45 protein-coding genes and 1 pseudogene are annotated in these 50835 nt (G+C 51.3%); 30 read left to right on the plus strand and 16 right to left on the minus strand.

The features are described from left to right. Positions 1-172 precede the first annotated feature (172 nt). On the minus strand, positions 173-457 hold the full coding sequence (locus Pla144_RS23200; RefSeq protein WP_146453095.1) for a hypothetical protein: 285 nt from the start codon (positions 455-457) through the stop codon (positions 173-175). A 391-nt stretch (positions 458-848) separates the two neighbouring features. On the opposite strand from Pla144_RS23200, the gene Pla144_RS23205 reads away from it, so the two are divergent. Then, positions 849-1247, plus strand: coding sequence for a hypothetical protein (locus tag Pla144_RS23205; RefSeq protein WP_146453096.1), 399 nt, complete (start codon positions 849-851; stop codon positions 1245-1247). A gap of 806 nt (positions 1248-2053) precedes the next feature. Here Pla144_RS23205 and istB read toward each other — a convergent pair. Both istB and istA read right to left on the minus strand, forming a co-directional pair. Continuing rightward, entirely contained in the window at positions 2054-2830 is a 777-nt protein-coding gene (gene istB, locus Pla144_RS23215; protein ID WP_146453097.1) for an IS21-like element helper ATPase IstB, read from the minus strand. Beyond that, positions 2827-4317: an IS21 family transposase gene (gene istA / locus Pla144_RS23220; RefSeq protein WP_146453098.1), complete on the minus strand. Its 1491-nt coding sequence runs from the start codon at positions 4315-4317 to the stop codon at positions 2827-2829. Before istA ends, istB begins: the two co-directional genes overlap by 4 nt. 202 nt (positions 4318-4519) lie before the next feature. Here istA and Pla144_RS23225 point away from each other — a divergent pair, with 202 nt between their 5' ends. The 15 genes from Pla144_RS23225 (at position 4520) to Pla144_RS24895 (ending at position 14960) form a co-directional block, all read left to right on the plus strand. Continuing rightward, the gene (locus tag Pla144_RS23225; protein WP_146453099.1) at positions 4520-5512 is read left to right on the plus strand and encodes a hypothetical protein; all 993 of its coding nucleotides are present in this window, start codon (positions 4520-4522) and stop codon (positions 5510-5512) included. Beyond that, complete coding sequence (locus Pla144_RS23230; RefSeq protein ID WP_146453100.1) at positions 5509-5940, plus strand: hypothetical protein; 432 nt, start codon at positions 5509-5511, stop codon at positions 5938-5940. The genes Pla144_RS23225 and Pla144_RS23230 overlap by 4 nt, the downstream gene beginning before the upstream one ends. After that, positions 5937-6362, plus strand: coding sequence for a hypothetical protein (locus Pla144_RS23235; RefSeq protein ID WP_146453101.1), 426 nt, complete (start codon positions 5937-5939; stop codon positions 6360-6362). The genes Pla144_RS23230 and Pla144_RS23235 overlap by 4 nt, the downstream gene beginning before the upstream one ends. A 15-nt stretch (positions 6363-6377) precedes the next feature. After that, entirely contained in the window at positions 6378-6608 is a 231-nt protein-coding gene (locus Pla144_RS23240) for a hypothetical protein (RefSeq protein WP_146453102.1), read from the plus strand. 58 nt (positions 6609-6666) lie between these two features. Beyond that, positions 6667-6918 carry a hypothetical protein gene (locus tag Pla144_RS23245; protein ID WP_146453103.1) on the plus strand — a complete coding sequence of 84 codons (252 nt, stop codon included), beginning with the start codon at positions 6667-6669 and terminating at the stop codon, positions 6916-6918. Next, the gene (locus tag Pla144_RS23250) at positions 6899-7294 is read left to right on the plus strand and encodes an E2/UBC family protein (RefSeq protein WP_146453104.1); all 396 of its coding nucleotides are present in this window, start codon (positions 6899-6901) and stop codon (positions 7292-7294) included. The genes Pla144_RS23245 and Pla144_RS23250 overlap by 20 nt, the downstream gene beginning before the upstream one ends. Before the next feature lie 12 nt (positions 7295-7306). Further along, on the plus strand, positions 7307-8869 hold the full coding sequence (locus Pla144_RS23255; RefSeq protein WP_197530962.1) for a HesA/MoeB/ThiF family protein: 1563 nt from the start codon (positions 7307-7309) through the stop codon (positions 8867-8869). Positions 8870-8874: 5 nt separating this feature from the next. Then, on the plus strand, positions 8875-9162 hold the full coding sequence (locus Pla144_RS23260; RefSeq protein ID WP_146453106.1) for a helix-turn-helix domain-containing protein: 288 nt from the start codon (positions 8875-8877) through the stop codon (positions 9160-9162). 477 nt (positions 9163-9639) lie between these two features. Further along, positions 9640-10125: a hypothetical protein gene (locus Pla144_RS23265; protein WP_146453107.1), complete on the plus strand. Its 486-nt coding sequence runs from the start codon at positions 9640-9642 to the stop codon at positions 10123-10125. Positions 10126-10384: 259 nt separating this feature from the next. Continuing rightward, a complete protein-coding gene (locus Pla144_RS23270; RefSeq protein WP_146453108.1) occupies positions 10385-10576 on the plus strand; it encodes a hypothetical protein in 192 nt (63 codons plus the stop codon). Between the two features lie 120 nt (positions 10577-10696). Beyond that, entirely contained in the window at positions 10697-10978 is a 282-nt protein-coding gene (locus Pla144_RS24890; protein ID WP_197530963.1) for a hypothetical protein, read from the plus strand. A gap of 43 nt (positions 10979-11021) precedes the next feature. After that, positions 11022-12632 carry a ThiF family adenylyltransferase gene (locus tag Pla144_RS23275; RefSeq protein WP_146453109.1) on the plus strand — a complete coding sequence of 537 codons (1611 nt, stop codon included), beginning with the start codon at positions 11022-11024 and terminating at the stop codon, positions 12630-12632. A 14-nt stretch (positions 12633-12646) separates the two neighbouring features. Further along, positions 12647-14041 (plus strand): AAA family ATPase, encoded by a 1395-nt coding sequence (locus Pla144_RS23280; protein WP_146453110.1) that lies wholly within the window; start codon positions 12647-12649, stop codon positions 14039-14041. Beyond that, positions 14038-14508 (plus strand): hypothetical protein, encoded by a 471-nt coding sequence (locus Pla144_RS23285; RefSeq protein WP_146453111.1) that lies wholly within the window; start codon positions 14038-14040, stop codon positions 14506-14508. Before Pla144_RS23280 ends, Pla144_RS23285 begins: the two co-directional genes overlap by 4 nt. A 281-nt stretch (positions 14509-14789) precedes the next feature. Next, on the plus strand, positions 14790-14960 hold the full coding sequence (locus Pla144_RS24895) for a hypothetical protein (protein ID WP_197530964.1): 171 nt from the start codon (positions 14790-14792) through the stop codon (positions 14958-14960). A gap of 26 nt (positions 14961-14986) precedes the next feature. Here the strand turns inward: Pla144_RS24895 and tnpA (Pla144_RS23290) are convergent. The 4 genes and pseudogenes from tnpA (Pla144_RS23290) to Pla144_RS23305 all read right to left on the minus strand — a co-directional run bounded on the left by tnpA (Pla144_RS23290) (position 14987) and on the right by Pla144_RS23305 (position 18497). After that, positions 14987-15415: pseudogene (tnpA, locus tag Pla144_RS23290) on the minus strand (IS200/IS605 family transposase). A gap of 225 nt (positions 15416-15640) precedes the next feature. Next, the gene (locus Pla144_RS23295) at positions 15641-16255 is read right to left on the minus strand and encodes a DUF937 domain-containing protein (RefSeq protein ID WP_146453112.1); all 615 of its coding nucleotides are present in this window, start codon (positions 16253-16255) and stop codon (positions 15641-15643) included. Between the two features lie 231 nt (positions 16256-16486). After that, positions 16487-16783, minus strand: coding sequence for a hypothetical protein (locus Pla144_RS23300; RefSeq protein WP_146453113.1), 297 nt, complete (start codon positions 16781-16783; stop codon positions 16487-16489). Positions 16784-16856: 73 nt separating this feature from the next. Further along, entirely contained in the window at positions 16857-18497 is a 1641-nt protein-coding gene (locus Pla144_RS23305) for an arylsulfatase (protein ID WP_146453114.1), read from the minus strand. Positions 18498-18763: 266 nt separating this feature from the next. Between Pla144_RS23305 and Pla144_RS23310 the strand changes: the two genes are divergently transcribed. Beyond that, positions 18764-19870 (plus strand): AraC family transcriptional regulator, encoded by a 1107-nt coding sequence (locus Pla144_RS23310; RefSeq protein ID WP_146453115.1) that lies wholly within the window; start codon positions 18764-18766, stop codon positions 19868-19870. A gap of 282 nt (positions 19871-20152) precedes the next feature. On the opposite strand, the gene Pla144_RS24900 is transcribed toward Pla144_RS23310, so the two are convergent. Further along, a complete protein-coding gene (locus Pla144_RS24900) occupies positions 20153-20305 on the minus strand; it encodes a hypothetical protein (RefSeq protein WP_197530965.1) in 153 nt (50 codons plus the stop codon). Positions 20306-20381: 76 nt separating this feature from the next. On the opposite strand from Pla144_RS24900, the gene Pla144_RS23315 reads away from it, so the two are divergent. Next, a complete protein-coding gene (locus Pla144_RS23315; protein WP_146453116.1) occupies positions 20382-21155 on the plus strand; it encodes a transposase in 774 nt (257 codons plus the stop codon). Between the two features lie 999 nt (positions 21156-22154). Here the strand turns inward: Pla144_RS23315 and tnpA (Pla144_RS23320) are convergent. Continuing rightward, positions 22155-22598 (minus strand): IS200/IS605 family transposase, encoded by a 444-nt coding sequence (gene tnpA / locus Pla144_RS23320; RefSeq protein WP_146453117.1) that lies wholly within the window; start codon positions 22596-22598, stop codon positions 22155-22157. Positions 22599-22602: 4 nt separating this feature from the next. Further along, entirely contained in the window at positions 22603-23544 is a 942-nt protein-coding gene (locus tag Pla144_RS23325; protein ID WP_146453118.1) for a hypothetical protein, read from the minus strand. A 225-nt stretch (positions 23545-23769) separates the two neighbouring features. On the opposite strand from Pla144_RS23325, the gene Pla144_RS23330 reads away from it, so the two are divergent. The 3 genes from Pla144_RS23330 to Pla144_RS23340 all read left to right on the plus strand — a co-directional run bounded on the left by Pla144_RS23330 (position 23770) and on the right by Pla144_RS23340 (position 26710). Beyond that, complete coding sequence (locus Pla144_RS23330; RefSeq protein ID WP_146453119.1) at positions 23770-24213, plus strand: TSCPD domain-containing protein; 444 nt, start codon at positions 23770-23772, stop codon at positions 24211-24213. Between the two features lie 126 nt (positions 24214-24339). After that, the gene (locus tag Pla144_RS23335) at positions 24340-24723 is read left to right on the plus strand and encodes a CHC2 zinc finger domain-containing protein (RefSeq protein ID WP_146453120.1); all 384 of its coding nucleotides are present in this window, start codon (positions 24340-24342) and stop codon (positions 24721-24723) included. Between the two features lie 472 nt (positions 24724-25195). Further along, positions 25196-26710, plus strand: coding sequence for a sulfatase (locus Pla144_RS23340; protein WP_146453121.1), 1515 nt, complete (start codon positions 25196-25198; stop codon positions 26708-26710). A 1000-nt stretch (positions 26711-27710) separates the two neighbouring features. On the opposite strand, the gene Pla144_RS23345 is transcribed toward Pla144_RS23340, so the two are convergent. From Pla144_RS23345 to Pla144_RS23365, 5 genes are all read right to left on the minus strand, one after another. Beyond that, positions 27711-28568: a sugar phosphate isomerase/epimerase family protein gene (locus Pla144_RS23345; RefSeq protein ID WP_146453122.1), complete on the minus strand. Its 858-nt coding sequence runs from the start codon at positions 28566-28568 to the stop codon at positions 27711-27713. Positions 28569-28631: 63 nt separating this feature from the next. Then, positions 28632-30581: a sodium:solute symporter family protein gene (locus Pla144_RS23350; RefSeq protein ID WP_146453123.1), complete on the minus strand. Its 1950-nt coding sequence runs from the start codon at positions 30579-30581 to the stop codon at positions 28632-28634. 86 nt (positions 30582-30667) lie between these two features. Then, a complete protein-coding gene (locus Pla144_RS23355; protein WP_197530966.1) occupies positions 30668-32746 on the minus strand; it encodes a beta-N-acetylhexosaminidase in 2079 nt (692 codons plus the stop codon). Positions 32747-32790: 44 nt separating this feature from the next. Then, positions 32791-33834 (minus strand): Gfo/Idh/MocA family protein, encoded by a 1044-nt coding sequence (locus Pla144_RS23360; RefSeq protein ID WP_197530967.1) that lies wholly within the window; start codon positions 33832-33834, stop codon positions 32791-32793. 129 nt (positions 33835-33963) lie between these two features. Continuing rightward, positions 33964-35013 (minus strand): glycoside hydrolase family 16 protein, encoded by a 1050-nt coding sequence (locus Pla144_RS23365; protein WP_146453126.1) that lies wholly within the window; start codon positions 35011-35013, stop codon positions 33964-33966. 705 nt (positions 35014-35718) lie between these two features. Between Pla144_RS23365 and Pla144_RS23370 the strand changes: the two genes are divergently transcribed. From Pla144_RS23370 to Pla144_RS23410, 9 genes are all read left to right on the plus strand, one after another. Then, positions 35719-38187, plus strand: coding sequence for a glycoside hydrolase family 3 C-terminal domain-containing protein (locus Pla144_RS23370; protein ID WP_146453127.1), 2469 nt, complete (start codon positions 35719-35721; stop codon positions 38185-38187). 161 nt (positions 38188-38348) lie between these two features. Continuing rightward, positions 38349-39761 (plus strand): sulfatase, encoded by a 1413-nt coding sequence (locus Pla144_RS23375; protein ID WP_146453128.1) that lies wholly within the window; start codon positions 38349-38351, stop codon positions 39759-39761. Positions 39762-39799: 38 nt separating this feature from the next. Beyond that, complete coding sequence (locus tag Pla144_RS23380; RefSeq protein ID WP_197530968.1) at positions 39800-41302, plus strand: sulfatase; 1503 nt, start codon at positions 39800-39802, stop codon at positions 41300-41302. 292 nt (positions 41303-41594) lie between these two features. Then, a complete protein-coding gene (locus Pla144_RS23385; protein ID WP_146453130.1) occupies positions 41595-42158 on the plus strand; it encodes a sigma-70 family RNA polymerase sigma factor in 564 nt (187 codons plus the stop codon). A gap of 2 nt (positions 42159-42160) precedes the next feature. After that, positions 42161-43777, plus strand: coding sequence for a hypothetical protein (locus tag Pla144_RS23390; protein WP_146453131.1), 1617 nt, complete (start codon positions 42161-42163; stop codon positions 43775-43777). 40 nt (positions 43778-43817) lie between these two features. After that, positions 43818-45302: an arylsulfatase B gene (locus tag Pla144_RS23395; protein ID WP_146453132.1), complete on the plus strand. Its 1485-nt coding sequence runs from the start codon at positions 43818-43820 to the stop codon at positions 45300-45302. A gap of 207 nt (positions 45303-45509) precedes the next feature. Further along, positions 45510-47144, plus strand: coding sequence for a hypothetical protein (locus Pla144_RS23400; protein ID WP_146453133.1), 1635 nt, complete (start codon positions 45510-45512; stop codon positions 47142-47144). Positions 47145-47182: 38 nt separating this feature from the next. Then, positions 47183-48724 carry a sulfatase family protein gene (locus tag Pla144_RS23405; protein ID WP_146453134.1) on the plus strand — a complete coding sequence of 514 codons (1542 nt, stop codon included), beginning with the start codon at positions 47183-47185 and terminating at the stop codon, positions 48722-48724. A gap of 111 nt (positions 48725-48835) precedes the next feature. Beyond that, positions 48836-49555 carry a 3-keto-disaccharide hydrolase gene (locus tag Pla144_RS23410; protein ID WP_146453135.1) on the plus strand — a complete coding sequence of 240 codons (720 nt, stop codon included), beginning with the start codon at positions 48836-48838 and terminating at the stop codon, positions 49553-49555. A 295-nt stretch (positions 49556-49850) separates the two neighbouring features. On the opposite strand, the gene Pla144_RS23415 is transcribed toward Pla144_RS23410, so the two are convergent. Next, on the minus strand, positions 49851-50714 hold the full coding sequence (locus tag Pla144_RS23415; RefSeq protein ID WP_261342340.1) for an alpha-L-fucosidase: 864 nt from the start codon (positions 50712-50714) through the stop codon (positions 49851-49853). Between the last annotated feature and the right edge of the window lie 121 nt (positions 50715-50835).

The following is a 50835-nucleotide window of genomic DNA, read 5'->3' on the forward strand; positions in this document are numbered from 1 at the left end:
GTGAAATCCTTTGTCATTCCACATGGGGATAAGAGGGATGACAATCTTTTTGCACTGCTGCATTCAGATTACCTCACTATCCCAATCTCGAAGGGTGCTCTTGGCAGACGTGAGGCGACAATTCTGTTAGAGGTTTTGTGGCCCCATTAACTCTCTATTTTCTCGATAAAACCTAACCTGACAATGGGTTAGAGAAAGACGCGCTGGATTCTGGGTGCAGTTGGCGGAATCGTCCAATTTCGGCGTCGATTGCTTCTCGTTCGCCTGAGACCATGTGGTGCTGCCACATCGTGATTATCAGTCGATCGGATTGCTGGGCTGCGCATGCCGCGATGATGAACAGGAAGCTTAGGCACGCCAAAACAATGAGGGTGATCAGTCGATTCAATGTGTTCCTCTTGCTTTTCAGAATTATCGAAGGCGACGATCCATCCGAATCTAAAGTCAGCCATCGCATGGTTCACCTCCCCCAGAATAAGTTTTCTGCCTTCATAGGGTAACTGCCGAAAAGACCGCGTTGCCCGAAATCTATTCTGCGAAATTTTGGCGGCGATTTCTGAATTGGCTCCGCTGTGTCTTTTATGTCTTTCTGTCTCCTTTGCGTGCGATCCTGCACACTTTTCGCGGCCGCAAGCCACCCGGCTCCGGGTTTTCGGCCTCTTTAAGTTCACGAGATTAGAATGTGCAATATTCGTTCCTAGTTGCTCAGCCCCCTCGCGTCTTCGGCTAAATCGCAGCATAGCTTTGCAGCGAAAAAGAAGAATATGTATGATTGCGTTATAAGAAGGAAATCCCCACCCATTACTTGTTATGTTGCTTGTTTGATGACTTTTTCCCGGACGCCTGTAATGCAATGGGCGATTATCGTCGGACATTCCATGACGGGAATGCTCATCGGAGCTTACGCGCCAGACGCGTTTTCCGTTGAATTGGCGTCAACTGCTGAAATAATCTACTTTGGCAGCATCACCGCAGGATTCGTTGTCGGAACGCTCTTGGCAGTTCGATGCAGTGCTAAAAAAATACTCCGTTGGATTGCGATGGCTCAACTTTTCATAGCCACGGTGATTGGTGTGATCATCTACTTGGGGAGCCTTGGAGAAGATCCTTATGAAATCTATGCATACGTATTTCGACATTACGTGTACACTTCACTAGTGATTGTTTTCGCCGCTCTTTTCGTTGTCGGTTCCCATATGTGTTGGACTCGACGCGTGCGCCGCCAGCTCAAAGATCCCGCAACATAACAAAGCGATCAACCGAAGTCGCGGTAGCCGGGCGCCTTGACAATGGAAAATCAACTCCCGCGACTCGGTTATCGCGGACGTTATGCAGCTAGTGCAGCTCTCCAACTAACAGCGATGTTCCCAACCGCCGCAAGTTTAGGGGCGGCGTAAGTAGCGGCGGTCGATAAATCCGCCGGACTTGGCGACAGGCAGTTATCGTCAGCGGTTTTCACGCCGACTGCACAACATGGCGGTTCGTTCTGGGTCACGATAGCAGTCGCTCGCAGGCCGCCAAACGTGGCCAGGCGCTATCGCTTTGACTGCGCCTTTCACTGACCCGAACTCGCTGAGGCGTCTGCTGACGCGAGACACCTCCAGCAGTTTGCTAAAGTCCTAAACCGCCGCGGGTGATGCATCCGCTACGAGTTTCAGCGAGGGCGAATTGACAGCGGTGCGGACACCTCAGCAGGTTCCGACAAGATTATCGAGTTGCAAAAGGGTGGGGTGTTGGTAGTGTCACGTATCAGTTAGTTCTTGAGACTCACTAAGAGACTCGTTGGCGTCTGGAGAAATTACCTCCCAAAGCTGCGAACAATAGCAGCATCCAGATTTGCGGCTCGTGCTGCGAGATTAATACCGATGAGGATAATTATGCAGCCGCCAATCTGAACGATAGAGAGTGCTTCATCGAACAGAAGATAGGCAAGTATCGTTGAAAAGATCGGTTCGCTGTGAATAGCGTTTGAAAAGTGCGGCGCTTGGCGGTCGAAAATTGCAGCGCTAGGTATGTGCGGGGATTGTATCAGACCCTCCCGCTTAGGTCACGACTACTCCTTGGTCTTCTTTCGACGCCTACGTTGTGCGTCCTTGAGTCGATAACTTTCACCTGTGGTTTCGATGATCTGGCAGCGGTGCGTTAGCCGATCGAGGGCGGCCCCCGTGAGCCGCTCACTGCCAAGCACTTCGGTCCAATTCTCGAAGGGCAGGTTCGTGGTGACAATGAGACTCTGCCGCTCGTAGGCGGTGCCAATGATGTCGAACAGTAGTTCGGCTCCCACCTTGCTAGCCGGCACATAGCCCAGTTCATCAAGGATCAGTAGATGCTGCTTGGCCAACTGACTGCGTAGTCTCAAGAGCAGCTTCTCATCCCGAGCCTCAATGAGAGTGGTGATCAGCTCGGTCACCCGGAAGAAGCGAACCTTCTTGCCCGCCAGGCAAGCAGCCATTCCCAGTGCTGTGGCCAAGTGGGTCTTCCCGGTGCCGCTGGCACCGACCAAGATGAGATTCTCCCGATTGTCGAGGTACTCTCCCTTGATCAGTTCCAGCACTAACGGCTTGTTCACCGATGGTTGAGCGGTAAAGTCGAACTCATCGAGCGACTTATGAGCTGGGAACTTCGCACTCTTGAGACGACGCTCGGCAGCGCGTCGTTCCCGCTCCACTAGTTCCAACTCGCACAGCGAGAGCAGGAACGCCAGGTGATCGAGATTCTCACCAGCACAACGAGCAGCCACCTTCTCGCACTCACCATGCATGGTGGGCAGTTTTAATTGCTTCAGGTGATGCTTTACCAGTACCGTCGATTTCGTTTCGGTCTTGCTCATGATGCGTCCTCCGTGAGCAGTGTCTGATAAGCCGAGACGCTTGTTTCGGTCACTGCAACCGTCTTCAGGTGAGGACGACCTGCGAGCGAAAACAGTCCCACAGGCGACTCACGTCGATGCTGCAAGATGACACGAATGCTATCGGCATCGTGGATGCCAATGTCGAGGGCATACTCAATGGCGTCAGCCAACTCCTGGACCGAAGTAGATTCCAATAGCCTGAGAGTGCGAATGTACTCACGAGTTCCCAGCCCCTCAGGCTCGGTCTCCATACGCCTGCGCAGCACCGTAAAGCAGGTAGGAAGATTCCACTGCTCCAGTGGCTTGGCATGGTCCAGCCCTCCTGGCTTTCGCTCAAGCAGTGCCAAGTAATGCACCGGATCAAAGACGTGCTTTTCTCGGCCCCAGTGCCGTAAATGTCTGGCGATCAGCTCTCCGTGAAAAGTCAGGCGAACTTCATCGACGCTCGCCACCACCGTGATCTGCCGATGAGCGTATTTTACGGGGACGGAGTAGCGGTTCGTATCAAACGGGACCAGTGAGAGCGAGTTAGCACTCGCCCCGGTAACTCGCCGCGCATCAAAGGCTTGCCGAGGCAAGTCGAGCAGCGCAGCGAGTTCTTCCCGGAGAAGTTCTCGCTTGCTCGCCGATTTACCACGTAAGGTGCGATCCAGATCGACGCGACAGCGTCGCTCTAGTTCCTCATTCAATTCAGCAAGTGTATTCACCTTGGGAATCGGGACCAAGAAGTTGCGTCTGCCGTAGCCCACTAGGTTCTCGACATGCCCCTTCTCATTGGCTCGACGAACCAAACAGAAATGAGACTCAAAGAGATAGTGGCTCTTGAGTCTCAGGAACTCAGTGGTCAGCTCACGCTGACGACTACCGGTGATCTTCGTGACAGCAATCTTCAGGTTGTCGTAGCTGATCCGCGTCGGCACGCCACCGAAGAATTCAAACGCTCGCTTATGACCTTCTTGAAATGATTCGGTACACTCACGCGGAAACGCCTGCAGGTAAAAGGCGTCACTGTAAGGCAAGGTGATCACCAGCAAGGCAACTTGTTCACGCTCGCCTGCCAAATCCACGTAGGCATAGCCGAAATCAACTTGAGCTTGTCCCGGTGGATGAGACAAAGGTAGAAAGACTTCCTGGGTTGTTCGCTTCCATTCACGCACCGCAATGCGAACACTGGTGTACCCACCGGGGTAACCATGCTCATCGCGCAGACGATGAAAGATGCGTGTGGCTGTGTGGCGTTGCTTCTTCGGCGCCTGCTTATCCGAGGTGAGAATCTCGTAGATGATGGGCAGAAACGGTTCTAGCACCGGCTTGCTTCGTGGCTTGCACTGCCGATAGCCGGGCGGCTCGTCATGCGTGAGCATCTTCGACAGCGTATGCCAGCTGATGTCATATTCGCGGCAAGCCGCGCGCTTACTCAACTCGCCGGTGAGTACCCGGCGACGAACTTCGGTCCATTGTTCCATGTCAGCGTACACTCCTGCGCCTTTCTGAGAATCTGGAGAAGATAAGGGCTAAAGCCCGTATCTTCCCAAATTCAAAGAACTGCACATCTGTGCGCTGCAAATTTCAGTTGCCAAATCACCCCGCCAAGCGCCGCACTTTTCGAACGCTATTCACACTACCGGTTCGGGCAAGACGACTCGCAGTCGAATCCATATCTTACAAATGGCGTGCCTGCTAGGTGGTCTCTGGAGTTTCGATTTTCGCAAGCGGGAGTACGCCCTCCTCAAGCCTTATCTGGAGAGGGTGGGAGTTGAACTGATCGTGGTGCCAGCGCGACAGATGAGAATCAATCCCTTGCATGTTCCCAAGTACACCGATCCGAGAAACTATGCGTCGGTCCTCGCGGACGGGCTTGTCGGCGTGCTCGACTTGCCCGCAAAGTCGGCCCGTTTGCTGCACTTGATCATTTTGGAACTTTATCGCCAGTTTAGTGTGCTGGATGGTAGCCAAAATTACCCCACTCTCTTCGACGTTCGAGAGGCCGCGGCAGCAGACAAAGGGGCCCATGCCGAATCTCGGCGTGCGCTCGTCACGAGCCTCAACCCGATACTTGCTAGCCTCCATGAAGTCCTCCGGTACCGCTTTGCCTGGACGTCTGAAGACCTGGCCAACCTGCACTTGGCTTTCGATTTTTCCGGGATCACCGACATCGAACAAAACCTGCTGCTCAATGCACTATTGCTCCGGGAGTTTCGCTCGCGCCTCGATCGTGGCCTATCCAATCCCAAGATGGATTTGCTGGTGGTTTGCGACGAAGCGGCGCGGTTGTGTAGCCGTGGAGACAGTAGCGTGGCTGATCTCATTGGTGCCATACGCGGTACTGGGATTGGGCTCGACTTGAGTGTGCAATCGGCCGACCTCACCCGGTCAATCTTATCGAACACACCCAACAAGTTTCTTGGTCGCTGTGCCTCGGCAAATGACTACGACACCATCGGAGCGGCCATGGGACTGACCACCGACCAGCGCCGCTGGCTCACGACGAATTTGGTTCCCGGAATGTTTGTCGGCTGCCTGGGGCAAGGCCGAACTCTCCGTCGACCATTTCTGTTTCGCGTACCTGACCTCCGCTTTAATAGTCGAAACGGCCTGGATCAAAGCACCAGAAACCATGTTTCCAATCTCTTTCCCAAGAATCAGAACCCTTTTGAATGATGAACACACGTACTTCCGACGACGATCACGACCAAGCCAATTTGGGTCCTTTGTTGGATTTGCCGACAATTGAGGCGGATGAGTTTGCCAACTGGACACCAGACGAAGTAGCGCCTGTGGTGAAGCCTACGTCACAAAGCAAATCGGAGGTCATTCCTAGCCGAGACAATGCGAAATTGAGACTCTTGCAAGCAATCGTCGATCACCCCGGGATGCCTTCCAGCAAGTACCCCAAGCTCGCCCAGATTAGCCCACGCAAGGCGGTTGAATTGAGAAGGCTACTGGTGGAGCAAGGGCTTGTACGAGAGACCCAGTTGCAGACGAAGGCACGGGGTCGAGCGGCAATTGTCCTCACTCCCACCAAAGAAGGAGCGGAGGTTCTGCTAGCTCATGATGAGGGCCAGGCTTCAGGGAGACCCACATTATGAATGGCGGCTATATCCATGATCGTAGTTTACAGGCCCCGTTGGCACAGGCATTCGAACAGGTCGGAGCGATTGTGCGTTATCAGGTTCATTCGCGGTCCTGCGGCCATACCGGTTACAGCGATTTCACCGCGCTGTTCCCAGGCGGCCAGTTGATCGCTGTAGAGATCGAAATGACAACACGTCGAATCGAGAACGATATCAGAAAAGCAAACGAGCTAGAGGCCCATGAACTATGGATCATCGTACCCAACCGGCGGGTGTTGCAGGCAAGTCAGCGACGTTTGCGACAGCTTCAAGCTTTGCCACACCTGCCCGTTTTTGTTCTCACTTTACCCCTAGCCTTGCAACGAGTTAGCGATTGTTTTCCCTTGCCATTGGTAGGGAGGGGAAAACAGGAAATCAAAAAACAATCCCCCGATTGAGAGAGGTAATCGACTATGGAAATCAAATGGCCTAACGTCGTCGCTTTCGCCCTGACAATTGTCGCGTTCTTCACGGCAGTCAGCATGCATGAAGATATTTCTGCTTTCCTGGGAACCATGGAGTACCTAGGGACGCGCTCTTCCATCACCAACAGAACGCATGGCCTGATGGCCTTTGGGCTCATCCTGGTAGTGCTGGTAGGAGTGCTAAGAATCGTGCTGAACAGCCAAAATGGCAAGCGCTAGTGTGAAATCTATCCCTATTTATATTCCCTCACCTTAATTCGAAAGAAGGAGAATGATCATGCAACAGATGGTCAATGGCAGAGTGGTCGACGTCCCCCTCAACAACGACGGGTCCCTCGACTCGGACACCTTGCGAGAAGTTGCGGCAATCCCCAAGAACCGCACCTTGGTGCAGCAACTCTCCTCCGGGGAGAACATCCTGGTGAACCCAGGACAGCGGATTAGAGTGAACCCCAGCGATTATTTTCGAGACGTTCCTGACCACATTCGCGGAAAGGAGAAGTCCGAAGATGTCTACCCTGGAACATGACCTCAGGAACCTATCCTGTGCAGGGTTCTCCCTCTGGGTCGATGAGCGAAGGCGGTTTGTCATCGTGGAACATGTCCAATTGCCTTTAGGTTATGACCGCCACTGGATACCTGTGCTCATTGAGTTGCCAAGGTCCTACCCGATGGTTCCTCCAGGCGTTGGAGGAAATAGAGTTTATATCCCGAAAGGGATGAGATTCCTGGGGTCGTTGCTCCAGGACGTCCATCCAGCATGCACGCCAAATTTTATCACTCCAGGATGGCGCGATTGGGCTTGGCTCTGTTATGAGAAGATCGACTGGAATCCACTGCGCGACGATCTGATCACCTTCATAGAGCTGATTCGCGCTAACCTCACCAATCCCACGACTTTTTAAGAGGAGATGAACATGAAACGTGCCGACAACCACGTGAGGACTGGCTTTGGTCACAAAAGAACGCTGCGTATGCGGCGTAGAGAAGCGGACGCTCTGTGCGCCCACATGCGACAAGATACCCGGTATGAACAGATGGCTTTTGGACTGGGTTGCCACATACGAACCTCCCAGGGAACGGTTTTCATGATGAACGAACTGCTGCTTCCCGGCGCATCCGACTTGGCACATCAGTCGGCAGGCGGAGTGACCCCGACTCGCGAGCTTCTCGCTTACTTGTACTTTCGAGCCTCAATCACTCGCCAGGATATCATGGAGTTTCATAGCCACCCGGGTGGTGGCGTCCCCCGGTTTAGTGGAATTGATGAGTCCCATGCCTATCGTGACGCAAAGTATCTGACGGAGCACTTGCCCAACCCGGTCACCCTGCTGATGGTCGTCGGCAACAACCAGTTCGATAGGTATGACGCACTCGTTTGGGACCGTGATCAGAGTTCGTTTCACGAGGTACAACGAATTGAAGTGCTCGGAAGACCTGCCCAAATCCACCACGTGGGACAAGGGCCTGCGAGGAATTTCAATGATTCGGCAATCTACGATCGACAATTGAGGATTCCTGGGTGGAATCAACGTGGGCTAGCCCAGCAGCGAATTGGCATCGTGGGCCTCGGAGGTAACGGCGCTTCCCTCTTTCAAACTCTGATTGCGATAGGTGCTGCCGAAGAAGGATTCTTTGTGCTTGTGGATCCAGACGAACTCGAATGGTCAAATCTCCCACGTATTCCCTATGCCACTCCGGAGCATGTGGGAACGCCCAAGGTGACCCTGGCTGCACAATGGGCAAGCCATCGAAATCCGGCAATCCCGGTCTATCCCTACCCATGCGCTCTGAACGAGCAGGCGGCGCAGGATCGACTCAAAGACGCAACCGTGTTGTTCGGCTGTGTCGACAATGATGGTGCCCGGATGGTGCTCAATGATTTGGCCGTCCGTTCCAGTATTCCCCTGATCGACCTGGGCTGTGACGTCCTCGTGGATGAGCAGGAAGTGATCGCCGGCGGACAAGTGCGGGTCGTCTTGCCTGGAGAAAACGCTTGCCTGGTCTGCTGCCGTGGATACGATCCTGCGCAGGCCGCCATCGATCTGATGGATGAGTATGAACGGGTTCAACATGCGGCTGGTGGCTACGTTCGTAATCTTGCGGCCGACGCCACACCCAGCATCGCCAATCTCAACCAACTGACTGCCCAGGCGGCCCTTTCCCAGTTTCTGGCACTAGTGAACGGCCAGGAGTTTGGTGGGTGGGACTATTTTCATATTGATCAGTTTTCACTCAATGCGATCACGGCCTCCACGAGTCGCGACGAACAGTGCCCTTGCTGCGGCCCGGCAGGAAATCTTGGTCAAGGATTTGCTCATGAGGACAGCAGCGAGACCAATGCAACACGTTTAGCGCATTTCCCATCCGCTGCAGACTCGGGGAATCGTCACCAGCAAGAATGTGAACAGCCGGAATCGATCCCCCTTTCTGATCAAAGACTTCTGGAATTCTCACCATCCGAACAGCCCCTGGTGTGAAAACAATGCACGACTTTGCCGACATCTTGACGCAGCTTGACGACCGCCTGTCGAGAATTGAACTTGCCTTATCATCCTACAGGGAGCCGCAGTTCCAGAAGGAGTGGTACACCGTAGCGGAAGCGGCCGAGATTTTGGGCAAAGCACCCTTTACGGTGCGTGAGTGGTGTCGGCTCGAACGGATCAATGCCAGCAAGCGGCCGAGTGGCCGAGGGACCTCTTCGGAGTGGATGATCTCCCATAGCGAGATCGAACGGATTCAGAATAAGGGCTTGTTGCCGAGAGATTTGTAGAAGCGGAGGCAGTCGATCCTGCGTACACTTTGTCCAACTGTCGAAGCAACAAGAGCTGTTCCATTGCACCAAGGCCGTAGGATTTCGGCGAATCTGCGAGCATTTGACGGCTGAGCGAGCATTTTCCCAGGCGGGAAATCTTTTACGCAAGTTGATCTCAAGGACTTTTTTTCGTACTGGCCGCAGTGACTTAGCTCTCTCTTTGGCAGTCTCTTCGTTGTCAGTCACGTAGTCGGCGAGCAGGTTGTGCCCCGGAAAGGTCCAACAAACCGATTCGTTTGACAGGCTAACTGAGTCCAAGTATGTCCAAGCCCCGCATGGGCTTGGCTCCCGCATCAGACAATGCAGTCGCCGGTCCCCGTTCTGAAGCACATCGCCCAGAACCACCCAGTACGGCAGAAGCCATGCGATCGGAACCTGAACTTGGTCGTTTCCGCCGTTAGTACTGCATTCGCAGGGGAATTCTGGAGAATCTGAGTGTATACTACTGAACTCCCCCAAAATTCTGCAGAGATAGCTACCCGAAAGCGCTCACATACCAACGCCGTGAAAAAGACGAATCGACAAGGCCGAGCTGGGGCGACGCGTGGCGCCGAACTAGATGACGGACAATTGAAGTCAGCTTCCCTTGGGCGATGGTCCGTGGCGAACCTGGACGCTCCGACATCAAAGATCGACAGCCTGCGTCTGAAGCTCTGCAGAGAGCTCGCGCGTCGCGGCATGGCGATTGACGAAATCGCTCGTCGCATCGGCATTGAGGACGAAGAAGCTCGCTATCGGTTACCAGTCATTGGCGTCCAAACGGCCGCCAGTTTCCTGGAGGTTACAAGACAGCGGGTCAACTGCTATGTCGAGACCCATGGCCTTGGGATCCGGATCGACGGTCGATTCTATTTCTCGGTGGATGAGCTCGTGGCCTTCAAACTGGCACCGCGGGAGCCAGGTCGCCCCATTGCACCGTGACCTCCCCAAGATACCCAGCGAAATTTTTTTACTTACACCTATTGACGAACGACAACATCTAGGTATATTCTATTGTCGTATGACAATAAGCATTGGCTTAAGTTTTTGATTTCGTTCTAGAACCGACCAGAGGCCCGACCTGCGAACAAAGTCTGCAGTGTGACTGCCTCACTGGGATCAAAGCAGATCCCGCGATCGAATGAGCCAGCATTCCGGCTCGGGGTGGGATGCACATATCTTTCTAGAAAGGAGCCGAGTCATGTGGTGCAACAGCACATTCTTCGGCGCCGCTATAGACGAGCGAGAGTGGCCATGTTGGTCGCTCTCCGAGAGAGTCGGCGATCTGCCTGTTGGCACGTGGTACGGCGGGGATGACGATCTCCCAGCTGGCACGTGGCACAGCGAGGATCAGTACCTCTCTCAAGGCGCGCGTTGCTCCGTCATTCAATGAGCAACAACGGAGAGCTGAGACCTCAACGTCACTTGGGGTCTCGGCTCGCTTTGCGCAGCGTAGCTCGCGCAGAGTTGTCCGATAATCCTCGATCACCTCGGCTAGCACGAGAAATGGACGATGAGAAGCGTTAATGACACCTATAGGACCAGAAGCGGATCGCACCTATTCCGTTTCAGATTTCAGGAACAGCAGAGCGGGGATTGGATAGTTTACATCGCTTCACAACCTGACTATTGCGGGCGACCGGACGACGCCCATAGCACCCATCGGTTGAGCGACAGCTGTGGACGTTACGTGTGCTGGACCAAGCCGCTCCATACACTTAGGAAGGCCAAACAAGTCGCTGCCAGCTGGTGCGAAAAAACCGAGCAGTACATCCGCTACGGCAAGAAGTTCTGATTGCTGACGTGCCACTTTTAAATTGAGAAATAGGAGAAGTGCAATGATTGATTCCGCTTTGACCCCTTCGCCTCGAAAGACAAATTGCAGGCAGTTCCTCGTCCGCGCAGATTCCGTGCTACGTAAGATGCACCAGACTATCGGGACCGAACAACCCGAGCACAGTGGCATGCTGGGTATGAACGCGGAAACGGGCGTCATCACACACTACGCATTTGATGAGACTTCCCAAGGCACAGCCGTCACCAACAAGCCCGATGTGAAGAGACTGAACGCCATCATCAAGGATGATTGGGAGCCAAACGGAATTCAATACATCGGCAGCCCTCACTCGCATCCACCGGGAGTTCATAGACCCTCGTCGGGCGATCGCGAGTATGGCCAGCAGATTCTCGAGGCGAAGCGGTCAGTCGAGGAACTGCACATCTGGATCGTCATCCCGGCTGTCGACGGACACACATATGAAGTTTTTCCATACACTCTCGACCGAGAAGGCAATCTGGAATTGGTCGAACTCGTACCTGTTGATGAGAACGACCAGCCGATCGACGCCGATATGCACGCTCATTCACTGTCGGAGATTTCAACGCTTGATTCGGAGCGTCCGCCGGCGCCCATCCAATCCCCAGCCGATGTTCTGAGTGAGTCGAGAGGCCGAGCGATCGTCGATATTTCACGGCAATTCATCCGCGTTCATGAGGCGTACGATCTGGCCCGGTTGGCTGCTAGCCGACTGGTCTTTATCGGTGTCGGTGGCATCCGAGACTCGGTTCTCTACTGTGCCCGTGCTGGCGTCCAGGAATTCATCCTAGTAGACCCGGATGTCGTTTCGGAGAGCAATATAGCGACACAGGGTGTCTTCCGTGACGAAATTGGATTGCCTAAGGTCGAAGCAGTAAAGCGCGAGCTCATTCGAATCAATCCCAACATACGTGTGGTCGCTCTGCAACATTCTGTAGACGAGATCGACGACCATGCCTTCGACAGGCTGATTCGCGAACCGATGCTGGAATTGCCACTTCCAGGGTTCGGCGGCGACATCTGTAGGGAATTACCGCCGCTCGTGACGGTCAGTGTGGCAGGAACCGACTCATTTGAAGCCCAATCGCGTAACAACCGCATCGGCCTGCAGTGGGGAATTCCCACACTAGCATCACAAATGTATGAACGAGGTCTGGGCGCTGAGATTACCTTCACGCACCCGGACACTACGCGAGCGTGCCATCGTTGTGTGCTCTGTACGAGGTACCGAGCATTCCTGAAAGAAGGCTTTAAAAATACCGTCGGATCTTCCGCAGCACCGGTCTGTGCCACTCAACGTCTGGCGGGCCTCGAATCATTCATGCTGATGGCGCTTCTGCATCATGGCACAAACCACCCGCGGTTTGGTGGCCTTCTCGGCAGAATCGGCAATCGGAACCTGATCCAGATCCGCATGGATCCGGACATAGCCGCATCTCTTGGCCTGAGAGTCTTTGATCGCGTTTTTGGTACTGTCGACCACGAGCGAACCTTATTCGACGACGTAGTATGGCTTCCTCAGGAGCCGGAGAATGGGAAAAAGGACCGGCCGATCTGCCCAGAATGTGGTGGTAACGGCGACCTCCACAGTGCTTTGGGCAAGTTCAAGGATACTCGCGAGATGTCGGGGTGAACCGGAGAGTACACATGGCCAAATTTGTGGATCAATTCGCAGGAGTCGTAGATCAGCTGTCCCGCTCGGGGGGCGGACGGGTCGAGTTTGTCGATCAGCAAATGCCCGAGGGGGCAAATCCGCCTCGGGCAGCAGTTACCGTCGTTGTAGATAGGGCCAGCAAGTTCGTCGCACTTAAAATACGGCCACGTGTGCGCTGCGATTCTGCTGGGGAAGAAGTACGTCAGTGGTTCCGTCATACGGAGTGTCGTTTTCCAAATTCGGCGGTGGCACGCAGTTGGGTGACAGCCAACCTTCAGCCACTCTATGCGCAGCCCGCTTCCTCGATTGTCCATGATGTACGCGGGCAGGCGTACTCCAATAATTCATTGACGGATGTCGATGCCGTTGAAGCGCTTCGTTCTCGTACGGAGGACCAGGTAATCCATCTCAAGGCCGAGGACGTGGCCCGAGAACTCGGTCGAGAAGTCTTTGGCCAAGATCACGTGCTTCCAAGTTTGGCAGAACGCGTTGTCGGTCACCTGGCACGACGCTCTCCGCGTCGCCCCTGCACGCTCTGGTTTGCGGGGACCACTGGCGTAGGCAAGACGAAGTCCGCGGAGGTTCTCCCCAAGGTGATCAAGCGTCTTGTTCCGGAGGGTCGTAACTATGCAACTATGCGACTGGACATGTCCGAGTACGGGGAGGCCCATCGCCGGAGTCAACTGCTCGGTGCACCGCAAGGTTATGTTGGCCACGGCCAAGGAGCGCAGCTGACCGACGCGCTGGCGGCCAACCCGAGACATATCGTGTTGTTCGACGAGATCGAAAAGGCGCACCCGACCGTCCTCCAAACACTCATGAATGCGATGGATGCGGGTAGGCTTTCGACGTCAGCGCGGAATGCCTCAGGCACAAGGGAAATCAACTGTTGTCAATCTGTCTTCATCTTTACCAGCAATCTCGAAAATGAATCACTTGTCGACGAGGCAACACGTCAGGACGCTTTCGACGATCCTGCCCTGGTCGACGAACTATGTCGCCAGGGCCTTCACTCTGCAGGTATTGCCCCCGAATTAATCGGCCGGATCGGAGCATTTCTCCTCTTCAAACCGCTGTCCGCACGAGCGATGGCTCATGTCGTCGCTCACGCAGTGAGGACTATTGGAGAGGAATATGGGTTGCGCATCGAATCCATTGATCCGGCAGTCGTCGCAGCAATACTGGATCAAACCTCGAGTCATAGCTTCGGAGCGCGACCGTACGAATATGCGGCAGATCGTCTGCTGGGTGGAATCTTCGCCGAAGCTGCCGCCCGGGATGCGCGGATACCCCTCCGAATTGTCGCAGGGGATCCACCGCGTTGCATCCCAGTGAACACTTGCACTGGGCTTCTGTCTGAAGGAGTCAGAAAGGAAGGCATTGCATGAGAGGTCTTTCTCACATCCTCCTATTATTCATCCTGTGCCTCTTTAGTCCCTTTGTGCTTTGGCTGGGCATTGCCGAGTTCATCGACCAGCCAACCTACCTGGCCCTGGCACGCAGTGGTCTCTTGATGATCGGTCTAGCCACCATCGTTTGGGCAGGGCTGAGGGACCAGCCGCGAATGGTAGGGATGGGCCTAGCGCTCATTGGCATTGGTTTTCTGACTTTCTACTACGGACAGTGCTGGACAGTACCATCATTTGATTGTACCGAATACACCTGGTTTTGGAAATTCGCACGGCGTCTGGCTGTACCGATCCCACCGATGTCTCGAATTACATATGGTCATCTTCTAGCAGGCGGAGTCGCCGTTCTCAACACGGCCCTTCTGCTACACGATACGGAGCTCCGTAACCTTCTAGTGGCGAATCTCGTGTTCATCTCAGTCGTGATATTCGCATGCGTTATTTGACCCCGAGGTGGATCCTGGGCGTCACTTAACATCAGGATTGTCTCGTAATTCAATCTTTTTAATATACGGGCCTCGACGACCTCGAGGTTATGAGGCTCCCACACGCAATCTGCTGAAACTACTTAAATACAAGCTTAAAACGGATTTTACTACACCTTTGGCAGCCTGAATAGCATTAGCAAGTTTTAGCATCTTTTACCAAGTTTTAGCATTTCTATGAAGCCAAAGGGGTAGTCGGAAACCGCTTCTAATTGTCATTTCTACACGTTGAGTCGCGGCGTGTGAACAGTTCTCCAGCGACATTCAAGCCCGAAAAGAAATCGATGGTAGCACAGGCTGAGTTAACGCTTGTCCAGGCTCAAGTAGCTGACATGCCGGTCAGCTATCTGATTCGCAGTGAGGTACCACCGGCAAAGCCGGTGGCTTCCATTGTGAACCGCTCAAAGCGGTAGTTTAGTTAGTAAAGGGCATACGAGTTCTAAAACAAACGGTTTTGGTCACTTTTCTGGTCATTCTCTTCCTGGTGGCGAATGTACTCGCGAATCGTCGCCTCATCGATCCCCACCGTCGACACGAAGTAGCCTCGTGCCCAAAAGTGGTAACCCTTGAAGCTTTGGTAACGCCCCATGAAGTCCCGAGCCATCCGGATTGCACTCTTACCTTTGATGTAGCCCACTACCTGCGATAGCGAGTACTTCGGAGGAATCCGAATCAACATGTGCACGTGGTCTGGTCATAAATGCCCTTCGACGATTTCGCTTTCCCGCTGCTTTGCCAACTCGTGAAATACCGTTCCAAGCGACTGGCGAACTTTGCCGTAAAGCACTTTGCGGCGACACTTCGGGATGAAAACTAAATGATACTTGCACTCCCATTTCGTGTGGTTTAGGCTGCTGTAATCTGACACGGAGGTCTCCTTTCTCGATGAGCTTTGAGCGGTTCACGAGATGGAGGCCTCTTCTTTTACTACGGAACTATCAAATTCTGCCAGTCCCCCGGCAAAGCCGGGGGTTTTCTAGGGATAACACACCACGGTTCGAAAACAGGTAGTGAAACATGGGCCTATCGAAATAGCATGAAAAAGGGCATTCTGCACTCTTCAGCAGAATGCCCCCCTTTCCCGTGTAACCAATTATCTAGGCTTAGATGCAAAGATACCCGCGAGTTGACTGAGGTCGCTGAGATCTACGTCACCGTCGCCATCACGGTCGAGGATGGCGTCGAAAATGCCGCGCGACTTAGGCTGCTTCTCTTCCATCTCCGTGCGTGCGCCACCGAGGATTCTCGGCAATGCCCGAGGACTTTCCTCAGCGTCTTTCTCGGCTGCACCAAATATACCACCGAGAACGGCAGGCAGAACCTTCCCGAGAACTTTCTTTGTAGCCTCCGAATCGAGCGTGATGACTTTGCCGAAGCCACCCTCAACTTTTGGCGCTTTCTCGCCAAAGATGACCGACAAGATATCATTGACAGCTTTGGGATCCATGTCTCGAACCTGAATACCATCGTTTGATTCGGTCGGTGCATCGGGAGGAATGGATCCCTGTTCGACCTGTTTCCGGAGCATGTCCCAAATACTGTCGGCACCCTCCTTGGTCTGGGACTTTGCTTCGAGACCTCTGAGTATTGTCCCGACTGCTGCACCATAAGCTTGCTCTGCACGATTTGCATCGATTCCAGTATCTTTACTTACCTTTTCAACGGTATGTGTACCGCCCCCGAGTAACGCTTCAAGTAGACCAGACATCTTGATTCTCCTTCGTACTAAATATATTTGAAAAACGCTTGAATCGAAAAACTTTCCCAAACGAAGTTCCCGATCTGTCAACTGACGAGTGAGTCGTGACAGTCATGACCTCGATTGCAGGTATAAAGTCACCCTGGTTTTAATTGCCGACTAACTGCAGCCGCAATTACCACCGCCGCGACGGATACCTTTTGTAGATCTTGGATGCCAAGTCCAACTATCTACCGCACGTTAGCGATTACTCTTAGCCAGCAAGGACTTGATCAATCCGATAATCGCCATCATCACGCCGCCCCCAACACCACCCGACGCAATGTTGCCTATGATGCTGGCCAGATCTAGAGAGCCACCCTGCGCGCCAGCGAAAAGTCCCAGGGCATTGAGAATTTGGCCACCCACGCCGCCACCGACGACACCGGCAATGGAATTGCCTAACGTGCCGAGGTCGATATTCTTCAACAGCTTGCCGGAGATGTTTCCTCCCAGGGCCCCACAAATGAGCTGGATGATCAGAGCGATAATGTTCATGTCTTAAGTCGCCTTTTGTAATGGATTTCAGATACGAATGGCCCGAATAGCCTTCGGGTCTGGTTGATTTCGATCAATTACTGCTGCCGTTGGGATTTTCCATTTTCTGCATTGCCCCCTCGATCACCTTTTTCATACTCAACGAATCCGCGCCCTGTCGAGGCGGGAATTCCTGCAAGCTCTTGAGATGGGCGGCAAGGAATGGGCCGGCAGCCGTAGGAGCCCACATCTTCTGAGCAAAGAACTTTCGTCCGGCATAGCCCCACTCGTGGCTCTGCGGGTCCATTTTCTCCATGGGATCCATAAGCAAGTTAAACACGTAGGGAACGCTCGGATAGTACTTCTCGTCCCACCAACTGCCGTCCGGCTTTACGCCGATGTGCATCTTCCAAGCGTCAACCCGGATCGCCATCAAGTCAGTCTCATCATAATAGAAATTCTCGCGACGAGCGGACTTGTCGGACTTGCCCTCCCAGTAATCCAGATTGTTATAGCCATCGAGGTGCACTTTATAGGTTGTGGCGCCTAATTTCCTGCCCTCAAGCAGTTCTGACTTAAGATTCGGAAGACCCGCCGCCGCCGCCAGCGTTGCGTACAAATCTTCGTGGCTCTGAACACCATTGAGCTCGGTTCCGGGAGCGATCTTAGCCGGCCATTTGACAAGCAACGGAACACGGACGCCACCTTCCCAAGTGGTGCCTTTCTCACCGCGGAACGGCGCATAACCCCCATCGGGCCACATCATCAATTCATTTCCATTGTCCGTGGTGTAAATCACAATCGTGTTATCATCGACTCCCAAGTCCTTCAGCTTCTTCAGCAGCGCACCCACTTGTTCGTCATGTTCGAGCATTTTCGCTCGCACCACATCCGACTCGGCGCGCCCTTCGTCGACCGCTTGCTGGAGATATTTATTTTGGGGATGCGACCAGATGTGGATGGCCGTTGTATTGAACCAGCAGAAGAACGGTTTGTTGCCTTTTCCATTCTTATCTAACCACTTCAAAGTATGGCCTAGCACCTCGCTGTCGAAAGTCTCCATCCGCTTCCGAGTGAGCGGACCCGTATTCTCGATCTTCTGTTTACCAACGCGGCCAAATACCGGATCTGTCGTTGGGTCATCCGTGTCGGTGGCCCAGGCATGCAGCACGCCGCGCGGTCCATACTTCTTTGTATAGGCAGGATTCTTCTGGCCAGGATAATCGAGTTGCTCTGGCTCTTCTTCCGCGTTCAGATGATAAAGATTGCCGAACCATTCATCGAAGCCATGCACGGTGGGTAAGAACTCGTTGCGGTCGCCTAGGTGGTTCTTGCCGAACTGGCCAGTTGCATAGCCTTGCGACTTGAGGACCTCCGCCAGCGTCGGGTCTTCTTTCTGAATACCGCGAGTCGAACCTGGAATTCCAATGGTCGTCATTCCCGTGCGAATCGGCATTTGGCCAGTGATAAAAGCTGCTCGACCGGCTGTGCAACTCGGTTGGGCATAGTGGTCGGTAAACAGCGCCCCCTGCTTCGCGATACTGTCTATGCTCGGGGTACGGCCCATCATACCGTGCGTGTACGCGCCGACGTTCCACGTGCCGATGTCGTCACCAAAGATGACGAGAATATTCGGTTGCTTAGTCTGTGCGAACGCGATGTCTGAAGCACCGGCTATGATGCCGATACCTAAGAATGTGCATGTGAAGAACAAACAGTAGCGTAGTGTCGACATATTGCCACTCCTTTCGTATTTTGGTTGCGTCAACCGTAGAGCGTCTGAGTCTATTGAGAAGGTCAAAATCCCATCTGGCAGTCGGGTTGCTCGCCTTTATTAAGGATATATAGCGGGACTCCCAGGGCTCCCGCAGAGTCGGAGCGGTGAAACAGACAAGTTTCTCTGCCCACTCTACCTCACCTCTTCGTAAACGGAATTCTCACAATTCAGCTCCTCGAGCTACCTCAAGCAAAAAGTAGAGGCTTCTCAAGGAATCTTCAACGATGTTACACTTAACCTTAAGTGAATTCGGGGGGGGGCGGAATACTCCGAACGCGCTCATTTCAGCTCATTTTAATTATCCGGCAGTAGGCTGTCGCATGTTCATCGAACTTTTTGATGCCCGAGCCCTAGCTCCACTTGTCAGCATCCTGGATCGGAACGGTATTCGGACGGAGTCGCTCCTTGACCGCCGACGGATTCCTGCGGAATTGATCGAAGCTGGCGGATGGATATCTAAGAGGCAAGCTTATGATTTTACGTTTGATGTCGTGCAGCAAACACGATGTCCGCACGCTGTCTTTTTGGCTTATCTCGACTTTCAGCTCGAACATCTTGGCCCAATCGCTGACGCAATTAAAAGCTGCAAGACGGTGAAGGAGGGTCTCGATGTCGCCATCCAACTTGGCAGTATCGCGTACGAAGGGAGTGAGTTCCGACTCAAAATTGAAGGCGACACAACCTGGCTCAGCTATCGAGAACCAAATGTCGTTTCGGTTGGGCAGCCGTTCATCAGTGATATGACCCTCATGGTGTACTACCACCTGATTCGTACGTTTGTAGATTACGACTGGCGCCCGAAACAGCTGCGGACGAGAGGATTACTGTGCGAGCGCCACTGCTCCCTGGAAATCTTTGAGGAGTGTCAGACCGAATTTCATCCCAACGACTCAGCGCTGGCTTTCCCAACAGAGTTCTTGAGTCGCCGCTTGCCCTGGCAAGGGTCGGCGACCAACTTCGACGCAACTGAAGCCTGGCTATTCGGTCCAGAAGACATTGAACCGATTGCTGATGCACTTTACCGCTTAATTGCCTCTCGGTTTCCCTACCGAAGACTGCCGACACTTGACCAGTTAGCCTTGCTGGTGGGCGTCAGTCCGGCAACGCTGAAGAGGCAGCTCGCGTCTGAGGGAACGACCTATAGCAGGCTACTCGACCGAATTCGTTACGACGTCGCCTGCGATATGTTGTCGATTCCAAAAATGACGATCCAAGAAATCGCGCAGGAGCTAGGTTACTCCGGAACCAACAACTTCACTCGCAGCTTTCGTCGAATGACGGGAGTCACGCCTGGTCAATTTAGGCGACAACAGTTTCGAGATGAAAATTGACGGCTGCGTCAATTCTTCTTGTGGCGCAATGTGGCGCAGAGCCTGTCCCTCGACCGATTGGGAGCATGGACACGGCGGAATGAATGCACCGCCAAGCCGATGTCTTTATGCATTTGCACGCGTCGGTCAGCGCGACCTCGTGCAGTTTCAGATTCTCATTAGGCGCGGAAGTTGATTCTATGAAAGAGGAGACGGTGCAAGAAAAAAGTAGAGTTCTCCTGGATTGGTAATTCAGCACGGCGTAGCCTTCGGCTCGCCAAAACCCAGGAGAACTCTCAAATGTTATACCTTGCGATTGACCAACACGCCAAACAAATCACCGTCTGTGTCCGCAACGAAGACGGGGGCACTGTCCTCCGTCGGCAAGTGAGTACTCGACCAAAAAAAGATCGAAGCGTTCTTCGGCCAGCTCACCGAGATGGACGCCGAGTTCATGGCAATCCTCGAAGTGTGCGGTTTCAACGATTGACTGATCGAAGAGCTTCAAAAATGGAAGTACCGGGAGATTGTGTTGATTCACCCCGACAAGCCCTCCAAGAAGAAAGCCGATCGACGAGACTCTCAGAAGCTCGCCGACCTGTTGTGGCTCAACCGCCAGCGGCTGGCCGCCGGGCAGATCGTTCGCGGGCTGCGACGCGTCCACATGGTCAGTCAGGAAGAACGCGAAGACCGTCAACTGACCTCGCTCCGCAAGAACTTGGGCCAGCGTCTCACACGCACGCTGAACAAGATTCACCGGATCGTCAATCGTCACAACCTCATTTGGCAATATCCGACCAAGACATTCCAAACGCAGGCCGGACGCCGCTGGCTCGCGGAAGTTCCGCTGCCAGCGGTCGATCGATTGGAAATGGACGCCCTGCTCAAGGAGTGGGAGGTCTGCGACGAACAGATCGCTCGCGTAGATGAAGAGATTGTCCAGCGCGCTAGTCGCCCTGCGGCCAACGACGTACTTAATCCCACGCAGATTCTCATGACGACCCCCGGCGTCAGTTACTACAGCGGATTAACGTTGGCAAGTCGCATCGGTCCGATCGAACGCTTTCCGCGACCTCGCAGCTTGGCCAACTATTTCGGACTGACGCCAGGTTGCCGCAACTCCGGCAACGCGCAGGATCGACTGGGCTCGATCACCAAACAGGGAAGCAAGACGGCTCGTCGATGTGGGCACGTTGTAGGCGGTGGTGTTTTTCCAGGCACTCGTCCAGCCACGTCGTGTCAAACCCGACCGATTTCGCCCGTGACAAAAAGTCTGCCAGTTGCTCTATATCATGGCTCTGATTGAATTTGAGAAACTCGCCCGGCATGCGGCGCACCGTTTTGGCCATCTTGGCGGCTGCCTGTTTGCAGCCATTTTTCTCCAGACAATAGGTGATTGCCTCCTCCAGGTGACGCCTGTAGATGGATGGATACGGGTATTCAGCAAAGCGGATATCCTCTTCAGAGTAAGGTTTTTCTTCTTCCTCCTGAACCCTCAGGCCGTAGCCATATTCTTGCTCGTTTTCGGCTTTTCGGATTGCTCGGATCCTTGCCCATCTGGCGAGAGAAAGCACGGTGTTGAGCGTTTCCAGGTGGGTCTTGTGCCGAATCCCATCGAGGTACTTGGCTGCTCCGGTAGAAAGGACATTCGCAACGGAGTGTAACGACCTTGCCAATGCCTGGTCGGCATACGCCCTGCCTCGCACACCTACTTGAATGTCAGCCCGCCGAGCGGTGTTTTGCAGCGAGGCTTCACTGGTGGCAAGGGTCTGGTCGGCGCGACCGAGCAGGTTATCTCCCAGTTCGTGGAGTCGTTCAGCGGCCGTTTGTTCTTTGCGCTCTTTTCGACCCGCTAAGATTTCTTGGCGATCAGCATCTCCCTCTAGGAGTTTGGTAAACTTCGTGGCTGCTTCTTCACTGAGAAACTGAAATCCCGCGTCGCTCTTTTTGAAAGAGGAATACCAGCCCCCCAGCATGGTGGCTTTAATTTTTAACTCTTTGAAGGTTGGTTTGGAGACTCGAGAACCGAGCTGCACAATCCAGAGCGGACACTCGCGTTTTTCGTGGTACCCTTGCTTGATGGTGAATTCGACTTGACCGAGTTCTTCGCTCTCAAATTGCGTGACTGTCGGTGCCGGTCCACAAGCTGCGCGCCGTTCACGAGCTAGATCCGCGTGCAGCGAATCCCAGCGGGCCATCTGCTCGCCAGTGAGTGCGTCTTCGCCTTTGGCCTCACTCAACAACTACCGGCTGAAGCCGGTAGGTTTAGGGGAAATTTCGTGAGCTACGGACTAAAGTCCTTCACTCACGAGGGAGTTACCTGAAACTTGTCGTCACCGTCACTTGGTTCCGTTCCGTCTTGACCACGGATATACGCGGCTATCGCCTCGTCTGTCACGTTGCCGCTTGACGCCACGAAGTAGCCCCGCGCCCATAAGTGGCGGCCCCAATACTGTTTTTGAATGTGCTTGAATTCCATCATCAGCTTCCTGGAACTCTTGCCTTTGATATACTGCATGATCTTGCTCGGCGACAGCGTCGGCGGGCAAGACAGCAGCACATGCACATGATCCCCAGATACTGAGCCTTGCAGGATCTCAATCTCCTTCGCCAGACAAACCTCACGCACGAGATCGCGGACCCGTACACCTACTTCACCTGTCAACACCTTACGGCGATACTTCGTTACCCATACAAAGTGGTATTTAATGTCAAAGCGACTGTGCGAACTCGTTCGATAGTTTTCCATCCCTCTAATATAAAGTCCTAAAGGATTCGCCTAAAGGCGAGGGTTTTAGACCCATCGCAAGGACAATAAACCTGCGAAAATCGTAGAGGGTCTGTGGATTGGCAAGCGCCTCTTTTCTCTCAGCCACTTTTTCGGCTAACTCTTTGTGGTGGGCCGCGTAAGCCTCTGCGGTGACGCCTCGCACCTTGGCCTTCACCGCTGCGGTGTAGCTCTCTCCCATCCCAAAGGAGACGGTCCCATCGAGTAAGAAAAACGACCGCATCTTGCGAAAAATACTCTCGGCGTTCCCGGCCTTCGTATTGCTGCGGGCACTCAAGTCCCCCAGGTTGTGGGCAATGGCCTTGAGCTGGGGAGCCTTGTAGGTGCTACCAAGCTCTGCGTGAATCGCCTCTTCGCTCTCTACGATGCGCTCGAAGGTAGCTTGGTACTGCTGGTACGTGAGGTCCTTGCCGCGAGATTTCCAGAGTTCTTTGAACTCAGCGAACGTGTAGGGGGTTTCATGGGGAACCCGGTCAGTCTCATGCCAGCCGCCTTCCGGCTGGTGCTCTCGGTTAAGCTCAACGATGATCTCTGCGAGTGGTCTGCCGTTAGTGAGTCGGTTTGGTTTGATTTCTGGGGCCGGATAGATGGCTCCCACATGGAACCACTCGCCATTTTGGAGCGACTCATCCCAGGCGACCCGGACTTCGTTTCGGGCATGGCTGATGCCGACAACCTGCCCGGTATGGAAGTGATTGGGGCTCAGGTGCGCTTCGACGGTATCACCCCGCCGGATGACAAAGCGATGCGCAGGGCCGTCGATATCAGCACGGATTCGGTCGACAGTGATCGTATCCTGGTCGTGCAGTTCATTGGGGTTTGGCCACTCTGAGTGGTCGCAATCGTAGACGATTTGCCGGTCGGGCCGGACCAGTGGCGGTGGAGGGAGTGAGGTGACTTCGGCCACTTGCTCAGGTTCTTTCTACTGGAGTTTCTCAGCTGGCTTCGCTGCTTCGTCAAAATCAAAGGATCGTTGTTGCATAACTAAGGTTCTTTGTTGTTCGTCCTGTTATGGCCTCTAGTTGTCGAACCGTGACTTAGGCCGTAGGACGGACATACTGGCAGTACAAACAGGGATACGCTTGTCACTCAAACTGTTGGATTAACGAGCTGACATGTGCAACAATGAACTATGCACCAGGAAGAATCTCCATCGCCCAATGAACACCAACCAGCGGATAATTTTGCGGACTTGTCCGCGAGCATCCCGCGCGAGCGACTCCCTGTGACCCGCACCTCAATTACGCACAAATTCAGTGTTTGTGGTACGGAGGGGTATTTGATTGTGGGGCTTTATGAAGATGGCCGACCGGGGGAGCTGTTTATCAAGATTGCCAAAGAGGGGAGTACGCTCAGCGGCCTGTTTGACACGATAGGGATTCTTACCTCGCTGGGTCTGCAGTACGGCGTTCCTCTAAAGGTTCTGGCTGCGAAACTCGAGCACACCCGATTTGAGCCGTGTGGACATTCCAAGAATAAAGAGATCCCCGAAGCATCGAGTCTTATCGATTACATCTTCCGCTGGCTTGCCATGAAGTTTCCTGACAGCCATGACCCTAAAACAAGTGGAGAATGATTTCTGCGTAGTCACGGAACGAAAACAGATCATGTACAGGACTTGTTATGAATCGGGATCGGACTCCCGGAAAAGAGGCAGAGGACTGACTTCTCATCTCTGTTCTGTTTTTTTCATAGAGTCAATTTGACTAGCAGACCAGACGCGCTTAGCGTGGAGGCCATGATGATGCACTATGGCGATAACCGGCGATTAGACCCGATTGATTTCAAGGCCCTCAAGACACAGATATCGATACTCAAGGTACTGGAACTTTTCGACTGGCGGCCAACAAAAAAGCGTGGCGATGAGCTTCGCGGACCTTGTCCGGTCCACGGTTCCAAGTCTCCAACGAGCACAATACTTGCCGTATCCACAAGCAAGAACGCCTGGAAGTGCCACAAGTGCGAAGCAGGGGGCAATCAACTCGATTTAGCCGCCCATTACTTCGGCCTCCGCCGCGACCAATGTGTCCGCGTAGCCGTCGCCCTCTGTCGAGAACTCGGCCGCGAGATTCCCCGAATAGAGTAGAGGAGCCAGTCCTCTTCACATAAAAGAAAAATGCAGCCCGCCATCGGACAGGTCGCATTCGCTAATGATGTGTCGATTGGATTAACCAAGCGTCTCTGTCTTGGGGTTTGGAATAGCAAGGGATTCGAATAGTTGGTTCAATCGTGTTGCGGCCTCTTCAGAGCTCTCAACTTCCACACTAATATCCATCTGACCGCATCCACAGCCAGCTTTGTCCGCGATCTATTACCAAAATTAGCACCTGAGTTACAACAAATGCTGACTTTTAGTGATTTGTTTTTCTGCTAATCTTTGCGTAGATCGGAAAGTACCGCTTCTTCCCCGGCTTGCCGGCAAGTTTGGTATCGAATGGCTTTGTATGCTAGGTTCGATAGATTAAGGATGTTGGGCGATGGTCAGTAGGGCGACTGCAGGGGGCAAAGAAAACTCGATTCTAAATGTAGGCATTTGCTGAGAAACTAGGAACTAAGGGATGAAAAGTAGCCATCTGACCGCTTGGATATCATTGTCTTCTATCGTTGGCACAGTATGTTTTGGATGTTTTGGTGCCAATTCTGTGATTGGCCACTCTCCTGCTGAGGTGCAACCAAACTTTGTAGTAATTGTAGTCGACGATCTGGGGTGGAGTGACTTGGGCTGCTACGGAAGCTCGTTTTATGAAACCCCGCATATCGATTCGCTGGCAGCAGAAGCGGTCCGGTTCACCAATGGCTATGCAGCATGCCCTGTATGCTCTCCCACAAGAGCTAGTATCCAGACAGGCAGAAACCCCGCGAGGTTGCATACTACGGATTGGTTCGGAGGACCCCAACCTGAGGAGGCACTTCGTACTCCCTTGTCCAAGAAATTCAGAAACCGACCCTTGTTACCTGCAAGCTATTTGGAATACTTGCCACTGCAAGAAAAGACGATAGCCGAGGTATTGCGTCAGCAAGGTTATAGCACCTTCTTTGCAGGTAAGTGGCACCTTGGAAATGTAGGGTATTACCCAGAGAATCAGGGTTACGAATTCAATCTAGGCGGTAATGAGAAGGGCTCACCACCTGGTGGCTATTTTTCACCCTACAAGAACCCCAAACTCATCGATGGCCCCAAGGGCGAGCATTTACCCGACCGCTTGGCCAATGAATCGGTACGATTTTTGGAGAATCAAGGTGATGATCCATTTCTCTTGGTATTGTCGTTCTACTCAGTACATAATCCTCAACAAGGCCGCATAGACCTGATAGAAAAGTATCAAGCTAAAGCGGCGAATCTTGTAACTGCCCAAGCAGAATTCTCCCCCGAAGGACTGTTCGAAAATCGCCAGATCCAAAACCAACCGATCTACGCCGCCATGATGGAGGCAGTGGACCAAGCGGTTGGTAAGGTGCTGACCTCCCTCGAAGAATTAGGACTCGAAGAAAACACCATTGTGCTATTTACATCTGATAATGGAGGTCTTAGCACAGCCGAAGGTTCGCCAACTAGCAATAGTCCACTGCGAGCTGGCAAGGGGTGGTTGTATGAGGGAGGGCTCAGAGTGCCTTGGATCGTGAAATGGCCTGGATCTACACAGCTAGGCATTATCTGCAATGAACCTGTTATCAGCGACGATATAATGCCCACAGTGCTTGAACTTGCGAAAGTACAAGCACATGAAAAGTCTACATTCGATGGTATAAGCCTTGTGCCATTGTTAAAAAATCCCGCAGTGAAATTGGTCCGCAATCTCTATTGGCATTACCCACATTACAGTAATCAAGGTGGTGGACCGAGTGGTGCAGTGAGGTCTGGCAAATGGAAGCTCATCGAGTGGTACGAAGATCAGCATCTGGAACTGTTCAATCTTGATCAAGATATCGGCGAACACCATAACTTACTTCGTTGCAATCCGAAGACTGCCAATGAACTTCATTTGCGACTCGTCCGCTGGCGGGAAGAGGTCGGTGGCCAAATGCCTATGTCAAATCCACTTTATTCTGCGGAAGAAATACGATCACGATGACTTAAACCCGATTCCAAATCCCAAAAATACAACGCGACAAGTTGATATTTTAAAAAACTCGCCGGGTCGTTTGAATGCCGGTGTCTTTGCACAGATTTGGTGTTCGCACAGAGGCCCAGCGAGGATATCGCGCCTTGCAAGCACAACGCTTGGCAGATCAGCGATGCGAAGCGTGCCGACAGCCTGCGAAGATTACTCACCCAACGTTGGAAAAGTCCGTTACCAAAAACCTAAAGAAAAAGTGGTCGCCCGATCAGATTGCCGGACGACTCCGCCAAAATTTGCCGCGTTAGCAAGATTGTCGTTTGTGTTCGGACGATTTCCAATTGGCTGGCGAATGATGCTCCAGAACTAGGAGAACCTCTGCGACGTGGCTACTGCCACTCACAGCCTCAAACAGACGGCCAATTGAAAGGTTTTGTGAGCATCGTAGTTCGTCCGCAGGTTGTGGACACACAGTTACTGGGAAGGAAAAACGTTCGTCAGTCTCGACCGCCATAGCGGCTTAGTAATGATGGCGGAAAGAAATAGCCAGTACCTGCGAACGCGGAAAAAGACAGCCTCAAATCAGCAGACACTATGCGAACGGCTTGTCGTGGCTTCAAAGATATATCGGACTCCCTACGGCGAACGATGATGCTGGACAATGGCAAGGAATTCGCGGAACTTCAGTGGTTGACGAACTAACTGGGAATCTAGGTTTATTTCGCCGATCCCCACTCGCCTCTTAGCAGCGCGGTTTGTATGAAAATACGAGCGGACTGCTCGGACGGTTCCTTCCCATAGGAACCGATTTCTCCCGGATTAGTCACAACGAGTTGGCTCGGGTGGAGCAAAAACTCAACGGACGCCCTAGAAAAAGACTCGGATACAAAACTCCCGACGAAGTCATCAACAATAAACACTGTCGCAACTAAGGTTTGGATTCGCCACGCAAACAAGCAGATGTTATTGCGTGGACTTAGTAACTCTACTCACCGATTATAACATTAATATAGCGTCAATTGTCATACTTAGTCAAAATCGCATCCATTTCACGACTTGCTCTTGCCAAGTGTCCGGTCGAGTACGGAAGCATTTCAGCTATAACGGTTTGTTCGTAACCTATCTTACGGAGCGCTTCGATCGTCTCCTTCCAAGGCACATCACCGTCGCCGAGTTCGCAAAAGGAGTACTTGCCCTTCCAGCCGAACTCGTGCCGATAATCCTTGATATGAACGCGTTTAATTCGGCTCCCCAGCATTTCAATCCAGTGTGGCGGGTACTGGTGGTAGCCCAACACATTGCCGACGTCGAAATAGACCCCTAGCCGCTCAGAGCCAAAGGAATCCAGGAAGCTGGCTAACTCGACGGGAGAGTAGAAAAAACCGTTCCATACATTTTCCAGGCATAAGTCAACGTCGAATCGATCGGCCGTCTCTAATAGTTCTGAGATACACGTTCGACAGCGTTCGATGGCATGGTCATAACGCACTCGCTCGTCGGGACAAATTGGACTTGTCACGACTCCAGGCACGAAGAGATACGCACTACAGCCAAGCCACGCAGTTCTTTCCAATGCCTTCTTGTTTAGCTGAACCGCCTTTTTTCGGACTTCGGGGTCGTTACTAACCGGATTGCAACCCCAGGTCATTCCGCTTGCCAAAGTCTCCATGGTGAACCCGGCGTTTTCCACCTCCGTGCGAATTGCTTCGCAAGCAGCCGTATCGCTTTCCACCGTCAGAACGCCTTTGGTGCTGATTGCAGGTTCAAGTAGATTGAACCCGGCACTATAAGCTTCTGCCAATCCAGCTTTGTCCAAGGGATGGGTACCCGCTAGGCCGTCCTTGAGCGACCAGTAACTAATGCCTTTACGCATGGTTGCGTTCTCCAAAATGGAATCTGATTCAATGAATTTGTGTCGGATATCATTCTCAGGGATCTATACCATTTCGTCGCCTTCAATACTCATGCTTTGCCAGAGGGCCGCAATAGCCATGCCGGCCAATACAACGACCAACGTCGATCCCGCCGCCCATGTGTAGCGACCATAGAGCCAGAAACCGGAAGCAAACAGGGCGCTATAGACCATCACGCATCCCAACAGCATGCAGACAATTCCGGCACCTAAGCCTGCGCTTCCTTGTGGAAGCCCATCGCTATCTTCCGAGAGAGCCTCTATGACCGGCTGCCAACCTGGGCCCCCAGGATGCGTTTTGGCATAGAAGTTCTTCAAGACGGCCATCTCTGTTGTCGGTGTAAGCCATGTCACCAGTAGCCAAACGACCGTTGTAGCCGCGACGACAAACGGGAATTTCCAGATACCAAACGTGTCGCCTAGCGTTTCACCGTTTACAGAACCAAAGGTCACTGCCAAAGAGGTTAAGCCAGACGCCACCATGCCCGCAATCTCGGTCCAGGCGTTAATTCGCCACCAGAACCAGCGCAGCAAAAACACGAGCCCCGTTCCAGCGCCGAACATAATGATGATGTCGAAGAGCTGTTTCGCATTTGTTAGTGCAAGCGCCAGGGCTGCTGACAGCACCATCAGTAGAACTGTGAAAGCGCGACCGGCCCATACCTGCTCCTTTTCTGTGGCCTCGGGGCGTGCAAAACGCTTATAAAAATCATGAACGGCATAGGACGCTCCCCAATTCAAATGGGTAGAAATGGTAGACATATAGGCAGCTACTAACGAGGCAACCACAATTCCCAGCCAACCCGAGGGAAGTGTTGTGAGCATGGCGGGATAAGCTAAGTCGTGTCCAAACTTGTCAAAGTTGACGTCTTGGTAGGCTTTTCGCAAAGTGCTTAGTCCTCTCGCCTTGATTTTCAGAGTCTCAATTTGCTGGCGCACTTCAGGGGATACCAAAGCAGGATCATTAGCCCAATCTTTGACCTGTGCATTCAAGGGTGCGGATTTGAGTGCAGATTCAGCCGCTACTCGCTCGGAGGGACTATCTAGCGGGAAGACCATCATGGAACATAAGGCTACAATGATCCACGGCCATGGTCTCAAGGCATAGTGGGCCACATTGAAAAACAACGTGGCCCCAACTGCATGTTTGGCGGATTTTGCTGCCAACATCCGCTGCGCGATGTAGCCGCCACCACCAGGTTCCGCCCCAGGATACCAACTGGCCCACCATTGCACAGAGAGGGGAATCACGAGAGCCTCGACAAACAGCGCCTTATTCGAGGCGTCAGGAAGTATCTTGAAACTATGTTGTAAAGAGTCATTTGAAACCAGACCCGCCAGTCCTCCCACGGATTCATGGCCTAAGGCATAGTAGGCCGCTGCTGTCGCACCTATCAAAGCGGTAACAAATAACACGCAGTCGGTCAGCACAACCCCACGAAATCCACCTAAGCTGGAAAAGATTACGGTTACGATCGATGCGATGAGAATGGTTTGCAGCGACCCCATGCCGAACATGACTTCGCCGATCTTCATCGCCGCCAAACATACGCCTGACATGGCCATGACATTGAAGACCAAGCCCAGATAGAGTGCACGAAATCCACGCAAGAATGCGGCCGATTTGCCGGAATATCGCAGTTCGTAGAATTCGATGTCAGTCATTACCCCACTGCGACGCCACAGTTTGGCATAGACGAATACAGTCAGCATTCCCGTCAGCAAAAAGGCCCACCACGACCAGTTGCCGGCAACGCCATTTTGGCGAACGATATCGGTGACCAGATTCGGAGTGTCAGTCGAAAAGGTTGTGGCCACCATGGACATACCCAGAAGCCACCAGGGCATCGTCCGACCAGAGAGGAAGAACTCATCGGTGTTCTTGCCAGCACGTCGAGATACTGCAACGCCTATCGCAAGCGTTAGCAGGAGGAATCCAACGACTATCACCCAGTCTAAAGTCGATAACGTCATGCAATTGGCTCAATTATGTTTCTAACGCGGGCAATGAGGTATTTACCCTCCGGGCAACGATCCTTTGTCAGAAAATTCAACTATCGTTATTCGTCACCGATTTGAATTTCGTGAATAACAAGCCGAGGCGATGTTTGCTTGTCAGTAGGTCGGATGCGAATCGACTTGCACCCTTCGGGAAGCTTTCCCACGGCTGTGCCGTTGTCGAAGGTAGCAATTTCGTGCCAATCGACTCCATCTGCCGAGGCCTCTAGTACACCTTGCTGGAGGGCATCCTTCTCTCCCCCCCAAATCTTTTGACGGCTTCCAAAACGTGAACTCCCTGTAAAGACCTTGATGGACGCACCGCGAATAGCAGACTTGAAAGTCACCGTGAAATGGTCTCCCGGCTCGGGTGAGCGATCAGCCCAGAAATAGGTCTGCCAGTCTCCGTCAAAAGCAAACTCAGGTAAGCTCCCTATATATCTAGGGAGCGTCGTTTCTACGCTTGCATGCCAACGAGTTTTCTGTGAAAACTCCTCGAAGGGATTGTAGAAGGTGACGCGGGCAGCTTTATAATTCGCGAGCATTGGACGCAGTCGCTGGAGAAAATCGGCGTAGTCTTTTTGCTGAGGAGGCGACCAGGCCGATTCAGCCAGTGCCGAGAGCCGAGGAAATACCATGTACTCTAGCTTGTCCCAAGTCTTGATGTATTCGGTCCAGATCTGTCCCTGACAACCTAAGATATGGTGTTCCAAATCAGTCCCCATCAATTCGCTCGGTACCGGATCAAAGTCGTAAACTTTGGCCAGCGGAAGATAGCCACCGATCGTCTCATACTCTAATCCTTTGGCCAGTTCGAAAGCAGGGCTAGCCTGATAATAGTCAAAGTAACTATGCGACTTAGGTGCCATGACGACATCGTGGCCTTCGCGTGCAGAGTCCACAGCCGCCTCCCAAGTTTGCCAGGCCATGACAGTCGCTCCTGGCGAAAGACCTCCGTCACGAATCTCATCCCAGCCAATCAGCTTGCGTCCCCTTCTTTCAAGCAAACCTTCTACGCGCCTGATGAACCACGATTGCAGTTCGTGTTCGTCCTGAAGTCCCTCACGCTGGATCACCGACTGGGCAAAAGCCGACTCTTTCCATTGATCCTTGGGGGCTTCATCGCCTCCGATGTGAATATACGTGGATGGAAAGAGTTCACAGACCTCCGCAAGGACGTCATCTATCCAATTGAACGTTTCTTCCTTCGGTGACAAGATATAGGACTTTGTTCCCCAGCTTGCCGACACCTCAGGGGAGTAATCGGGGATGTCATCGTTACCGATCTCAGGATAGGCAGCGATGGCGGCTACCATGTGACCGGGCATATCTATCTCTGGTACGATCGTGATGTGCCGATCGGCGGCATACTGGACTAAGTCCCTGATCTCGTCCTGTGAATAAAATCCACCGTAGTGCGTACCGTCAGTGCCTAGACGATCACCATAGGGGGGTGAGGAGGTACGCCACGCGCCGATCTCGGTTAACTTAGGATATTTATCGATCTCAATTCGCCAACCTTGGTCGTCTGTAAGATGCCAATGCAACACATTGAGTTTATGCAGAGCCATCCAGTCGAGAAGCTGTTTGATATCATTAGTCGCAAAAAGATGTCGTCCCACGTCTAAGAGCATGCCGCGCCATCCGAAACGCGGCTGGTCAACGATCTCACAGGCAGGCAGTTTGGACGCATCGCCTGACATAAGAATCTGTCGAAGCGATTGTGAGCCCCAATAGACTCCGGCTGCATCGTTGCCTGTGATCGTGATTGTGGCAGCTGACACCTTCAAGTGATATCCTTCGGAACCAAGTGTATAATCTTCGACAATAGCCAATCGGATTGATCGCGTCATATCTTGAGGTAAGTTGGTCTCTGTCAACGGGCAAACAGGCAATGAAAGCTGAGTGATTTGCTTGATCGATTCGGCCAATAGGTGCGCTTCGGAGTCTAGGTTGCCGCCGTAAAGAATGGGCGTTTTGTCCGTGAATAGAAAGGCTCCTGCTTGTCGATTCTGCTGGACTGGCTTCGGAATAATCGGCAGGCTTTCAGATCGCGTTTGCTCGGCAGTTAAGGACATATAAATGCCGCCAATGAATGCGACTACGGCAACGGTGAACGAGGAGTTCAAGGCGACATTCATTGATCGGCTAATCCTAAGTGACATGCAACTCTTGTTTTGTAAGATTAAATATTGATCTTACGTCCCTGACGAAGACTTTGCGTTTGTTTTTCGCAAAGCAGCACGGCGTCATGGGCAATTCTTGGGTTCAGGATGGGACTTCGACGGTTATGACGCAGGCAAGTCGCAACCTCTTCTAGCTCAGTGGCGAACGCGTTCATTGGATCGCCGCTAACAAGCTTGGCTTCTTGTGCACGCCCACTCTTGTCGAAAAGCGTTGGGGGACACAGATATTTGCCCTGGTCTCGGATAACAGCAAACTCGAAGGTTAGCGTTGCCTGCTCTAAATGAATTTCAAACCCGTGATCGAATACACGACCTTGCTGATTAATCGTACCGCTTGTGGCATGCACTTTGAGATCCAAATCGTCATAATAAAAAAGCGAATGCCAGTTTTCGGCCAAATCACCACGCATTCGTCCATGCGTAATGACTGCCGACGGCAAGCCAAACATTAGCGTTATGAAGTGGGCGTCATGCACGTGCAGATCAAGCATCGGCCCGCCCACTTGCTCCGCCGACCAATAGTGGGTTAGCCAAGAGGGATCGGAGATAACCCGCTTAAACGATCCGCCCAACAGTTTTCCATATTTCCCACTCTGTACCACCTTCATAGCCCACGAGTATTCAGGAAAGAAGGGTAACACCTGACCAACGAAAAGACTTTTGCCTGTTCGCTCCGAAGTATTCAGCATTCGTCGACAATCTACCGCACATAGAGACATGGGCTTTTCTGAGAACACGTCCTTGCCCTCCTTCATAGCTTTGATCGCCACATCGGCATGCAAGAACGGCGGTAATGTAATATCGATCAAATCTAGATCGGGATTTGACAGCATCTCGTCGATTGAGGAATAGACATCAACCTTATTCAGGTCCATCCTCTTTCCGAGCGGACCAAAATTCCCCTTGATGCCTCGCCAGTCACCAGTTAATCGTTCCTTGATCACGTCACAGATGGCAGTGACTTTTACTCCGCGCAGTTTTTGGTAGGTAAGGTAGTGCACCATCCCCATGAAACCTAAACCGGCGATACCTACGCGAATCATTTTGAGTCTATCCATGAAAACTGATGAAAAGTATTTGCATTAATGCCTCGAAGCAGCTTCAGAATTCTGCGATACGAGCTGCTCCTTAGATTGCAGAATGTAACTTCCAAAAGAATTGTATCCAAGCAATTAATTCCGCGATTTCCCAATGTCAAGACCTACTGCACTTGAGTTTGTGTCGACTTGGTATACGCGGACATAGTCAACTAACATGGCGTCGTCGCGATTGTCACGATCGAACTTGCCTGACTCCCATTTGTGAGATAGTAGACTCAAAATAATTGGTTGTCCCTGATGACTGAGACCATCCTCTGTAGTGAGGATCTTGTGGCCATCAACAGAGAATTCATAGTGAGTCGAAGACCAAAGCAGATTAAAGACGTGAAAATGATCGCACAACTCTTTTTGGTTCAACCCCACTTCGCTGGATGTTGTCGATAAAATAGGCGTAAGATCAGGTTGGGTCGTACAGCGATCAATCTCACCGTCCTTGTTTTTCCAATATATGTTGACACCCATTCCTCTATCGCGGCGACCGCTACCAAAGAATTCGGCAATGTCCAACTCGACTCCGGACCGTCCCGGATCGCCAGGAAACTTTCCATAGCTCGAGGGTTTTAGCCAAAATGCGCCGTGATGACCTTGCTGGCGCTGAAAGCGAATGCGAGCTTCGAAGTAACCATAGACCGGCTCGAATGTGCCATTCGTGCTGATCATACCTGTTTGCAAAACTCCGTCATCTTCCTTTGTAGCGATTCGCAGGTGGCCTCGCCCATCCAACGAGACGCAATTCCGAGAGAGAACTGATTCGCCGCTGCCATCGCTGCTTTGCCCTTCGCGGCGATACCCCCACTTACTAATGTCGAGTTCCGTAGCGTTAAACTCGTCATGCCAGATCATCAAATATCCATCAGGAACAAAGGGTGATCGTTTTGCGATGTCTTCGTTTCTGCGAATGTGTAGGCCTTCTGGACGGATAGCATGCAGAGGCGGCAAGGTTACCGAATCTTGTTCCGCCAAAAGGCCAACATGATTCTCTAACTCAGACGAGCCACAATCCATTTCATGGAATAAAGGAGATACAACATCTTCTGAGAATACCAGCAGGTTTTGTGTCCAAGCTATAGCCAATGCCAGTTGCAAGGTACATCTATAACGAATTAAGCGTTCAGATTGCATGCTTCTCTATGTCATGTTCGGTACGATTGTGGCGAAATTACAATATTTACATTTATCTACGCCATAAAAATTAGAACAATCGCAGCGCGCACCACAAGACCCTGCTCGCTCTGCAGATAGTGTTCTATAAAAAGTATTGTCCACAAGTTCTAAATCTTACTGCAATCCAGTCTTATTCCTGCCACCAACGGTTGCTGCGACATGCATAATGCGTTATTTCTAAGCACTTTGCGATGAGATTTGAATTTGATGTTCGGATCGCAAATGCTATTAATTGTCATGCTACGATCGCTCAGCTTTCATCATTCAAATCGATTGAAATACTTCATGTCGATATCATTTGCCTTGAGCAATGCAAAGGTAATCCTAACAGGGGGTTCACTTTACATGCTCCCCCCATGTCTCAACGAGATGAGATCACGAGGCACCTCGCTACGTTGCCCTGCGCGAGAACATGTCAAGCAGCGATTCGTTGAATTATTGCTGGACCGGCTTCTGGCGTCACAGTATGATTGCGAATGAGGACAGAGAGTTGCTTTGTCGCGAGATAACCTGCTTGCATGACGTGCAGTTGGTTGGAAGTCTATCCAATCTTGTAATTGTGTAACACTTCAGATGGCTGAAGTGTTACGAGTTTCTTCAGTTTCTCAGAAGGTATCGAAGATGAAATCCAATTTCTTCACTAGACTTATTCGATAAAAAAGCATGCTCCGAACCATTCTTAACTCCTGTTGTGTTTTGTATTTCGTTGTGATCGGCACAGTGAGTGCCGAGGATGCCGGTATTTTATTTGACGCTGATGGCCAACCGCTGGCCTCAGTGTCTCATCAGCCACAAGCAGGTACCATCTATCACGAGGGCTGGATTGATTTGAACAAGAATGGGATCAAGGACCCATATGAAAACACTCAGCTTGATGTGGAAAAACGTATTGACGATTTACTTCCAAGGATGAATATCGACGAGAAGACGTGTCAACTGGCAACGCTCTACGGCTACGGGCGTGTGTTATCTGATCAACTTCCTCAGCCCAGTTGGAAGAACGAGATTTGGAAGGACGGCATTGGCAACATTGACGAACATCTCAACTGCTTTGATGGTTGGGGAAAGCCTCCCCATGATCACCAGTGGCGTTGGCCCGCATCGCGCCATGCCTGGGCCATGAACAACACTCAGCAATGGTTTATCGAAGAGACGAGACTTGGCATTCCTGTTGACTTCACTAATGAGGGAATCCGCGGCATCGAGACTTACAAGGCGACCAACTTTCCTACGCAACTGGGAATCGGCCACACGTGGAATCGTGCCCTTGTGCGACTTATTGGTGAGATCACTGGTCAGGAGGCTAGATTACTCGGATATACCAACGTTTATGCTCCAATTCTCGATGTTGGTCGCGATCAGCGCTGGGGGCGCATGGAAGAAGTCTACGGCGAATCTCCTTATCTTGTAGCTGAACTTGGTATCCAGATGACTCGTGGACTTCAATCACAAGGCGTTGCGTCCACTGCAAAGCATTTCTGCATCTACTCGGAGAACAAGGGAGGCCGCGAGGGACTTGCACGGTGCGATCCCCGTGTGCCATGGCGCGAGGCGGAACTATTACATCTCTACCCATTCGCTCGCGTGATTCGTGAGGCAAAAATTATGGGTGTAATGAGCTCCTACAACGATTACGATGGTGTACCAATCTCAGGGAGCAGCGAGTATCTCACCGATAAACTCCGTAAAGAATACGGGTTTGGTGGTTACGTCGTCTCAGATAGTGACGCAGTCAAGTATCTATTCTCTAAGCACCATGTGGCAGCTGATTACAAAGAAGCGGTGGGACAGTTCATACTCACCGGTGGAAATGTGCGGACGACATTTAATCACCCTGATAATTTCATTCTTCCTCTACGCGAACTAGTGGACGAAGGTCAAGTTCCTAGTGAGGTGATCGACAGCCGCGTCCGAGATGTACTGCGAGTGAAGTACCAACTCGGGTTGTTCGACCATCCTTACATGGAAGACTACGAGCGAGCCGACGAGATCGTCTATTGCGCGGCGCACCGGAAAGTTGCTCTGCAGGCATCGAGGGAATCACTCGTTCTTCTCAAGAACGAGAAGCATCAGTTGCCATTGGATCGTAAGAAGATCAAGGTGATCGCTGTCTGCGGCCCTAACGCCGACGACCCAATTTACGCCTTAACCCACTATGGACCCGTGGGTGTTCCTGTAGTTACAGTTCTGGATGGCATTCGCGAAAAAGTTGGTGATAGCGGTAAGGTCCTCTATGCAAAAGGGTGCGATATTATCGACGAAAACTGGCCCGATAGCGAAATTTTGCCGACCCCTCTGACTGATACGGAAACAAGTCTAATCAAGGAGGCGGTATCCAATGCCAAGCAGGCAGATGTTGCCGTGGTGGTAGTGGGAGGCAATTGGCTCACCTGCGGCGAAAACAAATCTCGTACAAGTCTCGATTTGCCTGGTCGCCAACGCGAACTGATCCAGGCAGTGCACGCGACTGGCACCCCTGTTGTGGCGGTCCTGATCAGCGGTCGCCCCCTTTCGATCAACTGGACCGATCGTCATGTCCCGGCGATACTTGCCGCTTGGTATCCAGGGTCGGAAGGAGGCACAGCCATCTCAGAGGTGCTGTTTGGTGATTATAACCCCGGTGGAAAGTTGACCGTTACTTTTCCGAAGACGGTTGGACAAATACCGATGAACTTCCCAGCTAAACCTAACTCCCAAATCGATGCCTGGAAGCAGCGAGCGCGGGTCAACGGCGTACTCTACCCATTTGGCCACGGTATGAGTTATACAACGTTCGCTTATAGCGACTTGACGATCACTCCGCAAAAGACCATTCCAAGCAATCCAGTTACCATAACGTGCGAGATAACAAACACCGGAAAGCAAGCTGGTGACGAAGTAGTACAGCTTTACACACGCGACCTGGTTAGCACTGTAACTACTTACGAAAAGAACCTGCGAGGTTTCGAGCGAGTTCATTTGGGTCCTGGTGAATCAAAGGTTGTCGAGTTTACCATTGATCCACAGCGGGATCTTTGCCTTCTGAATCGGAAGATGCAACGAGTGGTAGAGACTGGTGAATTCAAAATTATGATTGGAGCGTCATCGGAAGATATACGTCTGGCAGGAACACTCAGAATGTCGAAAGAATAGCAATGGCCTAAAGTCCCGCTCAAGCTTTTCGTTTCCGGTGATCGGTAAGTATTGGCATCTCGGACAATACTTAGTGTGGCCAGGCAAAGCATTGGTGATAACTCGACCAGCGCCTTATCTGATGGCAACTGGCTGAATGGCTTATACAGAAACGATGATCAATGAAACATCCGTTGATGATTCTGGGAACTGTCTTTTGGGTTCTCATGGTAGTAGGGTTGCTGCCGCCAGGCATTGCGGATTGTGATACTCGTCTTCCAAATATCGTGCTCATCTATGCTGACGACATGGGATGGAAAGGTCCTAGTTGTTACGGCAATACTTATCACGAAACTCCTCATATTGATCAGATCTGTAGCGAAGGAATGAAGTTCACTGCGGCCTATTCTGGTGGACCAGTTTGTGCTCCTTCGCGCGCTTGCTTAATGACCGGGCAATACGTTACCCGACATGGAATTTATCGTGTAAACCAGGTTGAGAAGAAGCACCAGGACGTCCGCTTAACGATTCCACCTCGGAATGTGACCGATCTCCCACTTGATATTTCGACGATTGCAGACCAGTTACAGCGTGCCGGCTATGTCACCGGATACTGCGGCAAATGGCACTTAGGTGACAAAATGGAACACTTGCCTAGTGCCAGGGGCTTTTCTGAAGCTCTGGTTACAAGGTCGCCTAGTGGCGCAAAGCGATATTTCTTCCCTGATTTTTCGACGGTTCCACCGACTTCAATTGACGAAGGAACCTACTTAACTGAGGTTATCACTCGGTGGGCAACTAACTTCATCCAAGAACACGAAAAGGATCCTTTTTTCCTGTACCTACCGCATTTCAATGTTCACGGGCCCCACGAAGCTAGTCCGGAACGAATCGAAGCCTTTCGCAAGAAGGACCCGACCAAAACCAAGGAAGAAGCAACTTTTGCAGCGATGCACGCCCACCTTGACGATAGTGTGGGCGAGGTGTTGGATAAGCTGCGCGAAATGAAGCTCGACGACAATACCGTGGTCATCTTTACTTCCGATAATGGATGCTTAAAGCGTTTCTCGGATGGTACGTTGCGGGGTGGCAAAGGAATGCTCTATGAAGGCGGAATTAGAGTGCCAATGATCGTCCGCTGGCCGGGCAAAGTCCCTCGAGGTTCTCTTTGTGATCAGCCTGTTCACCAAATAGACTTATACCCCACACTCTTAGCAATCGCAGGTATAGTAGGCAAGCCAGATCAAGAATGCGACGGGGTAAACCTGCTGCCACTCCTTACATCCAATGAACCATACGAACTAGGCAGAGACTCGCTTTACTGGCATTTTCCGACTTACTTGAAATACAACGAAAAACTTAATTCTTACGACATCACACCGTGTAGTGCAATTCGGGCGGGCGACTGGAAACTCATTGAGTACTTTACACCTGAGTTACCCATAAAGTCACGCGTGCAACTGTTCAACTTCGTCGACGACCTTGGTGAGTCCACTAATCTGGCAAGGAAGTGTCCGGAGATCACTCAGCAGTTGCTTGAACAATTGCACGAATGGCGCGCAGCGACAGGTGCCATGATGCCGACATTACAATGAACTTGCTTACCCTTTGATTATAGGACGAATCTATGTACATGATTTGCACAATCGCAACGCGGACTTTGGGGCTACTGTTGGGAATTGTTGCTTTCTCAACATCGTGGGCTGCAAGACCAAATGTGTTATTTCTTGCAGTAGACGATTTACGACCGAACCTTGGTTGTTACGGCGATCCCCACGCGATTACTCCGAATATAGATGGCCTGGCATCGGAAGGGTTGGTATTCACCCGCGCCTATTGCCAGCAGGCGGTATGCTCTCCCTCGCGGACTAGCGTTATGACAGGGCTTCGTCCCGATTCGACAAAAGTGTGGGATTTATTCACGTATTTTCGAGATACTGTACCCAACGTCATGACGTTACCACAGCAATTTAAGGCGCATGGTTACCACACTGAGAGTATTGGCAAAATTATGCATAAGCCGCACATGCAAGACGACGAAAACAGTTGGTCAGTACCATCAAGGCGTGGACAAGGAGAAAAGTACCACCTGCCACAGAGTTTGGAAGTGCGGAAACAACTGATCGCTGACGCACATGAGAAGGGATTGACAGGTCCAGCCTTCTACTATGCGACACTTGGCCCACCAGTAGACGACGGGGTCTCCCAAGACGCTGACCATGCTGACGGCAACTCCTCGACCCTTGCCGTCGAGGCTCTCGCACGACTTGCCAAGCAGGACAAGCCATTCTTTCTCGCAGTTGGCTTCATCAAGCCACATTTACCATTCTGTGCGCCGCATACTTATTGGGACCTTTACGACCCAGAGAAACTACCGGTCGCAAAGTTGCACGACTATCCCGTTGGTTCACCCAAGATTGCACACACGTACTGGGGTGAACTACGGCATTACTTTGGTATGCCAGAACATGGTCCAGTGAACACAATGCAAGCTCAACAATTAGTCCACGGGTACTACGCTTGTACAAGTTTTACTGATGCCCAGGTCGGCAAATTGCTCAAGCAATTACATGATCTGAAGATTGATGATAATACGATCGTGGTTCTTTGGGGCGACCATGGGTGGAAATTAGGTGACTATGGCGCATGGTGCAAGCATACTGCATTCGAAATCGATGCTCGCGTACCGCTAATACTCTACGACCCTCGGAAGCCTATCGGCAAGCAAACCCCAGCCCTGGTTGAACTGGTAGATATCTATCCTACTCTTTGTGAGTTATCCGGTCTGCCGGTCCCGGAAGATCTCGAAGGCCGCAGTATGGCGCCTTTGCTGGATGAACCAAAGCAGCCTTGGAAGGATTTCGCGATAAGTCAATGGCCAGGAAAAAGTAGAAATGTTATGGGGTACAGTATTCGTACTCAAGACTGGCGATATACCGAATGGGTGGATCGGAGCGAGGAGCTAGACGACCAGATCGTCGCGCGCGAGCTTTACGATCACAGAGGTGGCCAACTGGAAGAAAAGGTCAATGAAATAGATCAGGGGAAATATGTTCCCGTAGTGAAAAAATTAGCATCGCAACTGAGAGAGTCAGTGGATCTTAGCCCCGGGAAAAAAAGATCCGTTCTTCAGTAGCAATCCATTTCGAGACTTACGTAAGGTTCTTTCGACTTTGACGTCCAATCCACTAAAGCTGCAAATACCCGCAAATCGCTTATCGGCAGGGCTTTCGTGAAAGGTACTGCCCCCCCAGATTCTCTTTAAGGCCCAGCCAACTCAAACGCTCATGGGGGGTATCGGTGTATCGGTGCCTTCCAGGGGATTTCAACGGTAAACTTTAGGTTGGCCGGACAATACTTGTATAAGGGGCAGTATAGATAAACTTGGCGTGCCTAGAAAAGCATCCCCTAAGCAGAGGTCAAAGCATATGGCTAAATCGAACAACAAGCAAAGTCAGACTCCTGGCCAAGTCCCAGATAACGGCGTTTTCCTCCAATTACTCTCCCGGGATCGACATCGGCTCTTTGCTTTTATTTACTCCCTGGTCCCTAATCACAGCGACGCAGAGGACATTTTTCAAGATACAAGCATCGTGTTATGGAACAAGTTTCATGAGTTTGATCAGGACCGTTCCTTCGCATCTTGGGCTTGTGGCATTGCTTACAATATCACCCGCAACTTTCTTCGCTCCGCGGGGCGTAATCGATTAGTCTTCAGTGATTCGTTGCTTGCTGTTATCGCCACAGAGCGTGCAGAATCTGCCGAGAACGATATAGAACGTATTAAAGCGCTCGATTTATGCATTCAGAAGCTCACTGATAGAGAACGCAAACTACTTGGGCAGGCCTACAGCGGTAAGGGTACGACGAAAGACCTAGCCATCCAGCTAAATCGCGCAACTCAAACCATCTATAATAGCTTAAACCTCATCCGGCGAAAATTGACCGAATGCGTTCGCAATAGCGGCGCGATTTGCAAGAGTGAGGCATAACCATGTCAATCAGCGATAATGAACTTTACGAATTGTTCGGCGCTCTTACCAATGACGTGATCACACCACAGCAACACGATTTATTGGCAGAGGCACTATCCAAAGATGCGGTAGCACGTGAACTTTACTACCAATATACGGACGTGCATATTGGATTGCGCCGCATATTCGATTTGAGCGATCTTCTTGGACCCACCGGTACGTTGGACTCTGATGCCTCCAAAGAATTGTCTCCGGCGCGACATGGCAAACAACGCCGCCTAAACGTTTGGACACACTTTGGTGCGATTGCAGCTACTATTCTTGGAGTCCTTGGATTCCATATTCTTGTTCGTGACGAAGTAACTGTGCCAGCTAGCATCCCTGTTGCTGAATCCACCACATCCAATTTGCCCGTTTCTTATATAGCGACCCTTGTTAAATCTGCTGATTGCATTTGGGAGGGTGAACATGGGCCAAAGTTTGATGGTCAGAGACTCTTGACAAATGAATTGCACCTCAGAGAAGGTGTCGCCGAGTTTGGTTTCGACGCGGGAGTGCGGATCGTCATGGAAGGCCCTGCTTTTCTGACCATCGATTCCGCCACAAGTGCAATGTTGACTAATGGCAAAGTAGTACTACATGGTAGCGAAATGAGTGGCCCATTCGCATTACGTACACCATTAACGACCTTATTAGATATAGGCACCGAATATGGCGCTGTGGTCGGGCCCCAGGGGGATACGGAAGTCTATGTTTTTGACGGGGAAGTCTCTGTGATTCCAAGTGCCGATACAGACAGCGATGTTGAACCGCAACAGATGACCGTCGGGCAGGCAAGTCGTTTCGAAACTACAGGGCGTACGTCTATAGACTTTGCTTCAACACGATTCGTACGCCAAGTTCCAGAGTCGTCATTGCCGTCGTTGAATCAGAAGAAAGCTCTGCTGGCGTACGAAGGATTTGACTACCAGACGAAACGCCTAGGTAATGCAAATGGTGGGCTGGGCTGGATAGGGCCTTGGCGTGCTTGGTACAGAAAGAATGAACCCTCCTTTTCAAGGGTGAGGTTTGACAATGCTCTTGGTCAAGGATCATGCCTTAGAGTATTTGGCAAAAAGAAGGTGTCCTGGCGCACTCTCGAAAATCCTATTCGGCTTGATACAGATGGTGTTTACTACCTCAGTTTTTTGCTCCGGAAAATTGGCGAGTTGGAACATGAGAAATCCCAATGGGGAGCCATTGAACTGCGAACTAGTGATTCACAGAATGACGATTCTAAGTTGTCCATTGGAATGAGTTCAGAACGATTCTTGTGTATTACCCACAACAAACAGCAATTACTATCAGCACCATCCATGCCGATCAACGAGACTATTCGATTTGTATTGAAGATTGTTGCCGGACAAGAAGCACCTGATCAAGTAATGGCCAGATGGTATGGTCCTGCTGAATCTCTGGGTGTGAATGAGCCATATATCTGGAGTGCACGCTTGCAGCCAGAGTATGGCAATGCGGTTTTTAATCAGCTTTCTATCCGAGTAGGTGGTGACGTTGGGTATCTAGTCGATGAATTGCGACTCGGAACGAATTGGTCCTCAATTGCTAACGGCAGCTCGATGGAGCCAATCAAACACTAGGCGTCGTGTGATGTCAGCGTGATAAGAATCGCAATAAGCCATGGTGAGTCATCTCTCAAAGCATTTCGCAGGTCTTGTCCTCGTGTACCCTATCGAGAGTGCTGGAAGCCTGCACTACTTTGTATTGTATATCATCGCTTTTTCGAGTGCTGCTTTCAACGGCGAAGTTCGAGCAGTCTCCCCACGGCCGAATGTTGTTATTTTACTGGCCGATGATCTCGGCTGGAACGATGTGAGCTATCACGGCAGTGAGATTCAGACGCCTCATATCGATCGACTCGTCGAAAGTGGCGCCTGCCTCGACCAGTTTTACGTTCAACCTATTTGCTCGCCGACCCGCACGGCGCTTATGACTGGTCGCTATCCTATGCGCAGCGGAATGCACGCGAGAGTTGTCCGACCCTGGCATACCAAAGGCTTGCCCCTCGAAGAGCGTCTACTTCCGGAAGCACTCCGTGACGCTGGATATTCGACAGCCATATGCGGTAAGTGGCACTTGGGCATGGCGGATCCTGCGTACCTCCCCCTGGCACGTGGATTCGACCATCAATACGGACACATAGGGGGCCATATCGACTATTTCAAGCATACGTACTACGGTGCGCTCGATTGGCATCGCGACCAGATTCCTTTGCAGGAGAATGGTTATACCACCGAGCTGATTGCCGACGAAGCCGTCAAAATATTAAAAGAGCATGATTTGAAAAAGCCACTGTTTCTCCTCGTGTCATTTAACGCTCCGCACAGCCCTCAGCAAGTGCCGAATCAATACCTACTCCGCAACAAGCATATCACTAATAAGAGACGCCAGACTTATGCAGGAATGGTCAGCTGTATGGATGACATGATCGGGAGGATTGTTGACACTCTCGGTGAACTTGGTCTGCGTGAGAACACGCTTATATTTTTCTGCTCCGACAATGGGGGAGCGACGAACACAGCAGCTAATAACGAGCCACTACGTGGACATAAGGGCCAACTCTATGAAGGGGGCATTCGCGTGCCTGCAGCAGCCGTTTGGCGAGATGTTATTAGTCCAGGCACAATCATCGACGAGCCATTGCATATCGTCGATATTTATCCAACTCTCATCTGCTTAGCGGGGGGTACGCTCAAACAACCGCTCCCTATCGATGGCCGAGACGCTTGGCTGACCATCGCCGAGGGCGCTTCATCGCCCCATGAAGCAATCCTTTTCAATGCTCTCGGTCGCCAAGGTGCAATTCGGCAGGGGAACTGGAAGCTTGTTCGCAACGGGATGAAAGCTTCTCAGCCCCCGGTTATCGAACTCTTTGACCTGAGCAAAGATCCCAACGAAAAGCAGAATGTGGCTACTCAGCAACTTCAAAAGGTAGCCGAACTCACGATGCTACTCGACGAATTTTCCAGAGTTGAAGTCGAACCGGACGGCCTAGAACCGAATGAACCAGCAGATTTCCGCGCTCCTGAAGTGTGGGATTTTTCTTCCTCTTCCATCAAAGCAGTGTCGAAAGCATTCAGCAGGGCTACTAATACCAAGCACTAAGACTTTCCCTGAATCGCCTACAGGGGCGCTGTCGTGAGTTCTTTCATTAAGAACAACATATGTTTATGGACTCGCCACGAAACCGACGCTTTAGAAGATACTCACTTAAAAGCAACATAAATCAAATCTAGATATTTATCCCGAACAGCAGATTAAAGAATACAGAATCTTACCTTGTTCGTTACTTAATAAACTATCGTGAAAACCATGAAACATCCAAAATGCCACGATATTTTGTCACTCGGCATGTCTGTTTCATTGCTTGGGTCACGTTTTGCTGTACTTTTGATCGTTGTGATTCTTGGCAGTCAATCCTTCGCAGACAACTTTTTTGATGGGCCTCCGGCGACTCTAGACGAGCCGATGTTCTTTAGTATTTATTCCATTCTTCCCTTGCAAAAGGGCAACACGAATATGCAGAAGATTGCAGATGCAAACTTTACTGCAGCGGGGCCCTACTATGGCTCAGAAGGGGATCCGACGGTCAATCCGAGCGCGTTTTACGCTCGAGTGGGTGAAGCCGCTGCGCGTGGCTTAAATTACATCGCTCATATCCCAATGCACCCCTATGTAATCAATGATACAGACGGTTTTATCCGCGACAATAGTATGAATGCCATCTCTGAAGCAGATTTACGGGCACATGTGCGACAAGTCATGGACTTCACGCTGAATTCCCCAATTGCGAATGAAACTGTCTCGACGTGGTTCACAGCACCTGAAGAGCTTCGGCCCTGGCGAACCGCTGAAATGAACTATCTTAGTATTGTTGCTGATGAGGTAAAGAGCTACGACCCTCTAGGACGAGCGGTGGCAATGTACAACCCCACCCATCGCACGAGCAGCCAATTGGAAACTGTTGTCAGCCAAGGCCTCGATTGGACAATGATGGGGGTGTACGTCACGGATGTGGCATTTGAAACACGTGGTGCTCGTGTGGCAGACGGTGTCGATCGAATCGTGAACGCTGCAAACAGCAGTATCAGTACACCGGTGGCGGTGTTCCAGTTGTCTGAAGACTTTGATACTGCGGAAATTCTAGGTCTGCGAAATGCGTTGGGAGGAGTTTCTCAAGCTGAAGCCATTAAGCAGGTGATTCGTCACGACGTTTACCAAGGACTGTTGCGTGGAACGCAGGCTATGCAGATTTGGTCTGGTTGTGATTGTAGAACAGGTCTAACTACTTACACAGAGCAGCTTGACGGTTACATATCAGTGTCTGAGAATTTGAATCGGAATCTTGGACTATCGAATGTCTTTCTCCAAGGAGAACACCGGACCGACTTCCATGCAACAGTTCTATCTGGACATGAAACTGTAACTCACGAGTCGACGACAATTGATACAGTTACTTTAGCCGATATTGCCTATGGAGATTACAGGTATTTATTTTTGGCTAACTCGTCGAATAGTCATTTGGCCATTAGCGTCGACGGGCTACCGCGAGGTATTCCTCAAATCATCGACCTTTTCGCGAACGCTTCGGATTTAGTGGTATTAAACAGCACTGGCCAAATGCTGCTGACTATGGAACCGCTGGAAGTGATAGCGTTGCAGATCGAAAGTGTTTCCAATGCTGACGCAGATGGCGATGGTGACGTCGATGGCAGAGATTTTTTGGCTTGGCAAGGCAGTTTTGGCGAATCAGGCGCAACTACCGTAGCCGGAGGGGATTTTAACTACGATGGCCTAGTTGATAGCGCCGACCTAGCCGTTTGGAAAAATCAATTTAACGCTAGTGCTGCTGCAGCATTCTCTGCTGCGGTGCCGGAACCGTCATGCAGTCTCATGGCAGTTGGTTTGATATGGTTCTTTGCTACTTGTCGTAGAGTGCAAGTTTAAGAATACAAAACACTTTTTTGATTCGGAAGGAACTCGAAATGATTCGATTTATTGTGTTAGGCATTGCTTGCATTCTGATGGTTTGTAGCCCAGCACTTGCTGCTGAGTTGGATCAACCCAACATCGTGCTTATATACGGTGACGATATTGGCTACGGCGATCTAGGGTGCTACGGAGCTACTGGCATTCCTACGCCAAACATCGATCAATTGGCTGCGGAAGGTCTTCGTTTTTCCTCGGCATACTGCACGTCGGCTACCTGTACACCCAGCCGCTATAGTCTGCTCACGGGAGAGTACGCATGGCGTCGTGAGGGAACCGGAATCGCGCCTCCGAATAGTCCTGCATTAATCGAATCAGGCAGGACGACTTTGGCGTCGATTCTGAAGAAATCTGGTTACTCGACAGGTATCGTCGGCAAATGGCACTTGGGACTGGGAAAGCCTCCCAAACCTGATTGGTCCGGATTAATTAAGCCAGGACCATTGGAAATTGGCTTCGACTATTGCTTTCTCATGCCGACGACGAACGATCGAGTCCCATGTGTTTATGTAGAGAATCATCAAATTGTCGGCCTGGATCCAAAGGACCCAGTCGATGTATTCATGAAAAACCCTGACGGCCAGCCCTCCGGCCAAACACATCGTGAGGTGCTAAAAATGGACTGGTCCCATGGACATTACGACTCGATCGTCAACGGGATCAGTCGTATTGGCTTCATGGTTGGCGGTCACGATGCTCGCTGGGTAGATGAAGACATGTCAGATGTTTTCATTTCTAAAGCTAAGGAGTTCATAGACCAAAACAGTGACCAGCGGTTTTTCTTGTACTTCTCTTCGCAATCAATTCATGTACCCCGAGCACCAAACTCTCGGTTTGTCGGTTCCACTCACCATGGCCCGCGAGGAGATGCAGTAGTGGAATTCGACAGTTGTGTTGGCGAAATAGTAGATACACTTCGAGACCACGGCATTCTCGATAACACACTCCTGCTAATCACTAGTGACAACGGCCCGGTATTAGACGATGGGTATCAAGATCAAGCCGAAGAAAAGCTCGGAGCCCACAAACCTGCTGGGCCGTTCCGTGGGGGTAAATATAGCAACTTTGAAGGGGGTACTCGCGTACCTCTGATTGTTTCGTGGCCCGGCAGACTACAGCCTGGAGTATCCGATGCACTGATTTCTCAAATTGACTTTGCTGCTACCCTGAAAACAATTGCCAACTCGAATATGGAAATTGGAAGTTCGGCAATTCCCGATAGTCTTGATCTTTCGAAAGTTCTACTAGGCGTGACCTCCAGCGGACGTGACTACGTAGTAGAACATGCGGGATCTCTCTCTATCAGAAAAGGAGATTGGAAATATATCGAACCTTCAAGCGGCCCAGCAATGAATCTTGATACTAATACAGAACTCGGAAATAGCCAGAAGCCTCAATTATATAATCTGGCAAATGATCCTGGTGAGTCCAAGAATCTTGCTCCGGACTTTCCTACGCAACTCGCAGAAATGCAAAAGGTACTTGCCGAAATTCGCGATTCCCCACACCACCAGGGAACGACTTCAACAGGCAATTGAGCATGAAGGGCTAGCTTTCTTGATTTCATGGCAAGTGGCTGTGTATACAACGTATCCCAGGGTGATTGATTATGACTTGCGGCAGATCCAGAGTGCACTATGAACAACAATATGATCCGATCGCTATCCAGTATTCTCATTGGCTTGCTTGGTGTGCCTCTGGGGCAGGCATTCGAGCCCATGACGTTTCGCGATCTCTTCAATGGCAAAGATCTTGCTGGTTGGGTGAACGTGAATACGAGTCCAGAGACGTGGAGTGTTCGGGATGGCTTGCTTATTTGTAGCGGACGTCCGATTGGCGTAATGCGCACTGAAAAGCAATATGAAAATTTCCTCTTACATATTGAGTGGCGACATATGGAGGCCGGCGGCAACTCAGGCATTTTTGCATGGAGTGAGGGAACTGTGCCTGAAGGAGAACAGTTGCCCAAGGGTCTCGAAATTCAAATGTTGGAACTCGACTGGATCAACCAGAACAAAAACAAGGATGGCGTGTTGCCACCAATAGCGTATGTGCACGGCGAGATATTTGGAGCGAACGGATTGGTTGCTATCCCGGACAATCCTCGCGGCACACGAAGCAAATCGATTGAAAACCGTTGCAAAGGCAAAGGTGAGTGGAATAGTTATGACGTTTCTTGTGTCGATGGTGTTGTCAAACTGTCAGTCAACGGCAAGTTTGTAAATGGAGTAAGTCACTCGACTGTGAAGAAGGGATATCTCTGCCTTGAATCTGAAGGGGCAGAGATCCATTTTCGCAACATTTGCATTTTAGAACTGCCCGCTGGCATCACAACCTCCGAGCAAACGGCACCGAAGGTGCGTGACTAAATGTGTGCAATTGCATGGATATTTTGCAGACGCATGGGGGCATCTGAAAAAGCAACCATCTACTCACCACACTTTGAGAAATGATGTGTGTTTCGGATGTCTCATAGACTATAGCTTTCAAATCGTGATAACCCGCATGATTGACAAGGACGAATAAACTTGCAAACATTGAATGGGAAGCTCCCTCTTGGTAGAAATTGTTGTGAATAATATTGAGGGCTTCTGCGAGATGCTCCGGTAGTGTTCGTCAAGAAGTTACTTCCGGGACAGGGCATTTCCAAGACCTAAGTATGTGTCATTGCTTGGCAGTGCTTAGTTTAATGTGCCGCAGGCGCATCAGATCCTTGCCGTCCGGAATCTCTGTAGGAACTATTTTTAGTGTGTAATGGCCGGGCTCGAGTTTTACTTTGCCTAGCATGTCATTGGTCCATGAAGAGGGTTCTTTTTCTGAAAAAGTATTTGATGCATCGACAATCGCCTCAATTATTTGCTCGCCAATTTCTACTCTAAACTGTCCTGCATGCATACCATGCTTGGCAAAGTACTCGACTTCTACTTCAAATTCAGCTGTCTCTATAAGGTAAACGGGCCAGCTGATCGTTTGATCCTTGCTTTTCCAATTGATAACACAGTTTTCATAACTCTTGCCACCACCATAGCGCAAACCATTTCCATTTAGTATGCCATCGAAGCTGCGTAAGACATTATTGTGACGGTTAGCAGCTAATAGCCATATCGGATCGGCTTCTTCAACGTGCTTTAGTTCAACAACTACCACGGTATTGACTGTGTCGGGACACTGTTGGGGAACATGCAAGTTGATAGTATTTGCGTCAAGACGATGAACAATAAGACTGCTTTTCTTTGGATCGCTTAATAGCCTGGCTGATTGTACTAGACTCTGTATTCCTCCAACTTGCAAAATGCCATCTGAAGGCCAATCGAACACATGCAGGTACAGTCGATTGTCTTTTAAAGTAGATTCCCCCCAGGCTTGCACGGGCAGTGGTGTGCGTTTTGTGCCTCGAATACTTTCTTGATTTACATCCATCCATTGCCCAATTCCATTGAGGATTTCAAGGTCTTTAGGATCGATAACGCCATTCCCCATAGGTCCAATGTTCATCAGCACATTACCGCCACGAGCAGCAGCTTTGATAACGTCCTAATAGTTGCGCAGATTTGTTTAGCTTGAAACGGGCAGTCCCTGTTTGGTAGGAATTGATTTGTGTTAATTCGACCCCTACCAAGGACAGGAGACTGCCACGATGGCAAGTGTA

Origin of the sequence: Bythopirellula polymerisocia, from assembly GCF_007860015.1 — a bacterium.
Lineage (GTDB): Bacteria > Planctomycetota > Planctomycetia > Pirellulales > Lacipirellulaceae > Bythopirellula > Bythopirellula polymerisocia.

Coding starts and splice junctions, on each gene's coding strand:
- Pla144_RS23200 (WP_146453095.1), bottom strand. CDS start 457: ATGCGATGGCTGACTTTAGATTCGGATGGATCGTCGCCTTCGATAATT.
- Pla144_RS23205 (WP_146453096.1), top strand. CDS start 849: ATGCAATGGGCGATTATCGTCGGACATTCCATGACGGGAATGCTCATC.
- istB (WP_146453097.1), bottom strand. CDS start 2,830: ATGAGCAAGACCGAAACGAAATCGACGGTACTGGTAAAGCATCACCTG.
- istA (WP_146453098.1), bottom strand. CDS start 4,317: ATGGAACAATGGACCGAAGTTCGTCGCCGGGTACTCACCGGCGAGTTG.
- Pla144_RS23225 (WP_146453099.1), top strand. CDS start 4,520: ATGGCGTGCCTGCTAGGTGGTCTCTGGAGTTTCGATTTTCGCAAGCGG.
- Pla144_RS23230 (WP_146453100.1), top strand. CDS start 5,509: ATGATGAACACACGTACTTCCGACGACGATCACGACCAAGCCAATTTG.
- Pla144_RS23235 (WP_146453101.1), top strand. CDS start 5,937: ATGAATGGCGGCTATATCCATGATCGTAGTTTACAGGCCCCGTTGGCA.
- Pla144_RS23240 (WP_146453102.1), top strand. CDS start 6,378: ATGGAAATCAAATGGCCTAACGTCGTCGCTTTCGCCCTGACAATTGTC.
- Pla144_RS23245 (WP_146453103.1), top strand. CDS start 6,667: ATGCAACAGATGGTCAATGGCAGAGTGGTCGACGTCCCCCTCAACAAC.
- Pla144_RS23250 (WP_146453104.1), top strand. CDS start 6,899: ATGTCTACCCTGGAACATGACCTCAGGAACCTATCCTGTGCAGGGTTC.
- Pla144_RS23255 (WP_197530962.1), top strand. CDS start 7,307: ATGAAACGTGCCGACAACCACGTGAGGACTGGCTTTGGTCACAAAAGA.
- Pla144_RS23260 (WP_146453106.1), top strand. CDS start 8,875: ATGCACGACTTTGCCGACATCTTGACGCAGCTTGACGACCGCCTGTCG.
- Pla144_RS23270 (WP_146453108.1), top strand. CDS start 10,385: ATGTGGTGCAACAGCACATTCTTCGGCGCCGCTATAGACGAGCGAGAG.
- Pla144_RS24890 (WP_197530963.1), top strand. CDS start 10,697: ATGAGAAGCGTTAATGACACCTATAGGACCAGAAGCGGATCGCACCTA.
- Pla144_RS23275 (WP_146453109.1), top strand. CDS start 11,022: ATGATTGATTCCGCTTTGACCCCTTCGCCTCGAAAGACAAATTGCAGG.
- Pla144_RS23280 (WP_146453110.1), top strand. CDS start 12,647: ATGGCCAAATTTGTGGATCAATTCGCAGGAGTCGTAGATCAGCTGTCC.
- Pla144_RS23285 (WP_146453111.1), top strand. CDS start 14,038: ATGAGAGGTCTTTCTCACATCCTCCTATTATTCATCCTGTGCCTCTTT.
- Pla144_RS23295 (WP_146453112.1), bottom strand. CDS start 16,255: ATGTCTGGTCTACTTGAAGCGTTACTCGGGGGCGGTACACATACCGTT.
- Pla144_RS23300 (WP_146453113.1), bottom strand. CDS start 16,783: ATGAACATTATCGCTCTGATCATCCAGCTCATTTGTGGGGCCCTGGGA.
- Pla144_RS23305 (WP_146453114.1), bottom strand. CDS start 18,497: ATGTCGACACTACGCTACTGTTTGTTCTTCACATGCACATTCTTAGGT.
- Pla144_RS23310 (WP_146453115.1), top strand. CDS start 18,764: ATGTTACACTTAACCTTAAGTGAATTCGGGGGGGGGCGGAATACTCCG.
- Pla144_RS24900 (WP_197530965.1), bottom strand. CDS start 20,305: ATGAACTCGGCGTCCATCTCGGTGAGCTGGCCGAAGAACGCTTCGATC.
- tnpA (WP_146453117.1), bottom strand. CDS start 22,598: ATGGAAAACTATCGAACGAGTTCGCACAGTCGCTTTGACATTAAATAC.
- Pla144_RS23330 (WP_146453119.1), top strand. CDS start 23,770: ATGCACCAGGAAGAATCTCCATCGCCCAATGAACACCAACCAGCGGAT.
- Pla144_RS23340 (WP_146453121.1), top strand. CDS start 25,196: ATGAAAAGTAGCCATCTGACCGCTTGGATATCATTGTCTTCTATCGTT.
- Pla144_RS23345 (WP_146453122.1), bottom strand. CDS start 28,568: ATGCGTAAAGGCATTAGTTACTGGTCGCTCAAGGACGGCCTAGCGGGT.
- Pla144_RS23350 (WP_146453123.1), bottom strand. CDS start 30,581: ATGACGTTATCGACTTTAGACTGGGTGATAGTCGTTGGATTCCTCCTG.
- Pla144_RS23355 (WP_197530966.1), bottom strand. CDS start 32,746: ATGAATGTCGCCTTGAACTCCTCGTTCACCGTTGCCGTAGTCGCATTC.
- Pla144_RS23360 (WP_197530967.1), bottom strand. CDS start 33,834: ATGATTCGCGTAGGTATCGCCGGTTTAGGTTTCATGGGGATGGTGCAC.
- Pla144_RS23365 (WP_146453126.1), bottom strand. CDS start 35,013: ATGCAATCTGAACGCTTAATTCGTTATAGATGTACCTTGCAACTGGCA.
- Pla144_RS23370 (WP_146453127.1), top strand. CDS start 35,719: ATGCTCCGAACCATTCTTAACTCCTGTTGTGTTTTGTATTTCGTTGTG.
- Pla144_RS23375 (WP_146453128.1), top strand. CDS start 38,349: ATGAAACATCCGTTGATGATTCTGGGAACTGTCTTTTGGGTTCTCATG.
- Pla144_RS23380 (WP_197530968.1), top strand. CDS start 39,800: ATGATTTGCACAATCGCAACGCGGACTTTGGGGCTACTGTTGGGAATT.
- Pla144_RS23385 (WP_146453130.1), top strand. CDS start 41,595: ATGGCTAAATCGAACAACAAGCAAAGTCAGACTCCTGGCCAAGTCCCA.
- Pla144_RS23390 (WP_146453131.1), top strand. CDS start 42,161: ATGTCAATCAGCGATAATGAACTTTACGAATTGTTCGGCGCTCTTACC.
- Pla144_RS23395 (WP_146453132.1), top strand. CDS start 43,818: ATGGTGAGTCATCTCTCAAAGCATTTCGCAGGTCTTGTCCTCGTGTAC.
- Pla144_RS23400 (WP_146453133.1), top strand. CDS start 45,510: ATGAAACATCCAAAATGCCACGATATTTTGTCACTCGGCATGTCTGTT.
- Pla144_RS23405 (WP_146453134.1), top strand. CDS start 47,183: ATGATTCGATTTATTGTGTTAGGCATTGCTTGCATTCTGATGGTTTGT.
- Pla144_RS23410 (WP_146453135.1), top strand. CDS start 48,836: ATGATCCGATCGCTATCCAGTATTCTCATTGGCTTGCTTGGTGTGCCT.